The 56,821-nt window shown below is 71.9% G+C and carries 49 protein-coding genes (1 of these 49 running past the window's edge); 21 read left to right on the forward strand and 28 right to left on the reverse strand.

Annotation, left to right across the window (positions count from 1 at the left end):
- Positions 1–469, forward strand: partial view of a DUF4385 domain-containing protein gene (locus ABD831_RS02770; protein WP_344941167.1) — the 3' portion only. Its footprint begins 26 nt before the window's first position; the window shows 469 of its 495 coding nt (coding positions 27–495); its start codon lies beyond the left edge, outside the window; its stop codon occupies positions 467–469.
- A 3-nt stretch (positions 470–472) separates the two neighbouring features.
- Here ABD831_RS02770 and ABD831_RS02775 read toward each other — a convergent pair whose 3' ends face one another.
- Positions 473–1,708 (reverse strand): PucR-like N-terminal domain-containing protein, encoded by a 1,236-nt coding sequence (locus ABD831_RS02775; RefSeq protein ID WP_344941169.1) that lies wholly within the window; start codon positions 1,706–1,708, stop codon positions 473–475.
- Positions 1,709–1,794: 86 nt separating this feature from the next.
- On the opposite strand from ABD831_RS02775, the gene ABD831_RS02780 reads away from it, so the two are divergent.
- The 4 genes from ABD831_RS02780 (at position 1,795) to ABD831_RS02795 (ending at position 7,026) form a co-directional block, all read left to right on the forward strand.
- Positions 1,795–2,943, forward strand: a complete 1,149-nt coding sequence (locus ABD831_RS02780) for a ferredoxin reductase (protein ID WP_344941172.1) — start codon at positions 1,795–1,797, stop codon at positions 2,941–2,943.
- A gap of 57 nt (positions 2,944–3,000) precedes the next feature.
- On the forward strand, positions 3,001–4,164 hold the full coding sequence (locus ABD831_RS02785; RefSeq protein ID WP_344941174.1) for a fatty acid desaturase family protein: 1,164 nt from the start codon (positions 3,001–3,003) through the stop codon (positions 4,162–4,164).
- Between the two features lie 299 nt (positions 4,165–4,463).
- Complete coding sequence (locus ABD831_RS02790; RefSeq protein WP_344941177.1) at positions 4,464–5,330, forward strand: phosphatase PAP2 family protein; 867 nt, start codon at positions 4,464–4,466, stop codon at positions 5,328–5,330.
- 10 nt (positions 5,331–5,340) lie between these two features.
- Positions 5,341–7,026: an NAD(P)/FAD-dependent oxidoreductase gene (locus ABD831_RS02795; RefSeq protein WP_344941180.1), complete on the forward strand. Its 1,686-nt coding sequence runs from the start codon at positions 5,341–5,343 to the stop codon at positions 7,024–7,026.
- 67 nt (positions 7,027–7,093) lie between these two features.
- Here the strand turns inward: ABD831_RS02795 and ABD831_RS02800 are convergent, their stop codons facing one another.
- From ABD831_RS02800 to ABD831_RS02820, 5 genes are all read right to left on the reverse strand, one after another.
- Complete coding sequence (locus ABD831_RS02800; protein ID WP_344941182.1) at positions 7,094–7,387, reverse strand: hypothetical protein; 294 nt, start codon at positions 7,385–7,387, stop codon at positions 7,094–7,096.
- A gap of 100 nt (positions 7,388–7,487) precedes the next feature.
- The gene (locus tag ABD831_RS02805; RefSeq protein WP_344941185.1) at positions 7,488–8,111 is read right to left on the reverse strand and encodes an FMN-binding negative transcriptional regulator; all 624 of its coding nucleotides are present in this window, start codon (positions 8,109–8,111) and stop codon (positions 7,488–7,490) included.
- Between the two features lie 143 nt (positions 8,112–8,254).
- The gene (locus ABD831_RS02810; protein WP_344941188.1) at positions 8,255–8,524 is read right to left on the reverse strand and encodes a hypothetical protein; all 270 of its coding nucleotides are present in this window, start codon (positions 8,522–8,524) and stop codon (positions 8,255–8,257) included.
- Positions 8,521–9,390 (reverse strand): DUF4097 family beta strand repeat-containing protein, encoded by an 870-nt coding sequence (locus tag ABD831_RS02815; protein ID WP_344941191.1) that lies wholly within the window; start codon positions 9,388–9,390, stop codon positions 8,521–8,523. The genes ABD831_RS02810 and ABD831_RS02815 overlap by 4 nt, the downstream gene beginning before the upstream one ends.
- A gap of 85 nt (positions 9,391–9,475) precedes the next feature.
- The gene (locus ABD831_RS02820; RefSeq protein WP_344941194.1) at positions 9,476–10,045 is read right to left on the reverse strand and encodes a toxin-antitoxin system HicB family antitoxin; all 570 of its coding nucleotides are present in this window, start codon (positions 10,043–10,045) and stop codon (positions 9,476–9,478) included.
- Between the two features lie 103 nt (positions 10,046–10,148).
- On the opposite strand from ABD831_RS02820, the gene ABD831_RS02825 reads away from it, so the two are divergent.
- Together ABD831_RS02825 and ABD831_RS02830 are read left to right on the forward strand one after the other, a co-directional pair.
- Positions 10,149–11,465 (forward strand): MBL fold metallo-hydrolase, encoded by a 1,317-nt coding sequence (locus ABD831_RS02825; RefSeq protein ID WP_344941198.1) that lies wholly within the window; start codon positions 10,149–10,151, stop codon positions 11,463–11,465.
- A 130-nt stretch (positions 11,466–11,595) separates the two neighbouring features.
- Positions 11,596–12,693: an MBL fold metallo-hydrolase gene (locus tag ABD831_RS02830; RefSeq protein WP_344941201.1), complete on the forward strand. Its 1,098-nt coding sequence runs from the start codon at positions 11,596–11,598 to the stop codon at positions 12,691–12,693.
- Between the two features lie 27 nt (positions 12,694–12,720).
- On the opposite strand, the gene ABD831_RS02835 is transcribed toward ABD831_RS02830, so the two are convergent.
- From ABD831_RS02835 to ABD831_RS02850, 4 genes are all read right to left on the reverse strand, one after another.
- Positions 12,721–13,227 (reverse strand): GtrA family protein, encoded by a 507-nt coding sequence (locus tag ABD831_RS02835; RefSeq protein WP_344941204.1) that lies wholly within the window; start codon positions 13,225–13,227, stop codon positions 12,721–12,723.
- A gap of 22 nt (positions 13,228–13,249) precedes the next feature.
- On the reverse strand, positions 13,250–15,328 hold the full coding sequence (locus ABD831_RS02840) for a glycosyltransferase family 39 protein (RefSeq protein ID WP_344941208.1): 2,079 nt from the start codon (positions 15,326–15,328) through the stop codon (positions 13,250–13,252).
- 197 nt (positions 15,329–15,525) lie between these two features.
- A complete protein-coding gene (locus tag ABD831_RS02845; protein WP_344941211.1) occupies positions 15,526–17,286 on the reverse strand; it encodes a sensor histidine kinase in 1,761 nt (586 codons plus the stop codon).
- A complete protein-coding gene (locus ABD831_RS02850; protein ID WP_344941213.1) occupies positions 17,264–18,001 on the reverse strand; it encodes a response regulator transcription factor in 738 nt (245 codons plus the stop codon). Before ABD831_RS02850 ends, ABD831_RS02845 begins: the two co-directional genes overlap by 23 nt.
- Before the next feature lie 148 nt (positions 18,002–18,149).
- On the opposite strand from ABD831_RS02850, the gene ABD831_RS02855 reads away from it, so the two are divergent.
- The gene (locus ABD831_RS02855; protein ID WP_344941216.1) at positions 18,150–18,830 is read left to right on the forward strand and encodes a hypothetical protein; all 681 of its coding nucleotides are present in this window, start codon (positions 18,150–18,152) and stop codon (positions 18,828–18,830) included.
- 105 nt (positions 18,831–18,935) lie between these two features.
- On the opposite strand, the gene ABD831_RS02860 is transcribed toward ABD831_RS02855, so the two are convergent.
- Positions 18,936–22,172, reverse strand: a complete 3,237-nt coding sequence (locus ABD831_RS02860) for a response regulator (protein WP_344941218.1) — start codon at positions 22,170–22,172, stop codon at positions 18,936–18,938.
- Positions 22,173–22,351: 179 nt separating this feature from the next.
- On the opposite strand from ABD831_RS02860, the gene ABD831_RS02865 reads away from it, so the two are divergent.
- The 3 genes from ABD831_RS02865 (at position 22,352) to ABD831_RS02875 (ending at position 26,515) form a co-directional block, all read left to right on the forward strand.
- Positions 22,352–23,101, forward strand: a complete 750-nt coding sequence (locus ABD831_RS02865) for a VIT1/CCC1 transporter family protein (RefSeq protein WP_344941222.1) — start codon at positions 22,352–22,354, stop codon at positions 23,099–23,101.
- Positions 23,102–23,216: 115 nt separating this feature from the next.
- Positions 23,217–23,963: a GAF and ANTAR domain-containing protein gene (locus ABD831_RS02870; RefSeq protein WP_344941226.1), complete on the forward strand. Its 747-nt coding sequence runs from the start codon at positions 23,217–23,219 to the stop codon at positions 23,961–23,963.
- Between the two features lie 284 nt (positions 23,964–24,247).
- On the forward strand, positions 24,248–26,515 hold the full coding sequence (locus ABD831_RS02875; protein ID WP_344941229.1) for a DEAD/DEAH box helicase: 2,268 nt from the start codon (positions 24,248–24,250) through the stop codon (positions 26,513–26,515).
- A gap of 54 nt (positions 26,516–26,569) precedes the next feature.
- Here the strand turns inward: ABD831_RS02875 and ABD831_RS02880 are convergent, their stop codons facing one another.
- The 5 genes from ABD831_RS02880 to acsA all read right to left on the reverse strand — a co-directional run bounded on the left by ABD831_RS02880 (position 26,570) and on the right by acsA (position 32,054).
- Complete coding sequence (locus ABD831_RS02880; protein WP_344941232.1) at positions 26,570–26,842, reverse strand: acyl carrier protein; 273 nt, start codon at positions 26,840–26,842, stop codon at positions 26,570–26,572.
- Between the two features lie 5 nt (positions 26,843–26,847).
- The gene (locus ABD831_RS02885; RefSeq protein WP_344941235.1) at positions 26,848–28,155 is read right to left on the reverse strand and encodes a dihydrolipoamide acetyltransferase family protein; all 1,308 of its coding nucleotides are present in this window, start codon (positions 28,153–28,155) and stop codon (positions 26,848–26,850) included.
- Positions 28,148–29,128 carry an alpha-ketoacid dehydrogenase subunit beta gene (locus tag ABD831_RS02890; protein ID WP_425582787.1) on the reverse strand — a complete coding sequence of 327 codons (981 nt, stop codon included), beginning with the start codon at positions 29,126–29,128 and terminating at the stop codon, positions 28,148–28,150. The genes ABD831_RS02885 and ABD831_RS02890 overlap by 8 nt, the downstream gene beginning before the upstream one ends.
- 62 nt (positions 29,129–29,190) lie before the next feature.
- Positions 29,191–30,204, reverse strand: coding sequence for a pyruvate dehydrogenase (acetyl-transferring) E1 component subunit alpha (gene pdhA, locus ABD831_RS02895; RefSeq protein ID WP_344941241.1), 1,014 nt, complete (start codon positions 30,202–30,204; stop codon positions 29,191–29,193).
- Positions 30,201–32,054 (reverse strand): acetate--CoA ligase, encoded by a 1,854-nt coding sequence (gene acsA, locus ABD831_RS02900; RefSeq protein WP_344941244.1) that lies wholly within the window; start codon positions 32,052–32,054, stop codon positions 30,201–30,203. The genes pdhA and acsA overlap by 4 nt, the downstream gene beginning before the upstream one ends.
- 127 nt (positions 32,055–32,181) lie before the next feature.
- Between acsA and ABD831_RS02905 the strand changes: the two genes are divergently transcribed.
- Both ABD831_RS02905 and ABD831_RS02910 read left to right on the forward strand, forming a co-directional pair.
- On the forward strand, positions 32,182–32,649 hold the full coding sequence (locus tag ABD831_RS02905; RefSeq protein WP_142176276.1) for an Hsp20 family protein: 468 nt from the start codon (positions 32,182–32,184) through the stop codon (positions 32,647–32,649).
- Positions 32,650–32,675: 26 nt separating this feature from the next.
- The gene (locus tag ABD831_RS02910; RefSeq protein ID WP_344943011.1) at positions 32,676–33,716 is read left to right on the forward strand and encodes a zinc-dependent alcohol dehydrogenase family protein; all 1,041 of its coding nucleotides are present in this window, start codon (positions 32,676–32,678) and stop codon (positions 33,714–33,716) included.
- A gap of 14 nt (positions 33,717–33,730) precedes the next feature.
- Here ABD831_RS02910 and ABD831_RS02915 read toward each other — a convergent pair whose 3' ends face one another.
- Both ABD831_RS02915 and ABD831_RS02920 read right to left on the reverse strand, forming a co-directional pair.
- Positions 33,731–34,231, reverse strand: coding sequence for a GNAT family N-acetyltransferase (locus ABD831_RS02915; RefSeq protein WP_344941249.1), 501 nt, complete (start codon positions 34,229–34,231; stop codon positions 33,731–33,733).
- Between the two features lie 10 nt (positions 34,232–34,241).
- Positions 34,242–36,284 carry an NAD(+) synthase gene (locus ABD831_RS02920; RefSeq protein WP_344941252.1) on the reverse strand — a complete coding sequence of 681 codons (2,043 nt, stop codon included), beginning with the start codon at positions 36,282–36,284 and terminating at the stop codon, positions 34,242–34,244.
- Positions 36,285–36,409: 125 nt separating this feature from the next.
- Here ABD831_RS02920 and ABD831_RS02925 point away from each other — a divergent pair, with 125 nt between their 5' ends.
- Positions 36,410–36,838 (forward strand): pyridoxamine 5'-phosphate oxidase family protein, encoded by a 429-nt coding sequence (locus ABD831_RS02925; protein WP_142176272.1) that lies wholly within the window; start codon positions 36,410–36,412, stop codon positions 36,836–36,838.
- 12 nt (positions 36,839–36,850) lie between these two features.
- Here ABD831_RS02925 and ABD831_RS02930 read toward each other — a convergent pair whose 3' ends face one another.
- Together ABD831_RS02930 and ABD831_RS02935 are read right to left on the reverse strand one after the other, a co-directional pair.
- Positions 36,851–38,044 (reverse strand): glycine C-acetyltransferase, encoded by a 1,194-nt coding sequence (locus ABD831_RS02930; RefSeq protein ID WP_344941255.1) that lies wholly within the window; start codon positions 38,042–38,044, stop codon positions 36,851–36,853.
- Positions 38,045–38,115: 71 nt separating this feature from the next.
- Entirely contained in the window at positions 38,116–39,015 is a 900-nt protein-coding gene (locus tag ABD831_RS02935) for an alpha/beta fold hydrolase (RefSeq protein ID WP_344941257.1), read from the reverse strand.
- A gap of 123 nt (positions 39,016–39,138) precedes the next feature.
- On the opposite strand from ABD831_RS02935, the gene ABD831_RS02940 reads away from it, so the two are divergent.
- The 4 genes from ABD831_RS02940 to ABD831_RS02955 all read left to right on the forward strand — a co-directional run bounded on the left by ABD831_RS02940 (position 39,139) and on the right by ABD831_RS02955 (position 44,163).
- A complete protein-coding gene (locus ABD831_RS02940) occupies positions 39,139–39,387 on the forward strand; it encodes an SCO4226 family nickel-binding protein (RefSeq protein ID WP_142176265.1) in 249 nt (82 codons plus the stop codon).
- Positions 39,388–39,534: 147 nt separating this feature from the next.
- Positions 39,535–40,362 (forward strand): caspase family protein, encoded by an 828-nt coding sequence (locus ABD831_RS02945; RefSeq protein WP_344941261.1) that lies wholly within the window; start codon positions 39,535–39,537, stop codon positions 40,360–40,362.
- Between the two features lie 3 nt (positions 40,363–40,365).
- Positions 40,366–43,626 carry a CHAT domain-containing protein gene (locus ABD831_RS02950; RefSeq protein WP_344941264.1) on the forward strand — a complete coding sequence of 1,087 codons (3,261 nt, stop codon included), beginning with the start codon at positions 40,366–40,368 and terminating at the stop codon, positions 43,624–43,626.
- A 156-nt stretch (positions 43,627–43,782) separates the two neighbouring features.
- Complete coding sequence (locus ABD831_RS02955) at positions 43,783–44,163, forward strand: hypothetical protein (RefSeq protein WP_344941267.1); 381 nt, start codon at positions 43,783–43,785, stop codon at positions 44,161–44,163.
- Between the two features lie 27 nt (positions 44,164–44,190).
- Here ABD831_RS02955 and ABD831_RS02960 read toward each other — a convergent pair whose 3' ends face one another.
- The 4 genes from ABD831_RS02960 to tdh are packed head-to-tail and all read right to left on the reverse strand — an operon-like array spanning position 44,191 to position 47,870.
- A complete protein-coding gene (locus tag ABD831_RS02960) occupies positions 44,191–45,756 on the reverse strand; it encodes a Na+/H+ antiporter (protein WP_344941270.1) in 1,566 nt (521 codons plus the stop codon).
- Between the two features lie 10 nt (positions 45,757–45,766).
- Positions 45,767–46,150, reverse strand: a complete 384-nt coding sequence (locus tag ABD831_RS02965; protein ID WP_344941272.1) for a YrdB family protein — start codon at positions 46,148–46,150, stop codon at positions 45,767–45,769.
- The gene (locus ABD831_RS02970) at positions 46,150–46,821 is read right to left on the reverse strand and encodes an alpha/beta fold hydrolase (protein ID WP_344941275.1); all 672 of its coding nucleotides are present in this window, start codon (positions 46,819–46,821) and stop codon (positions 46,150–46,152) included. The genes ABD831_RS02965 and ABD831_RS02970 overlap by 1 nt, the downstream gene beginning before the upstream one ends.
- A gap of 11 nt (positions 46,822–46,832) precedes the next feature.
- A complete protein-coding gene (gene tdh, locus ABD831_RS02975) occupies positions 46,833–47,870 on the reverse strand; it encodes an L-threonine 3-dehydrogenase (protein ID WP_344941278.1) in 1,038 nt (345 codons plus the stop codon).
- Positions 47,871–47,929: 59 nt separating this feature from the next.
- Between tdh and ABD831_RS02980 the strand changes: the two genes are divergently transcribed.
- The 3 genes from ABD831_RS02980 (at position 47,930) to ABD831_RS02990 (ending at position 51,179) form a co-directional block, all read left to right on the forward strand.
- A complete protein-coding gene (locus ABD831_RS02980) occupies positions 47,930–48,394 on the forward strand; it encodes a Fur family transcriptional regulator (RefSeq protein ID WP_344941280.1) in 465 nt (154 codons plus the stop codon).
- 92 nt (positions 48,395–48,486) lie between these two features.
- Positions 48,487–49,482, forward strand: coding sequence for an ABC transporter ATP-binding protein (locus ABD831_RS02985; RefSeq protein ID WP_344941283.1), 996 nt, complete (start codon positions 48,487–48,489; stop codon positions 49,480–49,482).
- Positions 49,479–51,179 carry an ABC transporter permease gene (locus tag ABD831_RS02990; RefSeq protein ID WP_344941285.1) on the forward strand — a complete coding sequence of 567 codons (1,701 nt, stop codon included), beginning with the start codon at positions 49,479–49,481 and terminating at the stop codon, positions 51,177–51,179. The genes ABD831_RS02985 and ABD831_RS02990 overlap by 4 nt, the downstream gene beginning before the upstream one ends.
- Here ABD831_RS02990 and ABD831_RS02995 read toward each other — a convergent pair.
- The 4 genes from ABD831_RS02995 to ABD831_RS03010 are packed head-to-tail and all read right to left on the reverse strand — an operon-like array spanning position 51,152 to position 56,534.
- On the reverse strand, positions 51,152–53,362 hold the full coding sequence (locus ABD831_RS02995) for an alpha-galactosidase (RefSeq protein WP_344941287.1): 2,211 nt from the start codon (positions 53,360–53,362) through the stop codon (positions 51,152–51,154). The genes ABD831_RS02990 and ABD831_RS02995 overlap by 28 nt on opposite strands.
- A 1-nt stretch (position 53,363) precedes the next feature.
- Complete coding sequence (locus tag ABD831_RS03000; protein WP_142176246.1) at positions 53,364–54,269, reverse strand: ABC transporter permease subunit; 906 nt, start codon at positions 54,267–54,269, stop codon at positions 53,364–53,366.
- A 3-nt stretch (positions 54,270–54,272) separates the two neighbouring features.
- Positions 54,273–55,166: an ABC transporter permease subunit gene (locus ABD831_RS03005; RefSeq protein ID WP_142176244.1), complete on the reverse strand. Its 894-nt coding sequence runs from the start codon at positions 55,164–55,166 to the stop codon at positions 54,273–54,275.
- 15 nt (positions 55,167–55,181) lie between these two features.
- Positions 55,182–56,534 (reverse strand): extracellular solute-binding protein, encoded by a 1,353-nt coding sequence (locus ABD831_RS03010; RefSeq protein ID WP_142176242.1) that lies wholly within the window; start codon positions 56,532–56,534, stop codon positions 55,182–55,184.
- Between the last annotated feature and the right edge of the window lie 287 nt (positions 56,535–56,821).

Here is a 56,821-nt window from a genome sequence, read left to right on the forward strand (position 1 = left end):
CGACCTCGAGTCGCTCGACCTGCGAGCGCAGCCCGAGCTCTATCGCGTCGGCCGCGGCGAGCAGGGCGTGCTGCGCGTGCAGCCGTACAAGGACGAGCTCCTGCCCCTGTGGCGCTTCCGCACGCCTGAGGTCGCCCGCGAGAGCGTGGCAGCCCTCCGGGAGAGGTTCGACGACTACCTGGCGGCCGGCGACCTCGTCGGTGCGGACATGGCGCGCAAGTTCCTCCAGATGGGTTACACCCGCGCCCGTCGCTACGCCAACCACGCCGGCGGGCGGAAGTACGACGGACCCGTCCCCGCCGACCAGCGCGGTCGCAGCGGCGCCCACGGCCGTCGCGAGCTGCCCCGGGGACCGGAGGACGCCGACAAGGCCGAGTCCGCCCGGATCTTCAAGGACGCCTGGGACGCGGTCGAGGAGGTCAGCGCCTACACCGACTGGCGGTCGGAACACCGGTCCCGGCACGGCTGACCGTCACCGGCGGGGAGACGACGGGACGGAGAGTGCGATGACGAGCTCGCGCACCACGGTCGGGTCGCCGAGCCGGTCGCCGAAGAGCTCGCGCACCTGCCCCATCCGGTAGCGCACGGTCTGGGCGTGCACGTGCAGCTCGGCGGCGACTGCGTCACGGCGGCCCTGGTGCAGCAGCCACGAGAGGAGCGTCTCGGCGAGCCGGTCCTGCGTGGCCGGTGGCAGGTCGGCGAGGGGCGCGAGCACGCGGTCGCGCAGGTCGGCGAGCGCCTCGGGGTCCGCGGTGAGCACGAGGTCGGCCAGGTGGCGCTCCGTGTCCACCGGTGCGCCGGTGCGCGACGGGCTGGCCAGGGTCGCGGCGCGCGCGGCACGGTCGCAGGACGAGCGCGCGTCGGCCCAGGGACGGGGCGGTCCCACGACGGCGTGCCGGCCCGTCAGCACCCGCAGGAGGTGGACGCGGCCGGGCCCGTCGGCATCGGGCACGAGCAGGAGCGTCAGCGGGTGGCCGGGGTCGGCCTCGACGATGCCGTCGAGGTCCTCGCCGACCTGGAGGGTGTCGGCGCCGAGCGAGGCCAGGGCCCGCCGTGCCTCGGCAGCCGGAAGCAGCACTGCGGTGAGCGTGTCCGGCAGCGCCCACTCGGCCTGCGCCGCGGCAGCGGTCAGCACCTCGGTGCTCGCGCCCGCGAGCAGGTGCTGGCCGAGACGTTCGCGATAGCGCTCCCGGACCCGTCCGCTCGTGGTCAGCTCGTCGGTGTGGCCGGCCACGCTGGCCGCCGACAGCTCGTCGATGTAGGCGAAGAGGAGCTCGGCGAACTTCGCCATCGTCGTCGCCGGCAACCCCGCCTCGGCCGCAGACCGGGCCAGCTCACGCCAGGACACCCGGGCACCGACGCGGTATGCCGCGAGCAGGCTGTCCATCGAGCGCCCCCCTCGCGCCTCGCCGCGGCCCAGGGCATAGGCCCCCTCCCGCGTCGGGCCGAGCGGGGTGCTGGGGTCGACGTCGCGTCCCCCGCTCGCGAGCTTGAGGAAGCCCGCGATGGCCATCTGCACGGCGCGGTGGATCGTGGCGCCCGCCGCCCCGCCGAGGGCGCCCCGGTAGTCCGGGACCTCGTCGACGACGGCCGTCACCGTGGTCGTCGCGATGGCCGGGAGCCGCTCGCGCAGGGCCCGCAGGACCGCATCGTCGAGCTGCAGGTCGGCGGCGCCGAGCGCTGTGGCGCTCGCGGTGTCCTTGACCATCGACTGTTCCCTCCGAACAAGAGTTCCCCCGAACTCCACGCCGTACGGTCAGGATCTTACCCTCGGTCGCCAGTCATGCTGGAGGCATGAGCCTGACCGGACTCTCGAAGATCTCGAGCCCCTCACCCCGAGCCACCCGCCCCACCCTGCGCGGACGCCTCCTCCAGCTCGCCGAGCGCGCGACCTCACCGCTGCTGCCCGCGGACTACCTCGACCTCTTCGACCCGCTGCGTCCGGGCGCCGACCTGCGCGGGCGCATCGTCGAGGTCCACCCCGAGACCGCCGACGCGGCCACCATCGTCATCCGCCCCGGCGCCGACTGGGCCGGCCACGTGCCCGGTCAGTACGTCCGCATCGGCGTCGACGTCGACGGCGTCCGCCAGTGGCGTGCCTACTCCCTGACCCACGGACCGCGCGCCGACGGCAACATCTCCATCACGGTGAAGGCCGTGCCCGACGGGCTCGTCAGCACCCACCTCGTGCGCGAGTCGCAGCCCGGCACCCTCGTGCACCTCGAGCAGGCCCAGGGCGAGTTCGTCCTGCCCACCGACGGTGGCAGGTTCCTCTTCGTCACTGCCGGCTCCGGCGTCACGCCCGTCATCGGGATGCTGCGCAACCTCTTCCCCGTCGCGGACTCGGGCGTCGTGCGCCTGCCTCGCGCGGCGGCATACGACATCGTCGTCGTGCACGTCGCCCCGAGCGAGCCCCACTCGATCTTCCTCGACAACCTCCGCGCGCTCGACGCCGCCGGGCTCATCCGGCTCGTCGCGCGCTACGACGACGAGCACGGCGTGCTCGACGTCGACGACCTGGACACCCTCGTCCCCGACCTGCACGAGCGGACCACCCTCGCCTGCGGGCCCGGCGGGCTGCTCGACGCCCTCCAGCGCCACCACGACGCGCGTGGGCTCGGGCTGCTGACCGAGCAGTTCCGCGCCAGCACCCTCGTCGTCGGCGAGGGCGGCACCGTCGACTTCGCCGGCTCCGGTGCGAGCGTCGAGGCCGACGGCTCGACCCCCATCCTCGACGCCGCCGAGGCGGCCGGCGTGCTCATGCCGTCGGGGTGCCGCATGGGCATCTGCTTCGGGTGCGTGCTGCCGCTGCGTGAGGGCGCCGTCCGCGACCTGCGCACCGGCGAGGTCACGAGGGCGACACCCGGCGAGACCGAGGGCCAGGGCGTCCCGATCCAGACGTGCATCTCCGCCGCCGCCGGAGCCTGCGTCATCGACCACTGACCGCGTCCGCGCCGTCACCCCCACAGACCACACGACCTCCGAACCAGAGGAGTCACCATGACCGTCCTGCAGAAGAAGACCCACAACCCGATCGGCCACCTGACGGCCGAGGACATCGAGCAGATCGGCGTCGAGCTCGACGCCATCCGGCGGTCCGTCATCGACACCCGCGGCGCCGACGACGCGGCCTACATCCGCAAGGTCATCGCGACCGCGCGCAAGCTCGAGCTCGGCTCGCGCGCAGTCCTGCTCGTCTCGATGTTCCCGCCCGCCTGGGTCGTCGGCACGGCGGGCCTCGCCGTCGCGAAGATCATCGAGAACATGGAGATCGGGCACAACGTCATGCACGGCCAGTGGGACTGGATGCGTGACCCGAAGATCCACTCGACGACGTGGGAGTGGGACAACGCCAGCCCGTCGGAGCAGTGGAAGCACTCGCACAACGAGCTGCACCACACCTACACGAACGTTATCGGCAAGGACAACGACCTCGGCTACGGCATCATGCGCGTCGACGAGGACCAGCGCTGGGTGCCGCTCTACGCCGCGCAGCCGCTGTGGAACTTCGTCAACGCCTGCTTCTTCGAGTACGGCATCGCGGCCTACGACCTCGAGCTCGGCAAGAACCTCTCCACCAAGGAGCGCCGCCAGGACCCCGAGTTCCGGGCGCGCGCCAAGGTCACCCTGAAGAAGATCCGCAACCAGATGACCAAGGACTACGTCATCCACCCGTTGCTGTCGGGTCCCTCGTTCCTCAACACCCTCGCGGCCAACGCCACGGCCAACCTCATCCGCAACCTGTGGACGCACTCGGTCATCATGTGCGGCCACTTCCCCGAGGGCGTCGAGACCTTCGAGCGCCGGTCGATCGTCGGCGAGACCCGCGGCGAGTGGTACCTGCGCCAGATGCTCGGCTCGGCCAACATCAGCGGCAGCAAGGCCATGCACTTCATGACCGGCAACCTCAGCTTCCAGATCGAGCACCACCTCTTCCCCGACCTGCCGAGCAACCGCTACCAGGAGATCGCACCGCAGGTGCAGGACCTCTTCCGCAGGTACGGCCTGACCTACACGACAGGCTCGCTCCCGCGTCAGGTCGCCTCGGCGTGGAAGAAGGTCTTCCGCCTGTCGCTGCCCAACGGTGCCCTGCGGCGCGGTCGCGGTGCCACCGTCACCGACCTGCCGTCGACCGCGCCCGAGCGGGAGCACGCCGCGGCCTGAGGCCGACCGCCCCTCCCCGGAACATTTCTCCTCGACGCGGCAGAAACCCTGTCATGAAACAAGGGTCCGCTCGTCTACAGGGTGAAGGGACGCCCCCGGGCGTCCTGGCAACAGCCTCGGGTGTTCGTGGAGGGGTACCCCAGGCTGGCCCGTCGGGGACGGGCAGCACCGAACAGAGCCCCCGCTCACCCACCCGAGCGGGGGCTCTGTGCTGCCCGCCCGAGCGGCCCGATCCCGTATGCCGTGCCTGCGCGTGCGTGCGTGCCGGGTCGCGCCGTCCGGGCGGGTAAGGATGGGTCATGCCAGACTCCACGCGCCCGCGGACACCGGACGACACGATCGGCGCCCGGGACCTCACGGCCTGGCACACCCGCTTCGGACAGTGGCTCGTCGGCGTCTTCGCGGGGCTGGCCAGGGTCTCGCGCCCGGCGGCCCGGCGGCTCGCCTCGTGGTCGTCGGCGCACCTGGCCTTCGTCGTCTTCGCCGTCGTTGCGCTCGTCGTCATGGCTGCCCTCGTCGAGGGGGTCGAGACCCTCTACGAGGGAGTCGTCGGGCGCGACGGGCTCACCGTCGTCGACCAGCCCGTCCTCGACACCGCGATCACGATGCGCTCCCCCGGTCTCGACTCGGCAGTCACGACGTTCACCGACATCGGCGGCCCGGTCGGCATGCCGATCCTCGCGCTCGTCGCCGTCGGCATCATCACGTGGCGGCGGCGCCGCTGGACGCCGATCGTGCTCACGGTCATCGCCGCCGTCGGGTCGCTCGCCATGACGATCGTCGGCAAGGACTTCGTCGACCGCGCACGCCCGCCGGCTGCCCTGGCCGTGCCGCCCCTCGAGGTGTCGGCGTCGTTCCCGAGCGGTCACACCCTCAACGCGACGGTCCTGACCACCGTCATCGTCTACCTCGTCCTCATCGAGACCACCGCGGCCTGGCAACGCACCCTGGCCATCACGCTCGGGACGCTCTTCGTCCTCGGCATGGGCCTCTCGCGCGTGTTCCTCGGCCACCACTGGCTGACCGACGTGCTCGCCGGTTGGCTCATCGGTCTCGCCTGGGCCCTGGCCGTCATCACCGCGCACCGCCTGTGGCTCACCCTCCGCGAACGACCGGCGACCTCGGCCTCGCCCGACGGCATACCCCAGGAGGGCGCAGCCTCCTAGGATCGATCGGGTGAAGCCGGCGATCATCCTCGTGTCCGAGACCCGCAGCGAGGAGCTCCTCGACGAGTTCGGGCGCTATGCCCGCGACTACGAGCTTCCGACCGCGACCTCGGCCCACGACGCCAAGCTGGCCGCCAAGCGCATCGTCGCCGACGGCGGCCAGGTCGCGATGTTCGTCACCGAGTCGAGGCTTCCCGACGCCGACGTGCACGAGGCGTTCCACTGGTGGCGCCAGACCGTGCCGACGGCCCGCCGCGTCATCGCCGCCCACGTGTCGACGTTCCGCGAGGACGCCGAGCGCCTCCGGGGTGGCATGGCCAAGGGGAAGTACGACGCCTACCTCCTCATGCCGCGCGGCGCCCGCGACGAGGAGTTCCACTCGGCGATCTGCGAGCTGCTCTCCGACTGGGGCTCGACCGTCGCCGAGCCCGAGGTCGTCGCCGTCGCGATCATCTCGCCCGTCGAGGACGCGCTGACGCTGAGCATCCGCGACTACCTCGACCGGATGGGCCTGCCCAACCGCGTCTACACGCCGGAGAGCGAGAAGGGCCAGCACGTCCTGCAGCTCGTGGCCGCGGAGGGTGGCGAGCCGGAGTTCCCCCTCTTCATGGACCTCAACAAGCGGGTCGGCAGCGCCCGGAGCGTGCGTGACGTCGCCTCACGCATCTACGGCCGGCCCGCCGACATCGACGTCGAGCGCGTCGTGGACGTGGCGATCGTCGGTGCCGGACCCGCTGGTCTCGCGGCCGCGGTGTACGCGTCTTCCGAGGGGCTGAGCACCGTCGTGATCGAGGCGGAGGCCGTTGGTGGACAGGCAGGCACGTCGTCGATGATTCGCAACTACCTCGGCTTCCCGCGAGGCATCAGCGGTATGCGACTGGCCCAGCGGGCGCGCAACCAGGCCATCCGCTTCGGCACGCAGTTCTTCTCCGGCTGGCCCGTCACGTCACTGGTGCCCGGCGAGGTGGGCGCGGACGGCGCCCTTGCGCCGCACCGCCTCTGCACCGAGGGGGGCGACCTGCTCGCCAGAGCCGTCGTCGTGTCGGCCGGGGTGAAGTACCGCCGGCTCGACGCCCCGGGCATCGAGCGGCTCGTCGGGCTGGGCGTCCACTACGGGAGCGCCATGACGGCGGCCCGCGAGATGGAGGGCAACGACGTCATGGTGGTCGGTGGCGGCAACTCGGCCGGCCAGGCTGCCATCCACCTGGCCCGCTTCGCCCGGCACGTGACGATCCTCGTGCGCCGCGAGTCGCTCGCCGAGACGATGTCCGACTACCTCATCGGCGAGATCGGCTACAACCCGCGGATCAGCGTGCAGGGCTGCTCCGAGGTCGTCGAGGGCAGCGCCGGTGACGACGGACGGCTCGGGTCGGTCACGGTCCGCGACACCCGCGACGGCAGCGAGACCCGGCGCGACTGCCGCGGCCTGTTCCTGCTCATCGGAGCAGCACCCCACTGCGACTGGCTGCCCGACGACGTCGCTCGCGACGCCCGGGGCTTCGTCCTGACCGGCCGCGACGTGCCTCCGGGCCGCTGGCGTGGCGGGCTGCCGCCCGAGAGCCTCGAGACCACGGTTCCCGGAGTCTTCGCGGCTGGTGACATCCGGGCGGGGTCGATGAAGCGGGTGGCCTCCGCGAGCGGTGAGGGTGCCTCGGTCGTTCCGCTCGTGCACGCGTGGCTCGACCCGACCCGCTGACGGGGGCGTGGGCGAACTGAGCACTCGACGTCGTGGGGCGTTGGGCAGGACAGCCGGCTCGACGGGGTCAGAGGCGGATGAGCTGTCCGTCGCGGAACGAGTAGCGGTAGGCCGTCGTCGTGGCAGCAGGCAGGTTGGCCGGGTGGGACGCGTGGTGGCGGTGCGGGGGTGGCGCGGTCTGGCTCGCCGTGCGCACGGGCGTCAGGCCACCGGCGACGCCTGCCGCGTGGGCCTGGCCCGCACCGGGGGCCGCGGTGCCGACGAAGGCGACGGCGACAGCGGCGCCGGCGGCACCGAGGCCACGACGCAGCGTCGAGCGGAGGGTCGAGGGGGCGTGGCCGGGGCGAGCTGTCGTGTCCATGGCTCCACCGTCGTGCGGGCGCCTGTGGGGCGTCTGTGCCTCAGGGGTGCGTTGGGCATGCATGAACGGCTGGCGCGAATGCCTTGCGGCGCAGTGCTGCTCAGCCAAGCAGCGCCTGCTCCATCTCGTCCGCGACGGCCCGGGACACGGCGTCGCCCTCGGCGCGCAGGCCCGCGATCGCGCCCGCACGGTCGGCGTCGGACCGGTTCTGGCTCAGCTTCGCCTTGCCCGCGACCGACGCGACGGCGACCTCGATGCCGACGATGGCGCGCAACCTGCCCCGGACGTACTTCGGCGGCGCATCGCTGACGGCCCAAGGCTGCCCACGGTCTGCCTCGTGCCGCTCGGTGAGCCTCGTGACCACGTCGAGCACCCAGTCCGGGTCGTCGTGGACCGTGACGGCGCCGCGCAGCTGCACCTCGCTGTAGTTCCACGTCGGCACCACACGCCCGTGCTCGGCCTTGCTCGCGTACCAGCCCGGAGAGACGTAGGCGTCGGCGCCACTGACGACGACGAGCCCCGGGGAGCCGGGCGCGATGCGGGTCCAGTGGTCGTTGGCGCGGGCGAGATGTCCGATGACCCGGTCACCGTCGACGATGACCGGCAGCAGGGTCGAGTCCGGCAGCCCGTCGGGTCCGACGGTCACGAGGTGCGCAGCCGCGTGCGCGGTGAGGAAGGCCGTGACGTCGGGGTCCGCCATGACGTTCGCCTTGGGCACGTACATGCCTCGATGGTCGCACGCCCTGGAGTGCCAGTCCCCGGACCTCCCCATGACACCGCAACACACCGAGCACGAGCCAAACCTGACGGTTGCAGCCGCAGGAGCTGGCGGGTTCTCGGTGTGTTGCGGAGGGGGTCGGGCGGGGTTCAGCTGTGCCGGTGCGGGGCCCGGCGAGGCGCCGCCGTCCACGGGCGGGGGCTGCCGACGTGCGGGGCGACCGGCAGGTGCTGCTCGGTCGTGGCCTGGCGCTCGGCTGTGGGGTCGAGCCGTTCGGCGAGGCTGCGCAGCAGGAGCGCTGCCCGGACGTGCCGGCGGGTGCGGCCGGTCTGCCTGGGCACGTGGTGCCGTGCTGCGACGCGCTCGTCGATGCGGTCGCGGGCGATCGCCTCCTGCAGGCTGAGGCTCAGGGTGCTCATGCGAGGCTCACCTGCGCCCGCTTGACGCGGATGTCGCCGCTGCCGGAGTGGACGACGAGGCGAGCCTGGGCCTCGGCGTCACCGGGTCCCGACGTCTCCTCGAGGTCGATGTCGACGTCTCCGGTGACGGTGTTGAGGTCGAGGTAGGCCGCGACGCCGTGGGCCACGGCGATCGTGACGTCACCCGTGCCGGTCCTGGCCCGGACCTCGCCGCCGTGCACGCCGTCGAGGATGACGTCGCCGGTCCCGGTCGTGAGCTCGAGGTCACCGGTCGAGGCGCCGATCCGCAGGTCGCCGGACCCCGTCTTGGCCTTGACGGCCGCGTCGGAGCGGCGGAGCGCGATGTCGCCGCTTCCCGAGACGAGGTCGAGGCGACCGCCGCCGGTGCCGACGGTGATGTCGCCCGAGCCGGTCTTGGCGTCGAGGTCACCACTCGCCGACTGGAGGGAGATGTCGCCGGACCCCGACTTCAGCCGGGCGGAGCCGACCTCGTGGAAGACGAGGTCGCCGGCACCGGTGGTGACGTGGACGTCGCCGAGCAGTCCCGTGGCGGCGACGTCGCCGGCGCCGGTCTTGGCGTCGACCGTGCTCGAGGCCGGCAGCTCGACCTCGACGTCGACGGAGCCCTTGGTGCCGAGGGAGAAGAAGCTGTCGCGCAGCTTGGGAGCGATGACCGCGACGTCGTTGCCGTGAGCCTCGACGGTGAACTTCTCGGCCATCTCGGCGCCGGACTTGCCGTGCGGGTGCAGGCGGACCGTCGTGGCGCTGCCGGAGCCGACCGTGAGGGTCAGGTCGCCGACGAGCAGCTCGGCCTTGAGGTTGATGGGACCCGTCGTGTCGAAGCGGGTCTCGAGGGTGGTGCCCATGGGATGTCCCCTTTGTCTCGGTGGTCGTATGCCGTGTGGTGTGCGTCGTGCGGGTCGTGCGGGTCGCGCGGCGCGGTGGGGCGGGTCAGCGGACCCAGCCCTGCACGCGCTTGTTGGAGGAGCGGTTGCGGCCGGGTGCGCCGGGACCGAACTGCGGTCCGGGTGGCATCGGCGGGAAGCCCGGCATGGGCGGCATCGGAGCCGGACCGGCCTGCGTCGCCCCGCGGACCGCGTTGACGATCCAGGTGTTCAGCGACTGGCCGCGGCCGGTGGCCAGCTCCTCCGCGCGGAGCTTGAGCGCCTCGGGGAGGCGCAGCGTGATCCGCGAGGTCTCGGCACCCTCGTCGTCCGGTGACACCACGGTGGTGTCGTCGGTCGTGACGGGCTGGGTGTCGACGGCGACGGCCGACGGACCGGCCCCGACGACGACGAAGACGGGCTCGCGGCCCTGGAGCCGGACCTCGACGGAGGTCCCGTCGAGCTCGTTGGTGATCTCGGCTGCGGCGTGCGAGAGCGCGTCCATCAGGGCGAGGCGGGCAGAGGAGTCGAGCGCGAAGCCGATCCGTTCGGCGGCCTGTTCGGTCTCCGGACCCATCGCCCTGGCCGCCTGGGCGAGATCCCGACGCAGTGCGTCGACGTACTCGGTGATGTCCATGCGCATCACTATGACACCACTGTGGTGTCACGTCAACACCATGTTGACGCCGATCTGTCTGCGGGTACGTTCAGCGCACCCCTCCCCTCGTGAAAGGCGCCCGATGCGCAGCCTCGGAACCTCGGACCGACCCACCGTCCGCGCTCTCTCCACCGCCATCGAGAAGGTCTCCTCGCGCACCCGCGCGCGCCAGTTCGTCCGGGTGATGAACCGGATGGGCGCCTCACCCGCCGCGATCCTCCCGTTCGTCCAGGACTCCCCGAACTTCACGAACCGGCGCTTCGAGGGCGAGGAGCCGTCGCTGCGCCCCCGCGTGCGCGCGCAGACGAGCGCCCTCATCGCCGCCATCCGGGTCCACGACCGCGGCACACCCGCCGGCATCGTGCCCGTCGTCACCGCCGAGCCCCCGAAGCAGCCGGGCGAGCTCGCCGTCACGTGGTACGGCCACGCGACGAGCGTCCTCGAGATCGACGGCGCCCGCTTCCTCATCGACCCGGTCTTCAGCGAGCGGATATCCCCGATCCGCCACTCCGGGCCGAAGCGCCTGCACCCGGTGCCGGGTTCCATCGCCGACATCCCGAGCATCGATGCCGTGCTCCTCAGCCATGACCACTACGACCACCTCGACCAGCCGTCGATCGTCCGACTCGAGGAGACGCACCGGCCGCACTACGTCGTCCCCCTCGGCGTCAACGCGCACCTGCTCGCCTGGGGAGTGCCGGCGTCCCGCATCACCGCCCTCGACTGGCGCGGCGAGACCGAGGTCGCCGGCATCCGCCTGACCTGCACCGAGGCGAGGCACAACTCCGGCCGCGGCCTCGTCGACAGCCAGACCCTGTGGGCGGGCTGGGCCCTGCACGGCCCGCGGCACACCGCCTACTTCGCCGGGGACTCCGGCACGTCCAAGCGGTTCGCCGCCATCGGCGCCGACCTCGGCCCGTTCGACGTCACGCTCATGCCGGTCGGGGCCTACGACTCGTTCTGGCCCGACATCCACATGGACCCCGAGCAGGCCCTGGCCGCCCACCGCGACGTCAACCGGATCGGCGACGAGGCGCATGCCCTCACCGAGGACGCGGCCGGCGTCGCCGACGCCTTCATCGAGGGCGACCAGCGCATCGACACTCCCGGCGGCACGCACGAGGAGGGCGAGCGCACCGAGACGACGCGCACGGTGCAGACCGCCGCGCGCGAGTCGCTGCTCGTCCCCATCCACTGGGCGACCTTCAACCTGTCGATGCACTGGTGGGCCGAGCCCGTCCGCCGCATCCGACGGGCCGCCGTCGAGGCGCACGTCCCCGTCGCCTTCCCCCGGGTCGGCGAGCGCGTCGACCTCACGACCGGGGACGCCGCCGCCGTCGCGGCCGCCCACTCCGAGCCGTGGTGGGAGCAGTGCGCTGCCCCCGAGGACCGCGACTGACGAACGCAGCCCGCGACACGGCATACGACCCCCGGGAACTCGGGCAGCCGCCCCGTCGCTGGACGAGAATGACGGCAGCCCGCATCCGCGTGGCCGCCGAGCCGTGAGGCACGACAGGTAGGAGAAGCCCGTGCAGCTCCCGATCCTCCGCCGGATGGGCGCGACGACCGCGTCGCAGCGACAGCGCGTCACCGGATCGCCGCACTACCGCGACGGCGAGTTCCGCTCCCACGAGCCGACGCACGTCGTGGCGACGTCCGAGGCCGAGGGCCCGGGCAGCATGCTCGCGACGATGGCCCGCGAGTTCGGCCGGGGCCGGCCCCGAGGCACGGTGCCGCTCGTCACTCCTCGTCACCCGCACGAGCCGGCTGACCTGGCCGTCACGTGGTACGGCCACGCGACGAGCGTCGTCGAGCTCGACGGGCGCCGGTTCCTGCTCGACCCCGTCTTCGGCAAGCGGGCCTCGCCGTCGGTCGTCGCCGGGCCGAAGCGGCTGCATCCCGTCCCCGGTCGCATCGCCGAGATCCCGCGCCTCGACGCGGTCATCCTCAGCCACGACCACTACGACCACCTCGACGAGCCGTCGATCCGTCAGCTCGAGCGCACGCACCAGCCGCACTACGTCGTGCCGCTGGGCGTCGACGCCCACCTGCGTGCGTGGGGCGTGCCCACCGGACGCATCACGAGCCTCGACTGGCGTGAGGAGACCGAGATCGCCGGCATCCGCCTCACGTGCACCGAGGCGCGGCACTTCTCCGGGCGCGGCTTCGTGCGCAACCAGACACTGTGGGCCGCCTGGTCGCTGCACGGCCCGCGTCACTCCGTCTTCTTCGGTGGCGACTCGGGGCCGACGCACCGCTACGCCGACATCGGCGCCGACCTCGGGCCCTTCGACCTGACGATCATCCCGATCGGCGCCTACAGCGTGCACTGGCCCGACATCCACCTCAACCCCGAGGAGGCCATGGAGGCCCACCTCGAGGTCAACAAGGGCGAGACCGGCTCGGTGCTGCTGCCCATCCACTGGGCCACCTTCAACCTCGCCACGCACTGGTGGAGCGAGCCGATCCGGTGGGCTCGACGGGCCGCCGCCGAGCGTGGGGTTCGCATGGTCGCTCCGCGGGTCGGCACCCGGATCCAGCTGAGCGACAACGACATCGACGAGGTCGTCGCTGCTCATCAGGACCCGTGGTGGGAGGCGTGCGCGGCCGCCGACGACCGCGACTAGGGCGTCAGCAGGGCCGACGGACCGTCATCACCCGTCGCCCCGCGGGCCCTCGAGCACGCCGTCGGCCACGTATGCCGTGTCGTGGCGGTCCGTCGGACCGTCGGCCGGCGCGGTGGTGACGTCCGCCGGCGACCGGAAGATCCAGCGACGCATGGCCACGAAGCGGGCCGCGGTCGACAGGACGTTGGCCACCGCCACGACCGCCGTCTGCACGGCGGTTCCGGCGTCGGGGGCCAGCGCACCGAGCACAGCGAGCGCGAGGGTCGTCGCCGTGTAGGTGATCGCGAAGATGACGAGCGCCTGCCCGTGGTGGATCGCGAGGCGCCGGCGGCCGGAGATCTCGAACGTCCACGCCCGGTTGATCGCGGTGTTGGCGACCGTCGCGATGACCAGGGCGATGCCGTTGGCCAGCTGGGTCGCGGCGCCGCCCCGCACCAGGGCCGCGAAGAGGCCGAGGTGCAGGGCGGTCGTCACTAGACCGACCCCCGCAAAGCGGATCACCTGTTGGGAGAGCTGGATCCGCGGTGCTGTCATGGTCGTCATCTCTCTCGCTCGATCAGGACGCGTTGGACAGCGGTTGCGTGAGGTCGTAGAACGTCGAGCCGTCGATCGTCACGGAAGTGAAGTTCTCCTGCACCCACGAGCTAATCTCCGACGAGGCGCTGCTGCCACCGTTCTGGTTGCCGAATCCCCTTCCGCCACTGGCGAAGTAGTGGATCTGGCCGTCCGCGACGTACTGCTTGAACTGGGCGAGCGTCGGACTCGGGTCGGACCCGTTGAAGCCGCCGATGGCCATGACCGGGAGCTGCGTGCCGAGCTGCAGCCCGGCTGCCGTCTGTGAGCCGATCGCCGCGGCCACCCACGTGTACCGGTCGGCGTTGGCCGACAGGGCCGAGACCACGGCGGTGCTCGGGGTCGAGGCGTCGAGCAGGCCACCCATGCCGCCTGCGCCTCCCGTCTGCGGGCCACCCTGCTGGGTCGTGCCGTTGGTGCCGTTGGTGCCGGTCTGACCGGGCAGCTGCGGTGGCGTCCCGCCACCGAACCCGCCGGCACCACCCGGACCACGGCTCGAGCCGGCGGGACCGGCCGTCACGATGGAGCCACTGTGCCCCTGGGCGGTCGTCGACACGGCATACGCCCCCGGTCCGGCGAGGGCCGCCACGAGCGCCGCGGCCAGGACGAACGGGACTGCTCGGGCGTGCATCCAGCGGGTCGCGAGGATGAGCAGGGCCGCGGCCATGCCGACCGCGAGCACCGAGATGCGCAGCCAGTCGCCGTAGGCCGTGGTGCGCGACAGGAGGATGAAGCTCCACGTCGCGGCGGCTGCGGTCGCAGCCGCGAGGGCGATCGTGCCGACCGCGCTCGAGCGGCGCTGCCAGGCCTCGACCGCGCCCATGCCGACGACGGCACCGATCGCGGGGGCGAGCGCCACGGTGTAGTACTCGTGGAAGATGCCGGCCATGAAGGAGAAGACGAGCATCGTGACGACGAGCCAGCCGCCCCAGACGAGGTAGGCCGCGCGGCGCAGGTCGGTGCGCGGGCGACGTCCACGCAGCCAGAGTCCCGCAGCCAGCAGGATGAGGGCGCTCGGGATGAGCCAGGAGACCTGGTCGCCGACGCTCGAGGAGAACATCCGGAACAGGCCCGTCGAACCCCACATGCCCCCGCCCGCGGCGCCGCCGCCACCGCCACCGACCGAGCCTGTCTCGTCACCGCTGAGGCGGCCGAGACCGTTGTAGCCGAAGGTCAGCTCGAGGAACGAGTTCGTCTGGCTGCCGCCGATGTAGGGGCGGGACGAGGCCGGCATGAGCTCGACGATCGCCACCCACCAGCCTGCGGACAGCACCATGGTGCCGACCGCGAGGAGCGAGTGGACGATCCGCTTGCGCAGCGTCGTCGGGGCGGCGATGAGGTAGGCGAGGCCGAAGAACGGCACGACGAGCAGGATCTGGAGGGTCTTGGTGAGGAAGCCGAGTCCGATGAAGACGCCGACGATCATCATCCACTTGGGCGAGGCCTGCTCGATCGCCTTGACCGTGGCCCACGCGCCGAGCGCCATGAGGAGCGTCAGCAGGGCGTCGGGGTTGTTGAAGGTGAACATCAGGGCGGCAACCGGCGTCAGGGCCAGGACGACACCGGCGATGAGCCCTGCAGCCGCACCGAAGTGGCGCTTGACCGTCGTGTAGACGACGCCGACGGTCGCGACGCCCATGAGCGCCTGCGGCAGCAGGATCGCGAACGAGCTGAGGCCGAGCAGCCGCACCGAGAGAGCCATCACCCATAGCGACGCCGGCGGCTTGTCGACGGTGATCGAGTTGGCGGCGTCGGAGCTGCCGAAGAAGAAGGCCTTCCAGCTGTCGCTGCCGGCCTGGACCGCGGCCGAGTAGAAGGAGTTCGCGTAGCCGCTCGCCGTGAGGTTCCACGTGTAGAGCACGAGCGTCACGAGCAGGAGGCCGAGCAGCGCTGGCCGGGCCCACGACGGGTCCGCGTCGGAGCCACGCCAGAGGCGCCGGAACCGACCCGGACGACCCGCACGGGCGGCTGGCAGGGAGGTCTGGGCGCTGGCGTCCGCCGGCCCGGCGGGGGCCGACGCGGTGCCGGTCCCGCCCGTGGTGGTGAGGGTCATGGTGTCCATGCCCCCACCGTCGAGCCCGGGTCTGTGCCCTTCCTATGACATGACTTTGGTGCGCTGATGAGTGAATGCCCGCAAATGCGCCATGGCGCCCCTTCGTGACCGGATCGGGTCCGGTGGCCGACGAAGGTACGCCATGGCGTAGTTGCTGCGGTGGTGTGGTGGTGGGCCCGTCCTCACGGCGCGGGTGGCCGTGACGGTCAGGGGGCCGCAGGCAGGAGCAGGCTGAAGGTCGTGTCACCCGGGCGGCTGTCGAGCTCGACGCGTCCGCCGTGCGCCTTGCTCACGGCAGCGACGATGGACAGGCCCAACCCCGTGCTGCCGTTCGCGCGGACGCGCGCGTCGTCCCCTCGGGCAAACCGCTCGAAGACGTTGGGCTGCAACGACTCCGGCACACCCGGACCGTCATCGTGGACGGCCACCCGCACCCAGTCGCCCTCGGGTCGCACCGAGGTCGTGACGCGGGTGCCGTCGGGCGTGTGGGTCCTGGCGTTGGCGAGCAGGTTGGCGACGACCTGGTGCAGCCGGGCGCTGTCACCGGTGACCTCGACGGGCTCCGGTGGCAGGTCGAGGTCCCACCGGTGCCCCGGGGAGGCCGCGTGCGCGTCGCTCACCGCGTTGATGACGAGCATCGACATGTCGACCGGGGCATCGTCGAGCGGACGCCCCGCGTCGAGGCGCGCGAGGAGGAGCAGGTCCTCGACGAGCGAGCTCATCCGGTTCGCCTCGGACTCGATCCGGCCCATCGCGTGCGTCACCGTCTGCGGCACGGCGTTGGGCTCGCGGCGCGACAGCTCGGCATAGCCCTTGATCGACGCGAGCGGCGTGCGCAGCTCGTGCGAGGCGTCCGCGACGAACTGCCGCACCCGCTGCTCGCTCTGGTGTCGGGCGTTGAGGGCTTCGTCGACATGGTCGAGCATCTCGTTGAAGGCCGCACCGACCTGGCCGACCTCGGTGCGGGTGTCGGTGTCGACGGGGTCGACCCGCTCGGCGAGGGCGACCTTGCCGGAGTGCAGGGGCATGCGAGAGACCTTGGTCGCGGTCGCGGCGACCCGGCGCAGCGGCTCGAGGTTGCGCCGCACGAGCCACGTGCCGAGCACGGCCACGAGGATGATGCCGGCACCCGCCGTGGAGAGCGCGAGCACGATCATCCGCTGGATCGTGCGCTGCTGCTGCTCGACCGGCAGCCCGATGACGAGTGCGCCGTTGGTCCGCGCTCCGGTGCCCGGGTTGACGAGCGGCTGGTACGCCGAGAGGACCCGGTACGGGCCGAGCCCCTCGATCGTCACGGTGCGTGCATCGGGCGAGATGCCGGCCGCCTGGATCTGGTCGAGCTGCGCGGTCGTCAGGCTGGTCCGCCGATGGGCGTCGGACGTGGCCGCACCACGTGGACTCGGGATGTCACTCGTGCCCTTGGTCGGGAAGTAGGCGGCGAGGCCCTCGTCACCTGGACCGCGGGGGCCGTTGTCCTCGCCCTCGTCCCCGCTCAGGTCGATGGGCCGGCGGCTCGCGGCCATCTGGGTGATCGAGGTGTTGAGCTGGTCGTCCACCTGGCCAAGGAGCTGCCGCTGCAGGGCGACGACGGTGAAGGCCCCCGTGAGGAGGCTGAGGAGTGTGAAGAGGACGAGCATCGAGGCCACGAGCTTGGCGCGCAACGTCCAGGCCGACCAGGGCCGCACGCTCTGGCGTGCCGCGTTCCACCGCTGGCGCAGCGACGGTGAGTCGGCCGACCCGCTCGGCTCCGCCGTCTCGCTCGACGCCGCCGACCCGGCAGGTGCGGCGGACGCGCGTCCGGGCGACACGGCATACGTCGTCGCGTCGTGGTCGTCGGCGTCGCTGAACCCGATGCCGTCCGGGAAGAGGTCGGCGACGCTGGAGCCGTCGTCCTCGGGAAGGTCGGCCGGGTCGGGAAGGTCGGTGTCGTCGAGGTGTCCGGTGTCAGACGGCCGGCTTGAGGACATACCCAGCTCCTCGCATGGTGTGGATCATCGGCTCCCGCCCGGCGTCGATCTTCTTGCGCAGGTAGGAGATGTAGAGCTCGACCACGTTGGCCTGGCCGCCGAAGTCGTAGTTCCACACGCGGTCGAGGATCTGCGCCTTGGACAGCACCCGCTTGGGGTTGCGCATGAGGTAGCGAAGCAGCTCGAACTCCGTTGCGGTCAGGTGGATCTCCTCGCTGCCGCGCATCACCTCGTGGCTGTCCTCGTCGAGAGTGAGGTCACCGACGACGAGCATCGAGTCCGAGGACGACACGGCGATGGTCGTGCGGCGCATGAGGGCACGGACGCGGGCGACGACCTCCTCGAGGGAGAAGGGCTTCGTGACGTAGTCGTCGCCGCCGGCGGTCAGGCCCGAGACGCGGTCCTCGACCGCGTCCTTGGCCGTGAGGAACAGCACGGGCACGTTGCTGTTGTCGGCGCGCATGCGCCGGAGCACCTCGAGCCCGTCGAAGTCGGGGAGCATCATGTCGAGCACGACCGCGTCGGGGTCGAACTCGCGCGCCGCCCGCACGGCCTCCATGCCGGTGCCGGCAGCGCGCACCTCCCAGCCCTCGTAGCGCAGCGCCATGCCGAGCAGCTCGGTGAGGTTGGCCTCGTCGTCGACGACCAGCACCCGCACCGGGGAACCGTCGAGTCGCTGGAGTCGGGCCGCTGCGGACTTGGTCTTCTCGCTCATGTCATCCAGTGAAACCCGTGGGACTGTGCGATGACCAGTACCTGTCTGTGTGATTCCTGTGGCTCCTCTGTCCCGACGCCCCCAAGTCCCAGCCACCCGATGGGTCTGCCACAGCACCCGCACAGCCAACCGCCGGACCGTGAGGGCCATGAGCAACGAGTCCACGCCACAGGTTCCGGCCGAGCAGCCGGAGCCGGTGCTCCCGCAGTTCGACCCGAGCCGTCCGCCGACCGCCGACGACACGCAGCAGCTCCCAACCGCCTCGACGAGCGAGATCCCGGTGACGCCACCTGCCACGCCGTACGCGTATGCCGCGTCGCCCAGCCAGGCGGCCCCGCTCGCCGGGCCGGGCGTGCCGCTCTCACCCACGGGTCTCCCGGCTCGTGCAGGGTCAGGCTCGGGCGACGGGCCGCGCTGGAACGCGAAGAAGACGGCCGTGACGGCGGGCCTCGCGATCCTGCTCACCTCGGCCGGCGCGGTCGCCGCGGCGGCCGCGATGCCGGCGGGCTCGGCCGGCGACGACTCGGGCTTCCGCGGTCCGGGCGGGGGCCGCAACTTCCAGTTCCCCGGGGGGCAGCGTGGCCTGCTGAACCAGCAGGGCCTCCAGAACCAGCAGGGAACGAGCCCTCAGCAGCTGCCGAACCTCCAGAACGGCGCACCCGGTGGCGGGCTCGGCGGCCTCGATCCCAACCAGCTGAGCCAGCTCGACCCGCAGGACCTGCTCCAGCAGCTGGGCCAGGACAGCCAGGGCGGCCTCGGCACGGACCCGTTCTCCGACGACCAGGACGACTCGGGCACGGGCGCATCCGACGGCGCCAGGACGACCTGACGCCACGACTACCCCGTCCGGCCTCGCCACGTAGGGCCAGCCACACACGGTGCACGGCGTGCCGCAGGCGCGACGGCGTGCAGGCGCTGGCGAGTCCGCGCGACGTCAGCCGGGGCGGCGGAGGGTTGCGGCGTAGTCCTCGAGGGCGGTGACGGCGTGGTCCAGCTCGTCCGCGACGTGGGCGACGAGCGCCTCGTCGGCGAGCTGGCCGGCAGCCCCGAGCTCCTCGACCATGCGGCACGCGTCGGCGAGCGCGGTGGCCCCGAGGTTGGCGGCGGTTCCCTTGAGCCCGTGGGCGACCCGGCCCTGGGCCTCGGCGTCACCTGCGGCACGGGCCTGGCGCAGCTCGGCGAGCCGTTGCTGGGCACCGATCCCGAAGCGGTCGATGAAGCGCAGCACCATCGACGGGTCACCGGGGTCGACGTCGAGCAGCTCCTCGAGGCGGCCGTGGTCGAGCACCGCGGCGCTGGCAGCCTCTGCGGCACTCGCTGCAGCAGCGGCCTCGTCGCGGGCACCGGTCGGGACAGGCACAGCCCCGTGCGACCGCGGCGAAGGCCCTTCCCCGGCCCAGCGCCGGAGCGTCGACGCGAGGAGGGCGACGTCGATGGGCTTGGTCAGGAAGTCGTCCATGCCCGCCTGCAGGCAGCGTTCGCGCTCCCCCGCGATGGCAGAGGCCGTCATCGCGATGACGGGCAGGTGGTGCCCTTGCTGTTCCCGGCTCCGGATCGCGCGGGTGGCCGCGTAGCCGTCCATCTGCGGCATCTGGCAGTCCATCAGGACGGCGACGAACTCGTCCCCGTGCGTGCGATGGGCCTCGACGCCCTCCACGCCGTTGCCGGCGAGCACCACGGCATAGCCGAGGCTCTCGAGCACCCCCTGGGCAACGAGCTGGTTCACCTCGTTGTCCTCGACGACGAGGACCGTGCCGAGGTGTCCCTCGGATCCCGGCGAGACGCCGAGGGGGCGCGCCGACTCGGTCGCCAGGTGCCGCCCGACGAGGTCGGCCATGGCGTCGAAGAGCGAGGAGGGCATGACGGGCGCCGTCAGGATCGCGTCGACGCCGGCCTCCTTGGCGCTCGCCACGTCGGGCGGGGGCACGTGCGCGCACACGAGCACGACGCGTACGCCGGCGAAGCGGTCGTCGGAGCGGATCATCCGGGCGACCTGCAGGCCGGTGGCGCCGGAGGCGGGGTCGTCGAGCACGACGACGTCGACGGGGCTGCCACTGCTGACGGCACGGTCGAGCTGCACGAGGCCCTCGACGCCGGACGCCGCGGACGTCACCGTCATCGACCAGGCGCTCAACTGCTCCTCGATGCGCGCCCGGTGCGCCACGTCGGCCCCGACGACGAGGACCAGCAGGCCCGACACCGCCGCGGCCTGCGACTCCGAGCGACCGACGCTGCCTGCCGTGGCCGCCTCGAACGCCGCGGTGAACCAGAACGTGCTGCCGTGGCCAGGCTCGCTCTCGACCCCGATCTCGCCGCCGAACGCCGTGACGATCTGTCGGCTGATCGCGAGGCCCAGGCCGGTGCCGCCGTACTCGCGGGTCGTCGAGGAGTCACCCTGTGAGAACGACTCGAACAGCTTGGAGCGGACGTGCGGGGCGATCCCCGCGCCGGTGTCGGTGACCTCGACGCGCAGCACCGGCCCCGCCGCAGTCATGCGCTCGAGGCCCAGGTGGACGACGACGCTGCCGACGTCGGTGAACTTCACGGCGTTGGTCGTGAGGTTGGCGACGACCTGCCCGAAGCGCACCGGGTCGCCGGACACGAGGAACGGGACCTCGGGGCCGTGGGAGACCGACAGGTCGAGCGACTTGGCGCGGGCCCGCTCGGCGAGCAGCGCGACGCTGCGCTCGAGCACGGCCGCCGGGTCGAAGTCGACCGACTCGAGGTCGAGACGCCCGGCCTCGATCTTCGACAGGTCGAGGATGTCGTTGACGAGACCGAGCAGCACGCGACCGGCCTGGTCGATGCCGTCGGACAGCCGCCGCTGGTAGGGCGTCAGCTCGGTGCGGCCGAGCAGCTCGGAGAGCCCGATGACGCCGTTGAGCGGAGTGCGGATCTCGTGGCTCATCGTCGCGAGGAACTCGGACTTGGCGCGCGAGGCCTCCATGGCCGCGTCGCGGGCGTGTTCGAGGCGCTCGGCCGTCCACTCCCGGTCGGCGACACGCGCGAACAGGGCGGTGATCTGCGAGATCGTCGTAGCGTCGGACGCGACCGGCGGCGCGGCGCTGCGCATGTCGAGCACGACGACACAGGCCACCCGCCCCTCGTTGACGACCGGTACCGCCACGATCGTCGTGCCGTCGGGCGAGAGCTCTGCGACGACCGCCTGGTCGGCGGCTGCCCGGGCCGCGAACTCCATCCCCACCTCGACGGGCAGGGTGCTCGCCCCGGTGCCTTCCTTGGCGCGGATGGGCTCTGCGAGGTTGCCCTCGGCGTCGACGACCGAGCCCAGCACGGGCCGCCACGTCGTGTGCCGGGCCACCTCGACGAAGATGGCGGGGAGCGCCTCGTCGAGCGTCGCGGACTCGTTGGCCGCCGTCGCCATGGCGGTGATGAGACCAAGCGCCTGCTCGGCGTCCTTCTTCTCCGTGATGTCCTGGGTCGTGCCGCCCATCCGGATCGCGCGGCCCTCGGGATCCCGGGTGACGAGACCCCGGCCGCGGATCCAGACGATCTCGCCGCTGCTCTGCACGACCCGGGCGTCGAACTCGAACGAGTCCTCGGACGCGAGGGCGGCCCCGACCACGTCGGACACGTGGCCGCGGTCGTCGGCGTGGATGCGCGACAGGAAGCCCTCGTAGGTGGGGGTGAGGTCGGTGCGGTCCAGGCCGTAGATGCGGTAGAGCTCGTCGGACCACGACACCCGGTCGGCGCCGACGTCCCACTCCCAGCTGCCGATCTTGGCGATCGACTGGGCCTCGGCCAGCTGGTCGAGCAGCTTGCGCTGGGCGCTGTGCTCGCTGACACGGTGCATCCAGCCGCGGTGGACGCCCCTCTCGTCGACCAGCGGGGTGTGCGACACGAGCGCCCAGAAGCGGTCGCCGTGCGCGTCGAGGAGGCTGCACTCGATGTTGTCGCCGGGCTCACCCTTGGAGGCGAGCTCGTCGAGGTGGTGGCGGAACTGGCCTTTGCCGACCTCGTCGACCGCGTCGAAGACCGAGAAGCCGACCATCTCGGACGGGTCGCGACCGAGCATCTGGGCCATCCGCGCGTTGGCGAAGACGGTCAGACCCTCCTCGTCGATGACCCAGAGGCCGTCGGGCGAGGCCGCCACCATCCAGCGGTAGAGGTCATCCTCCACAGCCCCGCCTTCGCCCCGAACGCCCGACATGTCCCGATCCTTGCGCATGCGGCGCCGCGGCGCTCGTACGTGGCGGATGTCGGCACGGCAGCGCCGAGGTGAGCCTCACCTACGGTGACACCCCGAGGGGCGGGTGCGACGATCAGTGTCAGGCGGCGGGCGCTTCACCACGCACCCCGAGCAACACCACTGATCGGAGCACCACGAACATGTCCGAGGTCCGAGCGTCCGACGAGCCGACGCCAGCCGGGTCGAACCACGACCGTGACGAGCCGCACGACGCCAACGTGGGGAGCCGGCTCAACTGGCTGCGGGCCGGCGTCCTCGGCGCGAACGACGGGATCGTCTCGACGGCAGGCGTCGTCGTCGGCGTCGCAGGGGCGACCGCGGACAAGGCCGTCATCGTGCTGGCCGGCATCGCCGCCCTGACCGCCGGCGCGGTGTCCATGGCTGCCGGCGAGTACGTCTCGGTCAGCACCCAGCGCGACTCGGAGCGGGCCCTGATCGCGCTCGAGACGCGCGAGCTGCACGAGGACCCCGAGGGCGAGCTCGAGGAGCTGACCCAGATCTACGAGGCCAAGGGAATGAGCCGTCAGCTCGCGGCCCAGGTCGCCGAGGAGCTCACCGCGCACGACGCGCTCGGCGCACACGCAGAGGCCGAGCTCGGGATCGACCCCAACGACCTGACGAACCCGTGGCACGCGGCCGGCGCCTCGATGCTGGCCTTCGTCGTCGGGGCCCTCCTGCCGATGCTGACCATCACCTTCAGCCCGGCCTCCTTCCGCATCCACGTCACCGTCCTCAGCGTCGCGGCCGCCCTGGCCCTCACCGGTTGGGCCAGCGCACGGCTGGGCCGCAGCCCCGCCACCCGGGCCGTCCTGCGCAACGTCGCCGGCGGCCTCCTGGCCATGGGCGTGACGTATGCCATCGGCGCGCTCGTCGGGGTCAACCTGGGCTGAGTGCGTCGGCCTCTCGCAGGCAGGACGTCTCGAGGACACCACTTGCCGCAGGGGCCTGCCCGATCCCCTTCTCACGCGCTGGTAGCGCGCGACAGCGTTGGCCTAGGCTCCGGTCATGGGACTCCAGGACGACGAGGACGGCCGAGGGGAGCCGTCCAGCGCTGACACCGGAAGCGCTCTGGGCGATGACCAGCTGGCCCAGCAGCTGAGCGAGTTCGCCAGGCGCGCGCAGGGCGAGGACGACCGCGGGCTGATGCTCGACGAGATCGTCAGGGGCGCGGTCCAGCTCATTCCCGGTGTCGACGAGGCCTCGATCAGCGTCACCATCGGACGGCGTGACGTCAGCTCCCAGCACCCCTCCGGCGACCTTCCGGCGAAGGTCGACGCCGTGCAGACCGAGACCGGGCAGGGACCCTGCATCGACGCCGCCTACGAGGACGAGACCGTGCGTGTGCCGGACATGGCCAACGAGGGGCGCTGGCCGAAGTTCGCCGCGCGCGCGTCGGCGTTGGGGGCAGCGAGCATGCTCTCGATCCAGCTGTGGGTGGAGCACGACAACCTGGGCGCCCTGAACCTCTACAGCTACACCCCCGACAGCTTCACCGACGAGTCGGAGCACGTGGGCCTGCTCTTCGCCAGTCACGCCGCCGTGGCCTTCGCCGGCGCCGACAAGGTCCACCACCTGAACATCGCCCTCGCGCGTCGCGACCTCATCGGGCAGGCCAAGGGCATCCTGATGGAACGCTTCAAGGTCACCGCCGACCAGGCGTTCGGCATCCTGGTCCGGATCAGCCAGGACCACAACCGCAAGCTCTTCGAGGTGGCCGAGGAGCTGACCCAGACGGGACTGCTGAAGCGCTGAACCCGCTCACGTCACCGATACCGTCGCCGATCGGCGCCGCGCTCGAGGATTCGCTGCCGGATTCGCTCCAGGGTTCGAACCGCGCCCGGCTGCCGGGGCTGTAGAGTCGAGGTGTCCCAGCGCCCGTCCGCGGCGCATCCGCCGGTCCGGCGCTCGGGACATCGGGCGCGCGATGGCGCGTCCACCGGGACTCGAGCCGAGTCCGCCGCCGACACCGGTTCAGCCAGTCAGGGTGTCGCCCGGGGGCCAGCCCGCTCGACGTCCTCCGCGTCATCAGGAGGAACATGGCAACGCGCGTCCGCCGCCGACCGACCGACGGCCAGGGCAGTCAAGGCTCGAACCAGGGCTCCAGCCAAGGCTCCGGCCAGGGCTCGAAACAAGGCTCCAAGCAAGGCTCCAAGCAGGGCTCCAAGCAGGGCCAGAACACCAGCCAGCGCAAGACGACCCAGCGCAAGGACGAGCCGGCCCCGCTCATCCCCGTGCTCGCGCGCCGGGTCCGCGAGGTGGAGGCCCGGGTCTCCAGCAAGGGCAAGGCCAGCCCGACGAACCGGACCAAGTTCCTCGTCGTGGCGCTGCTCATGCGTTCGGAGCGCTCCCGCGTGCGGGAGGACACCTCGATCCCGCCGGCCACGCGAGCCGACCTGCTCAAGCGCCTCGACGGCATCGCGACCATCCTCGCGCAGGTCGCGGCCCGCGACACGAGCCTGCTGACGCTCCTCGACGCCAACGCCAAGCCCGGTCCCGCCGCGCAGCAGATGCGCCGCGACTGGCTCCTCGAGTCGGGCGCCGAGCTCGCCGAGGAGGACCTCGTCATCGAGGCCCCCGAGCCGCCACGCCCGGTCGTCCCGGCGCAGATCGCGGCGCGTCAGGTGCTGCCGCAGTCGGTCCCGTCACGGGCGCTCGCCAACCCGTTCCTCACGCCCGACCTGGGCCGCGTCCAGAGCGACTACCTGCCGAGCCGCCTGGCGGGCTGGGACCTGCTCAGCCCGCTCTACCGCGCCTTCGAGCAGGGCGCCGGGGGTGAGGCCGCCTCGATGGAGCTGCCGCCGACCCCGCAGATCGACCGCTTCTCCCCGCCCGGGTCACAGCTCATGGTCCACCAGTCCCGGTTCCTCCAGAGCGTCCAGGAAGGTCACCGCACCTTCCTGCTCGCCGACGAACCCGGCCTGGGCAAGACGGCCCAGTCGGTCATGGCCGCCTCGATCGCCGGCGCCTACCCGATGCTGGCCGTGGTGCCGAACGTCGTGAAGATCAACTGGGCCCGAGAGGTCGAGCGCTGGACGCCGCAGCGCCGCGTCACCGTCATCCACGGTGACGGCAACGACGTCGACGCCTTCGCCGACGTGTTCGTCGTCAACTACGAGATCCTCGACCGGCACTTCGGGTGGCTGTCGAGCTTCGGCTTCCGCTCGATGGTCGTCGACGAGGCGCACTTCATCAAGAACCTCGGGTCGCAGCGCTCGCAGCAGGTGCTCGCGCTCGGCGACCGGCTGCGGGCGACGACGCCCGGCGGCAACCCGCTGCTCATGGCCCTCACCGGCACGCCGCTGATCAACGACGTCAAGGACTTCGACGCGATCTGGCGCTTCCTCGGATGGATCAAGGACGGCAAGCCGACGGCCGAGATCACTCGCCGACTCGACGACACCGGACACACCCCCGCCGACCGCGCCTTCTATCCCGAGGCCCGCCGCGCCGTCATCGACATGGGCATCGTGCGTCGCCGCAAGGTCGACGTCGCCAAGGACCTGCCCGACAAGCGGATCGCCGACATCACCGTCGAGCTCGACGACGACCTCGGGCGCTCGGTCCGCGAGGCCGAGCGCGCCCTCGGGCGTCGCCTGGCCCAGCGCTACCGTGCCCTCCTGGCCCAGGGCGAGGGACGCGAGGAGGACGACGAGCCGGACACCGACCTCATGCGCCGGGTCGCCGCGGCCGAGCTGCGGTCGACGTCGGGCGAGAAGGGCACCGACAACGTCTTCTCCCTCGTGCGCCGCATCGGACAGGCCAAGTCGACGCTCGCTGCCGACTACGCCGTGCAGCTCTCGCACTCTGTCGGCAAGGTCGTCTTCTTCGCCAAGCACATCGACGTCATGGACGCGGCCGAGCGGGTGCTCGCCTCGGCGGGCCTGCGCACCGTGTCCGTCCGCGGCGAGCAGACCTCCAAGCAGCGGCAGGAGGCCATCGACGCGTTCCAGAAGGACCCCGACGTCGCCGTCGCGGTCTGCTCGCTGACCGCCGCCGGTGTGGGGCTCAACCTGCACGCCGCCTCCAACGTCGTGCTCGCCGAGCTGTCCTGGACGGCTGCCGAGCAGCAGCAGGCCATCGACCGCGTGCACCGCATCGGGCAGGACGAGCCGGTCACCGCCTGGCGCATCCTCGCCTCCGGCACCATCGACTCGAAGATCGCCGAGCTCATCGACGCCAAGCAGGGGCTCGCCGCGCGCGCCCTCGACGGCAGCGACGAGGAGATCACCTCGGGCGACACCCTCCAGGTCGACGCCCTCGTCGCCCTGCTGCACGACGCCCTGGTGGAGCCGGGCGCCGGCTGAGAGCTCGCCGTCCCGGGGCCAGACCGGCCTCGGGACGCGCCCCTCGGCGACGCGTCAGTGGGGCGCCCCGGCCGACCGCCGCGCCAGGAACGTCGTGGCGGAGTCGATGGTGCGCAGCTGGTCGGCGTCGTCGTCCTCGATCCGGAAGCCGGCCCGCTTGCCCAGCCGCTCGACGAGCTCGACGAAGTCCAGCGAGTCGAGCTCGAACGTCTCGCGGAGGTCCGTCCCGCCCGGCAGCCCGTCCAGGCTGGCGTCGGGCACGATCTCGCGCAGGACGGTCTCGAGCATCGTCCTCAGGCTCTCAGGGGTCACAGGGGTCTCGGTCATGCGGCTCAGAGCTCCTCCGGGGTCTGCAGCAGTCGGTCGATCGTCTTGAGCAGCCGTGAGCCCGTCGCACCGTCGCTCGCCCGATGGTCGCCGGCCAGGCTGACGGTGACGAGCGGGCGCACGCCGAGCATCCCGTCGACCGCCCAGGGCCGGTCGCTCACGGCCCCGAAGCCGACGAGCGCGACCTGCGGCGGGTAGATGACGCCGAGCACGCTGTCGACACCCTGGTCACCGAGGTTCGAGGCGGTGATGCTCGGCTGGACGAGGTCCGACCCGCGCAGCCTCCCGGCCCTGGCCCTGCGGGTCAGCTCCCGGACCCGCGCCATCGTCTCGTCGACCGTGAGTCGGTCGGCGCCGGCGATCGCGGGGACGAGCAGGCCCCCGGTGCGCAGCGAGAGGATGAGGCCGAGGTCGACCTCCGCGGCGGGTCGGAAGGCGTCGTCGACCCAGTGCCCGTTGAGCTCGGGCACGGCCCTGACCGCCCGGGCGGTTGCCGCGAGGAGGAGCGCCGCCGGCACGAGCCGCTCGGCCATCTCGAGCTCGCGGTTGCGCTGCTTCATCCAGGCCAGGCTCCGCTGGAGGTCGACGGTGAGCGTGAGGTGGTAGTGCGGGATCTCCCGGTTGGACACCGTCATGAGCGCCGCGATGCTCCGGCGCATGTCGCTGGCCTGGGCGACCGTGCTGGGTGCCGGCGACGCGGTGACCTTCGGCGCCGGAGGGACCGACGGGGCCGACGGGGCCGACGGGGCCGACGGGGCCGACGGGGCCGACGGGGCCGAGGGGGTCGTATGCCGTCCCGCGCGCCGCACGTCGTCCGCGCGGATCGCGCCCCCCAGGCCGGTGCCGGTGACCGTTCCGAGGTCGACTCCCTGCTCTTCCGCGATGCGGCGCGCGAGCGGGGACACCCGGGCCCGGTGGGAGGCCATGGGCGACGGCGCTGCAGCAGGGACCGCAGCAGCAGCGGGCTCCGGCACCACCGGCGTGGACGGCGCCACGGGCTCCGGCGCTGCCGGTGTGGGCGGCGCCGACGGCTCCGGAGCTGCCGGGGCCGGCGGAGCCGCCGGAACTGCGACGGCCCCCGCGTCGCCGAGCCGCGCGAGCACCGCTCCCACCGGCACCCGCTGGCCCTCCTCGACGACCAGGTCCTCGACCGTGCCCGTGTCGAAGCACTCGACCTCGACCGTCGACTTGGGCGTCTCGACGACCGCCACGATGTCGCCGCGGCGGACCGGGTCCCCGACCTTGACGAGCCACTCGACGAGGGTCCCCGACTCCATGTCGGCGCCGAGCGACGGCATCCGGAACTCAGCCACGGGGACCCACCGCCCGGCGTGCGGCAGCGACGATGTCGGCGGGCTGCGGGAGGGCCGCCTCCTCCAGGTGGTGGGGGTAGGGCACGGGGACCTCTGCGCCGCAGACCCGCTCGACCGGGGCGTCAAGCTCGTAGAACGCCTGCTCGGCGATCCTGGCCGACACCTCGGCCGAGAGGCTGCCCGTGCGCCACGCCTCGTCGACGACGACGACCCGGTGCGTCCGTGAGACGGAGCCGACGATCGTCGCGTCGTCGAGTGGGCGCAGCACGCGCAGGTCGATGACCTCGGCCGAGATGCTCTCTGCCGCAAGCAGGTCCGCGGCGGCGAGGGCCTTTGCCAGCCCCCCGGCATACGCGATGATCGTCACGTCCGTGCCGCTTCGACGAACGGCGGCGTGCTCGATGTCGACGGCCACCGGCTCGGCGGGCAGGGTGCCGGAGAGGTTGTAGAGCGAGCCGTGCTCGAAGATCACGACGGGGTCGGGGTCCGCGAGCGCCGGCGCCAGCATGCCGCGGGCGTCCTCGAGCGTCGCGGGTGCCAGGACACGGATGCCCGGGATGGAGGCGTACCACCCCTCGAGGCTGTGCGAGTGCTGCGCGGCGAGCTGACGCCCGGCCCCGGTCGTCATGCGGATGACGAGCGGGACCGACAGCTGCCCGCCCGACATGTGGCGGAGGGTCGCGGCGTTGTTGACGATCTGGTCGAGGGCCAGCAGGCTGAAGTTGACCGTCATGATCTCGACGATGGGGCGCAGACCCCGCAGGGCGGCGCCGATGCCGGCGCCCGTGAACGCCGACTCCGACAGGGGCGTGTCGCGGATGCGCTCCTCACCGAACTCCTCGAGCAGCCCGAGGCTGACGGCGAAGGAGCCGCCGTAGCGCCCGACGTCCTCGCCGAGCAGGAAGACCCGGGGGTCGGCCGACAGCGCCTCGCGGTGCGCCTCGCGCAGGGCCTCCCGGTACGTCGTGGTCACCGAGGGCTGGCCGGCCGTGTCGGCGGCTCGCCGGGCCTTCGTGGCGGTCGCGGGATGCCTGCTCATGACGCCCTCCCCACCCGCGCGCCGTCCCCCGGGAGCGTCGTGACGAACCGGGTGAGGTCCGCGACCGGCTCCGTCGGCGCCGCGTCCGCGGTCTCGATGGCCGCCGCGATCTCGGCGTCGACCTCGGCCTCGACCCGCGCCTGCCACTGCTTCACCTCGTCGACGGTCATCAGCTTCTGCGAGACGAGCCGGGCCGCGAGCGCCGGGATCGGGTCGAGCTGCTTCCACCGCTCGATCTCGTCCTTGGTGCGGTAGCGGTCGGGGTCGTACATCGAGTGGGCGCGGAAGCGGTAGGTCTGCAGCTCGAGGAAGCACGGCTGCCCGCTGTCGCGGACGTACGCGAGCGCCCGCTCCGTCGCGTCCCGCACGGCGAGGATGTCCATCCCGTCCACGGCCCAGGCCACCATGCCGTAGCCCGCCGCCCGCGTCGCGAGATCGGTGGCGGCGTGCTCCCGGGCGAGGGCCGTGCCCATCGCGTAGCGGTTGTTCTCGCAGCAGAAGAGGACCGGCAGGTGCCACAGCGCGGCGAGGTTGGCGCTCTCGTGGAACTCCCCCTCGGCGAACGCGCCGTCGCCGAAGAGGCAGACGGTGACGGCCGGGTCGGACGTCAGGTGGTCGGCGAGGGCGAGCCCGACCGCGACGGGCAGCCCGCCCGCGACGATGGCGTTGCCGCCGTAGAAGCGGCGAGAGGCGTCGAAGAGGTGCATCGAGCCGCCACGGCCGCCGCTGCAGCCGGTGGCGCGGCCGAACATCTCGGCCATGACCGCGTCCATCGGCACGCCGCGTGCCAGCGCGTGGCCGTGCTCGCGGTAGGTGGACACGACGGCGTCGGCCTCGGACAGGGCACCCACGACGCCGACGGCGACGGCCTCCTCGCCGATGCACAGGTGCAGGAAGCCGCGGATCTTCGTCGCGCTGTAGAGCTCGGCGCACTTCTCCTCGAAGCGGCGGATGCGGACCATCTCGCGCAGCAGCCCGGTGAACAGCTCGAGGAACAGCTCCTCGGTCATGGCCTCACCTCCGGACCGTCCGCAGCGGGGCGCTCGACGGTCGACAGGTCACCCTCGGGCAGCCCGAGCTCCCGGGCCCGGAGCAGGCGCCGCATGACCTTGCCGCTGCGGGTGTGCGGCAGCGCCTGGTCGAAGGCGATCTCGCGGGGGGCGACCGAACCCAGGCGGTGGCGCCCGAAGGCGATCAGCTCACGGGCCAGGGCCGGGGTCGGCTCGTGCCCGACCTTGAGCGTGACGAACGCCTTGACGATCTCGCCGGCGAGCGGGTCGGGCTTGCCGATGACGCCGACCTCGGCGACGGCCGGGTGCTCCATGAGCGCGCTCTCCACCTCGAAGGGTCCGATGAGGTGGCCCGCCGACTTGATGACGTCGTCGGCGCGCCCGATGAACCACACGTAGCCGTCGGCGTCGATGCGCGCGAGGTCACCGCTGAGGTACCACCCGTCCGCGAAGGCCCGGGCGTAGCGGTCGGGGTCGTCGAGGTAGGAGCGGAACATCGAGGGCCAGCCGGGCCGCAGGGCCAGCTCGCCGACCTCGTCGGGCCCGAGCACGCGCACGTGTCCGTCCGTGACCTCGGCCCGCCCGTCCGCCCCCTGCCCGAGGACGGCGGCCACCACGCCGGGGACGGGACGGCCCATCGAGCCCGGGCGCACCGGCATACCCGGGAAGTTGCTGACCATGATGGCTCCGGTCTCGGTCTGCCACCACGTGTCGTGCACCGGCAGGCCGAACGCCTCGACGCCCCACAGGACGGCCTCCGGGTTGAGCGGCTCGCCGACGCTGACGACGTGGCGCAGGGCGGGGAACGCGTGCTCGTGGGCGAGCCCGACCCCGGTGCGCATCAGCATCCGCAGCGCGGTCGGCGCGGTGTAGAAGACGGTGACGCCCTCGTCCTGCAGGATCCGGTACCACCGGCGGGCGTCGAAGTCGGCGGCGTCGGTCACGATGGTGACGCCGCAGCTGAGCGGGCCGAGGATGCCGTAGGACGTGCCCGTGACCCAGCCCGGGTCGGCGGTGCACCAGTAGATGTCGCCGGGGCGCAGGTCGAGGGCGAACTCGGCCGTGACGTGGTGGGCCAGGATCGCCTCGTGCACGTGGACGGCGCCCTTGGGCTTGCCCGTCGTGCCGCTCGTGAAGTGCAGCAGTGCCGGGTCGTCCGGACGGGTGGGTGCCACCGTGAAGGTGTCGGGGTCGTATGCCGCCGCGCCGGCTCCCAGCGCCACCGACCACGGCATCGTCCCCGGGGGACCACCGGCACCGTCGCCACCCTCGGCGGCCTCGGCATCGGTGAGCAGGACGTGCCTGAGGTCGGGGAGCGAGTCGCGGTGCGGCTCCACCTTGCGGAGGTAGGACGGCGTGTCGGTCACGAGGACGCGGATGTGGCCGAGGCGCAGTCGCTCGAGCACCGGCTCGGGACCGAACGCCGGGAAGAGCGGACAGTAGACGGCACCGGCCTTGAGGGTGCCGAGGACCGTGAGGTAGAGCTCGGGCGACCGTGGCAGGAGCGTGCAGACGCCGTCGCCCGGACCGATGTCGAGACGTCGGAGGGCCGTCGCAACGATGTCGCTCTGGTCGCGCAGCTGCGCGTAGGTCAGCTCGGTCGTGGGGGCTGTGCGGGCCAGGAACCTGATCGCGACCGTGTCGGCGAGCTCGCCCTCCGCGTGCCGGTCGACCGCCTCGTGGGCCATGTTGAGGTGACCCTCCCCATCACCCTGCAGCCACGCCCCCGCCGCCTCCCAGCTGAAGGACCGCCGTCGCGCCTCGTAGTCGCCGACGAGCGGCGGCAGCGAGGGCGCGTGCTCGATCGGTCGCCGCTGCCCGGCGCGGCCGTGCACTGCCAAGTCGCCCATGGGACCACGGTCCCGCGGGCATCCCGACGGCAGGTAGGGACCAACGGCCCTGTTTCCCGGGACTCTGCCTGACGTGCACTGGACGTGGAGCCGCCGATGCCGTGCGGCGTGATCGAGAGGTGGACAGATGAGCACCAACAGCGGGTCGAAGGCCCCCGAACGTCGCGCCGTCCAGGCGCGGCCCGACCCGTTCTCGTGGGGAGAGCTGGGCCCGTGGGCCAGCCGGATGCAGGACCTCATGGAGCAGATGTGGTCGCCCGCCATGGGGGTCGGCGACTTCGCTCCCGGTGGTGAGCTGCGCGAGACGGACGACGCCTTCACGCTCGAGCTCGACGTGCCCGGCGTGGACAAGAAGGACATCACGATCGACTTCTCCGGCCGCCGGCTCAGCGTGCGCGGCACGAAGACGACCGAGAAGGAGGGCCAGGGGACGTTGCGCCACACGACCCGGACGTCGGGCAGCTTCGCCTACGAGGCGGTGCTCCCGGTCGCCGTGGACGAGAAGGCCGTGACGGCCTCGCTCGCCGACGGCGTGCTCAGGGTGACGATGCCCAAGGCCACCGAGGCCAAGACCACCCACGTCGAGATCAGCTGACCGCCATGGCCACCAACGGATCCATCATGCACGCGCTCGTCTACCACGGCCCGGGCCAGAAGGCCTGGGAGACGGTGCCGAAGCCCATCGTCGAGGACGACACCGATGCCGTCGTGAAGGTCGACACCGTCACCATCTGCGGCACCGACCTGCACATCCTCAAGGGCGACGTCGCTGCCGTCACCGACGGCCGCATCCTCGGCCACGAGGCGGTCGGGACCGTGGAGCACGTCGGCGCGGGCGTCAAGAACGTCAAGCCCGGGGACCGCGTGCTCGTCTCGTGCATCACCGCGTGCGGTGCGTGCCGCTACTGCCGCGAGGGCAGCTACGGCCAGTGCATCGGCGGTGGCGGCTGGATCCTCGGCCACAAGATCGACGGAACACAGGCGGAGTACGTCCGGGTCCCCTTCGCGGACACGTCGACGTATGCCGTCCCCGAAGGAGTGACTGACGAGGAAGTACTCATGCTCGCCGACATCGGGCCCACGGGCTACGAGGTCGGTGTGCTGAACGGCCGGGTGCGTCCCGGTGACGTCGTAGCGGTGGTGGGCGCCGGCCCGGTCGGGCTCTCCGCCATCATGGGTGCCAAGCTCTTCAGTCCGGCGCACGTCGTGGCCATCGACCTGGCCGATGCCCGACTCGAGGCGGCCAAGCAGTTCGGGGCCGACATCACGGTGAACCCCTCCCGCGAGGATGCCGTCGCGGTCGTCCGGGACCTGACCCAGGGTCTCGGCGCCGACGTCGCCATCGAGGCAGTGGGGGTCGCACCGACGTTCGAGCAGTGCGCGGCCCTGGTCCGTCCGGGTGGCACTGTCGCCAACGTGGGGGTCCACGGCGGCCCGGCCACCCTGCACCTGGAGGAGCTCTGGATCAAGAACGTCACGATCACGACGGGACTCGTCGACACCTACTCGACCCCGACGCTGCTGCGGCTGCTGGCCGCCCACCACATCGACCTGGCCCGGTTCGTCACGCACCGCTTCGCGATGGATGACTTCCTCGACGCCTACGACACGTTCGCCCGCGCGGCGGACACCGGCGCCCTGAAGGTCGTGTTGACGAGCTGAGCTCGCTGCGACCGTCAGAGGTCGACGTGCATGATGCGCAGGCCCACGCGCTCCCCGGTCGGGAGCTCGTGGGCCCGCGGCACGGTGCCGACGACCGTGAAACCGAGGCTCTCGTAGAGCATGACGGCGCCGGTGTTCGTGGCGACCACGGCGTTGAACTGCATTGCCGCAAAGCCGGACTCGCGAGCCCAGTCGAGCGAGTCGACGACCAGGGCGCGACCGACGCCGAGGCCGCGAGCGTCGGCCGTGACCATGTAGCTCGCCGTAGCGACGTGCGCCCCGGGGCCTGGACGGTTGCGCCCCATCTTCGCCGTGCCGAGCAGCCGGTCCCCGTCGAGGGCGACTGTGACACGGCCGCCCGGACCGTTCTCGAGCCAGATGCCGCGCGCCTCCTCCTCCGTGAGGTCGGTCGGGAACGGGAACGTGTCCCCGGCGCGGACGACCTCCTCGATGATCGGCCACACGCGGGGCCAGTCGGCGTCGTCGTAGTCCCGAACGATGATCTTCGATGCCACTCGGATCGCCTTACTTCTCAGGAATGTTCGCGTCGAGCTCACTGAGCCACGCGACGGAGGTCACGTCTGACGGCATACGCCAGTCGCCGCGCGGCGACAGCGAGCCGCCCGCGACGACCTTGGGACCGTTGGGCAGCGCGGAGCGCTTGAACTGGTTGGCGAAGTAGCGCTTGACGAACACCTCGAGCCAGTGCCGGATCGTCGCGAGGTCGTATGCCGTCCGGTCGGCCTCCGGGTAGCCCGCGGGCCACTCCCCCGCCTCGCTGTCGCGCCAGGCGTTCCACGCGAGGTAGGCGATCTTGGACGGTCGGTAGCCGCGGCGCAGCACGTGGAAGAGCGTGAAGTCCTGGAGGGCGTAGGGGCCGATCACCGCCTGGGTGCTCTGCGGCTTGTCTCCATCCTTGGCGGGCACGAGCTCGGGGCTGATCTCGGTGTCGAGGATCGAGGTCAGCGTCTCGGCCACCTCCTCGTCGAACTGGCGCGAGGCGACGACCCAGCGGATGAGGTGCTGCATCAGGGTCTTCGGGACGCCGCTGTTGATGCCGTAGTGGCTCATCTGGTCGCCGACCCCGTAGGTGCACCAGCCCAGCGCCAGCTCGGACAGGTCGCCGGTGCCGAGCACGATGCCGCCGCGCTGGTTCGCGATGCGGAAGAGGTAGTCGTAGCGCAGGCCGGCCTGGACGTTCTCGAAGGTGACGTCGTAGACCTCCTCGCCGCGGCCGAACGGGTGGCCCATCGCCTGGAGCATCTGGGTCGCGGCCGGACGGATGTCGAGCTCCTCCCACGTGACCTCGAGCGACTCCATGAGCGCGATCGCGTTGGTCTTCGTGTGGTCGCTCGTCGCGAAGCCGGGCATCGTGAAGGCGAGGATGTCGCTGCGGGGGCGATCGAGCCGGTCCATGGCCTTGGCCGCGACGATGAGCGCGTGGGTCGAGTCGAGACCGCCGCTGACGCCGATGACCACCTTGGGCTGGCCGATGGCCCGGAGCCGCTGCTCGAGCCCGGACACCTGGATGTTGTACGCCTCGTAGCAGTCGAGGGCGAGGCGGTCCTCGTCGTCGGGCACGAAGGGGAAGCGGTCGACCTTGCGGAGCAGCCCGAGGTCGCCGGTGGGCGGGTCGAGCTCGAGCTCGACGGTGCGGAAGCCGTCGACCCGGCCGGCCAGCGTGCGCCGGTTGTCGTCGAAGGTGCCCTGCCGCTGCCGTTCCTGGCGGAGCAGGTCGAGGTCGATGTCGGCCACCGACGCGCGCGGGCCCTCGGGGAAGCGCTCGCTCTGCTCGAGCAGGGCGCCGTTCTCGTAGACCATCGTCATGCCGTCCCACGACAGGTCCGTGGAGCTCTCGCCCTCGCCGGCTGCGGCGTAGAGGTAGGCCGCGAGGCAGCGGGCCGACGCACTGCGGGCGAGCAGGTGGCGGTCCTCGGCGCGCGAGACGGTGATGGGCGACCCGGAGATGTTCGTCAGGATCGTCGCGCCGGCGAGGGCTGCCTCGTGGCTCGGCGGGACCGGCACCCACAGGTCCTCGCAGACCTCGACGTGCAGCACGAAGCCGGGCACGTCGGTCGCCCGGAAGAGCAGGTCGGGCCCGAAGGGCACGCGGTCGCCGGCGACGTCGATGCTCTGGCCGCGCTGGTCGTCGCCGGGGGCGAAGTGGCGCCGCTCGTAGAACTCGCGGTAGGTCGGCAGGTAGGACTTGGGGGCGACGCCGATGATGCGGCCGGCGTGGATGACGACCCCGCAGTTGTAGACGCGCGACCCCTTCTCCAGCGGCGCCCCGACGACGACCACGGGACGCAGGTCGGCGGTCGCCTCGGCGATGCGCGCCAGGGCGTCGTCGACGGCGTCGAGCAGCGTGTCCTGCAGGAAGAGGTCGTCGATGGCGTAGCCGGAGAGGCACAGCTCGGGGAAGATCGCGAGCCCCACGCCGTCGTCGTCGAGGTCGCGCAGCTGGGCGATCACCGCGTCGGCGTTGCGCTCGGGATCGACCGCGACGATCGGCAGCGTGCACGCGGCGACGCGTGCGAAGCCCTGGGCCCACGAGCTGTAGAAGTCCATGGGCACAGTCAATCGCACGGGTCGTGTGACCGGGGACTCGTCACTCGCCCGGTGCGTCGGACCCGGTTCTTACTACCATGGGTAGTAGCCAGGCACTCGCCGTAGGGCACACCAAGGAGGTCGCCATGTCTGACCACGACCCGGTCCACATCCTTCACCCGGAGGAGTCCTGGGGCTTCCTCCGCACCCATGAGTTCGGCCGGCTGGCCTTCCACCTCGTGGGCGAGGTGCACATCACGCCGATCAACTACGCGGTCGACGGTGAGCGCCTCATCTTCAAGACGGCGGAGGGCAGCAAGCTCTTCGGCGTCACGGCCAACACCGACGTCGCCTTCGAGGTCGACGAGATCGTCGGGGAGCGCGCCACCAGCGTCATCTGCCGCGGGCGCGCCCGCACCCTCGAGGGCCAGGCGGCCTACGTCGTCGAGCGCCTCCCGGTGCGGCCGTGGGTCGACACCCCGAAGTCCATCGTCGTCGCCATCGAGGTGGACGAGATCTCGGGGCGCAGGTTCGACCTGACGCGGCCCTGGCTGCGCGACCTGCCGACCGGCTGACCGGCTGACGGCTCAGCCGACGGCGTCCCGGGCCGCGACGAAGGCGTCGACGCACGCACGCACGTCCGCCTCGGAGTGCGCGGCCGAGAGCTGCACGCGGATGCGCGCCTTGCCACGCGGCACGACCGGGAAGCTGAAGGCGATGACGTAGACACCGTTGCCGAGCATGTGGTCGGCGATCTCCGCTGCCCGGCGGGCGCCGTCCTCACCCGGGAACATCACGGGTCGGATCGGGTGCGTTCCGGGGAGCAGCTCGAAACCGGCCTCGGTCATGAGGGAGTGGAAGAGCGCCGTGTTGGCCTTGAGCGTCTCGCGCTTCTCGGCCGAGCCCTCGACGAGCTCGAGCGCGGCCATCGACCCGGCGACGACGGACGGGGCCACCGAGTTGCTGAAGAGGTAGGGGCGCGATCGCTGCCGCAGCAGGTCGACGACCTCCTGGTGCGAGGAGACGTAGCCACCCGACGCGCCGCCGAGCGCCTTGCCGAGGGTTCCGGTGAGGATGTCGACGCGGTCCATGACGCCGAACAGCTCCGGCGTGCCGCGGCCACCGTCGCCGACGAAGCCGACTGCGTGCGAGTCGTCGACGAAGACCATGGCGCCGAACTCGTCGGCCAGGTCGCAGATCTGCTCGAGCGGGGCGTAGGACCCGTCCATCGAGAAGACGCCGTCAGTGACGACGACCTTGCGCTTCGCGCCTGCCGCGACCGCGGCCTCGAGCTGGGCGCGCAGGTCGGTCATGTCGGCGTTCCTGTAGCGGTAGCGCATCGCCTTGGACAGGCGCACGCCGTCGATGATCGAGGCGTGGTTGAGCTCGTCGCTGATGATCGCGTCCTCGGCGCCGAAGAGCACCTCGAAGACGCCCCCGTTGGCGTCGAAGCACGACGAGTAGAGGATCGTCGCCTCCGTCCCGAGGAACTCGCTGAGCTGGCGCTCCAGAGAGGTGTGCAGCGTCTGGGTGCCGCAGATGAACCGGACCGACGCCATGCCGAAGCCCCACTCGTCGAGCGCCCGCTTCGACGCCGCCACGACGCCGGGGTCGTTGGCGAGGCCGAGGTAGTTGTTGGCGCAGAAGTTGAGCGCCTCCGCCTTGCGGGTCGTGATGTGCGCCGACTGTGGCGACGTCAGCTCCCGCTCGTTCTTGTAGAGGCCGGCGTCCTTGATCTCCTGCAACGTCGCGGCGATCTCGTCCTTGACTGAGCCGTACATCGGTGTCCTTCGCGGGTCGTGTCGGATGGCGGGGGCCTGGCGCCACCCAGCGTATGCCGCCCCGTCGGCCGTTACCGACGGACCATCGAGAGCAGGTCGTCGAGGATGTCGCCCATCCGCATGAGCAGGGACACGTGGCCCTCACCCTCGACGAGGTGGGCTCGCGCGCCGGCGACGTTCGCTGCGAGCCACTGGGCGTGGGCGAAGGGCACCATGAGGTCCTCGGTGCCCTGCCACACGGCGGTCGGCACCTCGATCGCGCCGAGGTCGAAGCCCCAGGCCCTGGTGTGGGTCAGGTCGTCGTCCCGCCAGCCGACGATTCCCTGGCTGCCGGCGTGCCGCGACGCCGCGGCGAGGTAGTCGCCGAGCTCTCCCGTCATCGCAGCCCGGTCGACCGGGGGCAGCAGCCCACTGAGCTCGCTGACGATCTCGTCGGCGGTCGCGCGCAGGACCGGGGTCCCGTGCTCCTCGAGGAAGGCGGTCAGCGCGTCGGGACCCGCGGCCGTCGCCGCATACTCGGCGACGTTCTCCGGCCCCATCCCCGCGGTGAGGTCGAGGCCGTCGGCGTCCGGGGGTGCGATCCCGACGCCCGACGTCGCAGCGAGACAGCGGCCGGGCAGCAGCGCCGCGCAGGCGAGCGCGCGGGGCCCGCCGCCCGACCAGCCGAGGGTCACGAAGGTGTCGTGGCCGAGAGCGTCGAGCACGGTGGCGGTGTCGGCCGCGTCGTCGCCGACCGTGGCCGTGGTCGCCGCGTCGGTCCGCGGCGTCGAACGCCCGTAGCCGGGCCGCGAGTACGTGATCGTGCGCAGCCCGCGCTCGGTCGCCGGCCGCTCGAGGATGCCGAAGGGCACCGCGGCCTGCGGCGTGCCGTGATGGAAGACGAGCGGGAGCCCATCTGCCGGACCGGTGACGAGGACCTCGAGGTCCCGGCCGTCGGCGGTCCGGACGAGCTGCGTGTCGTGGTGGGCCATGACCTCATGCAACCACGCCGACCGGGCGTGCGGGTCCGCACGAACAGCCACGGGCACGCATACGCGGGCGTAGCGTGGCCCCATCACTCCTCGGGGGACCTGACGAGTCAGCGAGGCGACGACATGCCAGAGTTCATGGACGTGCACACCAACATGCCGGGGGTGACCTCGGAGGCCCTGATGGAGGCCCACCAGGCCGACCTCGACATCCAGGACGACGAGGGCGTGGTCTTCAAGCACGCCTGGGCCGACCCCAACACCGGCCACGTGTTCTGCCTGTCGGAGGGGCCGAGCGCCGACGCCGTCAGGCGCATCCACGAGCGGACGGGCCACCCGGCGGACGAGATCCACGAGATCACCGTCACGGCCTGATCGTCGGGCACGAGGTCAGGGGGCCGCCGGGAGCCGTCAGGAGCCGGCGCACTTCCTCCCGAACCGGGTGTATCACCGGTCCCTGGGGAGAACACTGGTTCGCAGGGGCCGTTGCGCCTGCTACGGCCGTGGTCGAAGGAGTCCACCATGTCCAAGCGCGCGCTGCTCATCGGGGTCAACGAGTACGCGATCCCGGGGGCCAACCTGCGCGGCTGCGTCAACGACGTCCACAACATCGCCGGCGCCCTGACAGAGCTCTACGGCTTCGCCGACTCGGACATCACGATGCTGCTCGACGGCGCCGCGACCAAGGCCGCGATGACGCAGGCGATCAGCGACCTCGTCGACTCGGGCCGGCCGGGCGACGTGCTCTACCTGCACTACTCGGGCCACGGCTCCAACGTCCCCGACACGAACGGGGACGAGACGACCGACGACCGTGACGAGATCCTCTGCCCGACCGACCTCGACTGGAACGACCCCCTCACCGACGACTGGCTCCGGACGACGTTCGACCGACTCGACCCCGGCGCCTCGCTCACCGTCGTCATGGACTGCTGCCACTCGGGCAGCAACACCCGGGCGCCCGCGCGGCCGGACGCCCCTCCGCCGGAGGTCATCCCGCGCTTCCTTCCGAACCCGGACGACGAGGCAGCTGGGGGCGACTCCACGGGCACGCCGCGGCGGTCCCGACGGCGTCGCCGCAACCAGGACGTCCACGTCGTCGACATCGCCGAGACCCTCGTGAGCGGCTGCCGCGACGACCAGACCTCGGCCGATGCCGACATCGACGGCACCTACAACGGCGCCCTCACCTACTACCTCGTCCGCGCGATGCGCGAGGACCCGCAGGCGACCTACCGCGCCCTCCATGCGCGCACGCTCGCCGGCCTGAGCGGCAACTACGACCAGGTCCCGCAGCTCGAGGGCCGCGCTCCCCGCCTCGACCAGACCTTCCTGTCCGGGACGGGCTGAACCATGTCGACCATCGTGGGCGGGCCCTCCCCGACACAGCCCGAGCCGTATGCCGGGTCGCCGGCCGACGGGGCACGCGCGCTCCCGGAGCAGCACGAGCAGGTGGAGCAGCACGAGCAGCACGAGCAGCCGGAGCCGCCCGAAGCGACCGGGCAGCCGGAGCAGCATGAGAAGACAGAGCAGCCCGAGCAGACAGGGCAGCCGGCGCCAGCCCCGGCCGCGGCCCGGCGGGCGGCACCACCACCCACCCCCGGTCCCGCGGCGGCGCCGACGCCGCCGGCACCGCCCCCTGCACCGGCTGCTGCGCCGGCTACTGCGGGCGCACCCGAGCCGGCCGCGACCGATCCCGACGCCGACCCCTCACGACCGTTGACGCGCGTCCGGATCTCGCACGGCGACCTGCGTTTCGCACGCCACCACGTCCTGGTCGGTCACTACCCGGGCAGCACCCTCGTCGGCGGTGAGGGTGCCCTCGACGAGCTGCTCGACGGGCGGCTGTCGCGGGCCGCGATGCTCGGCATCTACCCGGGGCCGATCGAGACCTGTCAGGTCTTCACCGACCCCGAGCAGTGGACCCGGCCGCCCGGCGCGGTCGTGGCGGGCCTCGGACCCATCGGCGGGCTCAGCGCGGCGACGCTGGCCCGTGCCATCGCGCACGCCTCGCTGACCGCGGCGCTCGGCCACCTCACCGGCGGGGCCTCCGCCACGAACACCAAGGTGCTTCAGCTGCGCCTCTCGAGCCTTCTCATCGGCACCGGCCAGGGAGGGCTGCCGGTGCGTGACAGCGTGCAGGCCCTGCTCACCGGGGTGCAGCGCGCCAACGATCGTCTCGCCGACACCGAGCTCGGGGTGCACATCGCCGAGATCGAGGTCATCGAGCTGTGGCAGGACCGCGCGCTGCAGGCGGTCGAGGCGCTCAGGTCGTCCCTGGCGAGCGGCGAGCTCGCCGACTCCTTCACCGCCGACCTCCGGCTCGACGAGCGGCCGGGACGCCAGCGCCGCCTCCTCTTCTCCGAGCCGTCCGGCTGGTGGCAGCAGGTCCGCGTGCGCAGCGAGGCCGACGGGGGCCTCTCGTTCGAGGCCTCCACCCGCAGGGCCGGCACCCCGACGCGGACGGTCCCGACGCAACGCGCCCTCGTCGACCGGCTCGTCGAGTCCCTCGTCGACTCGCCGTCACCCGACCCGTCGGCCGCCCGGACGCTCTTCGAGCTGCTCTTCCCCAACGACCTCAAGGCGCAGGCGCCCGACACCGACAACCTCGTGCTCCTCGTCGACCGCGGCTCCGCGCACTACCCGTGGGAGCTGCTCGACGACCAGGGCACGCAGGAGGACCGCGAGCCGCTCGGGGTGCGCCGGGGCCTGGTGCGACAGCTCGAGGGCTCGTCGATGCGCAGCCACGTGCTCTCCGCGACGAGCAGCCGCGCCCTCGTCGTCGGTGACACCGCGAGCGGGCTCAGCGCGCTGCCGGCCGCCCAGAGAGAGGCGCGCAGCGTCGCAGACGCCTTGCGCGCGAACGGGTTCGAGGCCGAGCCCCTCATCGCCGAGAGCGGCACCAAGGTCGTCCAGGCCCTCTTCGCCACGTCCTACCGCGTCGTGCACCTCGCCGGCCACGGCGTGTACGAGTGGCCCCTCGGCGACGGGACCGACGCCACGGTCACGGGCATGGTGCTCGGCAACGGGATGTACCTCACGGCCGGCGAGGTGGGCCAGATGCGTCAGGTCCCCGAGCTCGTCGTCGTCAACTGCTGCCACCTCGGGTCGATGGGCCCGATCAGCCCCGTCAGCCCGATGGGCCCCTCCGGCACCTCCGGTCCGAGCGGCGTCGGCGGCGCCGGTGCTCCGGGCGCCTCGACGGGCCAGGCCGGCCAGCCGGGCCCGGTGCCACGCACCGGCAACTACCACCGTCTCGCGGCGAGCTTCGCGACCGAGCTCATCGACATCGGTGTGCGGGCCGTCGTCGCGTGCGGCTGGGCCGTCGACGACGGCGCGGCGTCGACCTTCGCCACGACCCTCTACGACCGCCTGCTGGCGGGGTTGACCTTCGGCGAGGCCCTCGGTGCCGCGCGCTGGCAGACGTGGAACGACCACCCGGCCGTCAACACGTGGGGTGCGTACCAGTGCTACGGCGACCCCGACTACCGGTTGGCTCCCGACGCCGTGGTGCACCGGGCCACCACCGCCCGGCGGGCACCGGCGAGCGCCGAGCAGGCGCGGGTCGAGATCGAGAACCTCGGGCAGTCCGTCGACGTCAGCCGCAACACGCGCTTCGGCCTGGACCGCCTGCGCGAGCTCTACGAGGCGCTGACGCCCGAGGACCGCGAGGACGACGCACTGCAGGTGCTCATCGCTCGGACCTACAACAAGTTCGGCGACTTCGCCCAGGCCACGCAGTACTTCCAGCAGTCCCTGGAGCGCGGCGGGACGGCCCTGACGGTGCGCGACTTCGAGGTCTGGATCGACCAGGTGGTCCGGGCGGCGGCGACGAGCGACGACGCCGTCGACGACGCGGTCGCCACGATCGAGTCGGCCATCGACCGCCTCCGGGCACTGCTCGACAACCCGGCGTCGCTCGTCCTGGGGGCCCACGCACCGGAGCGGGCGGGCGTCCTCCCGGGAGACGCGCACCCGGCGGCGGGCTCGGTCGGGATCGACCGGCTGTGGAGGGTCGCGAGCGCGTACAAGCGGCTCGCGCTCGTCACGTGCCCCGAGCGACCGGGCGGGTCCTCGAGCGGCGACTGGACGCAGACCCACGCCGCCCTCGTCCAGATGTCGGAGTGGTACGCCGCGGCGCGGACCGCGTCCGGAGCCAGCGACCGGCGCCGGCACGGGGCACTGGCCAACTGGCTCGCCGCCGAGCTGGCCCTGCGCTGGCGGCCCGCGCCGGACCGGCCGGTGCTCGAGCGGTCCGAGGCCCGCGGGCTCATCGACGACGCGCTCCAGGCGGCCCGCGAGGAGGCCTACCTCGCGCCGACCTTCTGGACCGTGGCGGTCTACGCCGACCTGCTCGTGCTCGACGCGCTCTGGAGCCCACGGGCCACGGAGGACGAGGCGCGCAAGGCCCTCGACCTCTACCGGCGCGCCAGTGAGCTCGGCAGCGAGGAGCAGCTGCGCCAGGTCCGCGACCAGGTCGACTTCCTCATGGTCATGGCCGGCACCGAGGCGCACCGCCGCGTCGACTTCCTGCGCACCCTCCACGACGGGCTCGTCGCCCTCGACGACTCACCCAGGGAGCCGAAGGGCGGCGAGGGCACGGTCACCGTATGAGGCGGGCCAGGTGTTGACTCTGTCACCCCCGCACGCTCAGTGGACTCGTTTCGAGTGGGGCTCGAGCGGGCCCGCCCTCTAGAGTTGTCGGCGTTTGCGCCCGGCCATCCCGGGCCCGTCCACACCCTCCATCCCCCACCCTCAGGGAACCCTCTCGTGCTCCGACGTCTCACCCTCGCCTGCGTCATGGCCGCCGTCGCCCTCCCCCTCGCCGCCTGCAGTGCCAGCTCCCCGGCCTCCTCGCCCGAGGCCGCGGCGCACCCCACCTGGGCCGTCGTGGCCGAGCTCGTGTGCCCGTCGAGCGGCGAGTCCGAGGGGTCGCTCTCGGACCACAGGATCACGTGCACGAGTGCCGAGGGGAAGCCGCTCGAGGCCGCCTTCTACGACCAGGCCGTCCAGCTCGACCGCCGGGTCAGCACGTTCGAGTGCAAGACCGGCACCAAGTCGGTGGCGGGCAAGGACTGGATGGTCCCGGCCGTCACGGACGAGAAGGTCGTCGGCAAGCTGCTCGACGCCGGCGGCATCAACCTCTGCTGAGGACGTGGCCGGTCGACCGTCCCCCGATCAGGCGAAGTCCCCGAGCGCGCGGCTCTCGATGTCGCGCAGGACCTCGTCGGCGCTGACGGCAGCGACCTCACCGCGACGTCGGGCCGTCAGCACGAGCTGCCGCTCCGCGTCGCTCGCCCGGCGCAGGACGGCTTCGAGCTCCAGGCCCGGGTGACCGGACTCGTCCCGCTCCCGCGCCCGCGTGCGGTCGATCGCCTCCTGAGCTGCGAGGTAGCCCTCGTACTGGGCGACGGCTGCTCGGCGCACGTCGTCGTCGAGGCCGGGGCCCTCGCTCCTGATCTGCTCGAGGGCCGCCCGGGTGGCGCGCAGCCGCAGCTCGGAGGTCTCCGCTCTCTCGTCGACGTCGCTGCCCACCCGGAGGTACCTGGTGAGCGGGGTCAAGGTCAGTCCCTGGACGACCAGCGTCAGCAGGACTGCGACGAGGGCGACCGTCACGACCTCGTCGCGATGGGGCAAGGGGTCGCCGTTCGCAGCGACGGTGGGCAGAGCCACCGCCGTCGCCACCGTCACGACCCCACGCATCCCGGCCCAGGCGACGACGGTCGACTCCCGCCAGCCGATGGGGACGGGAGCGTCCCGCCGTCGGGCTCGCCGACGGGCCAGCCAGGCGGCTGGGTAGATCCAGGCGGCGCGGAAGACGACCAGGGTCGCTACGACGAGGAGGGCCAGTGCCATCGTCCCTGCACCGGTGGCGGTGGCCCGGATGACGGCCACGAGCTCGAAGCCGAGCAGGGTGAAGACGAGGCTCGTGATGAGGAAGTCGGAGTAGGACCAGACGGCCCGGCCGAGCAGCCACCCTCCCGACGTCGTGGCGTCGTGGCCGAACGTGCGCAGGTACAGACCGAGCACGAGGACGGCCAGCACGCCGGAGCCGTTGACGTGCTCGGCGCCGACGTAGGCGACGAACGGCACGAGCACGGTCACCGTCGTCTCGGCGTGGCCGTCGCGGATGCGACCCAGCGCGAACGTGGAGGTCCATCCCACGACGAGTCCGACGAGCACCCCGAGCACGACCGCCTCCACGAGCTCGACGGCGATCCCGGCACCCGTGATGTCGCCCGTGACCGCTGCCACGATGGCGACCTTGTACGCGACGAGGGCTGTCGCGTCGTTGAACATCCCTTCGCCCTCGAGGATGGTGACCAGCCGGTGCGGAAGGCGCAGGCGCCGAGCCACAGCCGTGGCGGCGACGGGGTCGGGCGGGGAGACGACGGCTCCCAGCACCCACGCCACAGACCACGGCAGCCCCGCTGCATGCGCCACGACCGCCACGACGGCGACCGTGGCCAGGGTCAGGCCGACTGCGAGCGCGAAGACGGCTCGGGCGTGCTCCCGGAACTCGTTGACCGTCGTGCGCTGGGTCGCGGCGAAGAGCAGTGGCGGCAGGACCACTGGCAGGATGAGGGCGGGGTCCAGCGACAGTGGGTTGGCCGGAGTGACGAGGGCGACGACCAGCCCGAAGATCGTCAGCAGCACCGGTTGCGGCACCCGGATCCGGTCGGCGACCGGAGTCAGCAGGATGATGCCCACTACCACGACGAGGGCCAGTGCGAGTTCGCTCACCCTCCGAACCCTAGGACGCGGGCGGTCCCGGCGTCCGGCGCGCGAAGGGCCCGAACCAGGTGAGCAGGGTGTTGACGACGACGACCACGGTCACCGCGACGGCCCACGCCGGCGGCAGGACCGACCAGGACGCCAAAACGGCACCGCCCAGCACGAGCACCTTGGTGGCCACGGCGAGCACCGGTACCCGGAACCTGGCCCGAGGCGCCGCGAAAAGGCCCCAGAGGACGGCCGCCGCTCCCGGCACGAGCACGCCGCCGAGCACGTGAACGGCGGTGGTGTGGCCGAGGTGGGCGCCCCAGACCGCGAGCAGCACCACGGCCAGCACCTCCACGAGGAACGCGACGACGTCGTTGGCGTTGACGTGGCCGGCGCTGTCGGCCGATCGCTCCATCAGGTGACCGGCTCGTCGAGGAAGGCATGGGTCAGGTCGGCGAGCTCGCGCGCCGACTCGCTGTTGACGAGAGGACCGGCGCCGTCGATCACCTCGACGCGCGCTCCCGTCAGCTGCTGCGAGAGCTCTTGCGCCGCAACGACGCCCGCCTTGTCCTTCGACCCGGCGACGAGGAGCACCGGGGCCGTGACCGTGCGCAGCGACTCCGTCCCGTCGAAGCCCTTGAGCGCATCGAGGACGGCGAGCATCCGCGGTCGTGAGACGCCGGCGTCGATGAGCTTGCTCTCGGGCACGAGCCGCATGGCGAGCCGCTGCATCCGCAGGGCCCCCTTGCCCGGTCGCACGAGCGCGCCGGCCAGCACGAGACGCCCGACCAGCTCGGGCCGCTCGACCGCGAGGCGCAGCGCGACGCTCGCGCCCACCGAGACCCCGACGAAGTCGGCCTGCCGCACCCCCTGCAGCTCCAGCTCGTCGGCGACGCCGGAGGCAGCGGCCCCGAGGTCGAAGCCGATGGGGTCCTTCGGCTTGAGCCCCTTCATCCAGGGGGCCGTCATCGGACGACCGGCGCCGTAGGCCGACACGAAGTCCTGCCACGCGATCGGCGACTGGCCGAGGCCGTGCAGGAGGACGAGCGGACGGGGACGGTCATCCGGGTCGGGCGCAGACGGCATACGAGAACCCTTCAGCTCCAGTCGAGGACGACCTTGCCGCACTGGCCGGACCGCGCGATCTCGAAGGCCTCCTCCCACTGCTCGGCGGGGAAGCGGTGCGTGATGACCTGCGCGACGGCCGACCGGAAGCGCTCGGACGTCGCGATCATCTGCGACATGGCGTACCAGGTGTCGTACATCTCGCGGCCGTAGATGCCCTTGAGCGTGATCATGTGCGTGATGACCTTGCCCCAGTCCAGCTCGTAGGACTGGTGCGGCAGGCCGAGCAGGGCGATGCGGCCGCCGTGGTTCATGTTGGCGATCATGTCGGACACGGCCGGGGCGGCACCCGACATCTCGAGACCGATGTCGAAGCCCTCCTTCATCCCGAGGTGGGCCTGCGCGTCGGCGAGGCTCTCGCGCGTCACGTTGATCGTCAGGTCGGCGCCGGCGTGCTCCGCGAGCGCGAGGCGGTAGTCGCTCGCGTCGGTGACGACGACGTAGCGGGCGCCCGCGTGCCGCGCGATGGCCGCGGCCATGACGCCGATCGGGCCGGCACCGGTGATGACGACGTCCTCGCCGACCATCGGCCACTGCAGGGCCGTGTGGGTGGCGTTGCCGAGCGGGTCGAAGACGGCGCCGAGGTCGGGGTCGAGGTCGGCGGGCTGCACCCACGCGTTGCTCGCCGGGATGACGACGTAGTCGGCGAAGGCGCCGTCGCGGTTGACGCCGATGCCCTGCGTGCGGATGCACAGGTGACGGCGCCCGGCGCGGCAGTTGCGGCACGTGCCGCAGACGATGTGCCCCTCGCCGGAGGCCCGGTCGCCGACCTTGACGTCGGTGACGTCCGCACCGACCTCGACCACCTCGCCATAGAACTCGTGGCCGATGACGAGCGGTGGCGTGACCGTCGCCTGCGCCCAGTCGTCCCAGCCCGCGAGGTGCAGGTCGGTGCCGCACAGGCCCGCCCGCATGACGCGGATCTTGACGTCCGTGGGCCCGCACTCGGGCTCCGGTCGGTCGACGAGCGAGAGGCCGGGGCCTGCGGTCAGCTTGGTGAGTGCGCGCACGGGGAGAGTCTGCCACTGCCGATAATGGGTGCGTGCCCCCCTCACCCGAGACTCCGCACGTGAGTGTCCGCGTGGCCGACGCGCTCTCCCGGCTGCGCGCGGCGGGAGACCGCGTCACCCCGGCGAGGTATGCCGTCCTGCGCGTCCTGGACGCGGCCGACCTCGCCGACGAGCACCTCACGGCCGAGCAGATCGGGGCGCGCGTCGCGGACGTCGAGCCGAGCGTCCACCGGGCCACCGTCTACAGGACGCTCACCGCTCTCGTCGAGACCGGCGTGCTGTCGCACGTGCACCTCGGCGGCGCCGCCACCGTCTACCACCTCACCGAGCGGCCGGCTGCCGAGCACCCGCACGCCCACGTCCAGTGCCACGCCTGCGGACGGGTGCTCGACGTGGCACCCGACGTCTTCGACGGGGTGGCGGCCCGCCTCCGTGACGACCTCGGCTTCGTCCTCGACACGGGGCACGCAGCCCTGCTCGGCACCTGCCGGGAGTGCGCCGGCGGAGTCATCGCTCACACCTGAGCGCCGACCCCTCCCGCGGGGAGTTGACTGGAGTGGAGGCGCTGTCGCGCCCGGCGGCGCGCCACGAGGTCGACGGACTGGGGGCGAGAAGCATGGCCGCGATCGAGGTGCGGGGCCTGCGCAAGGTCTACGGGGAGGTCACGGCGGTCGACGGCATCGACCTGACGGTGGAGCAGGGTGAGGTCGTCGCACTGCTCGGCCCGAACGGCGCCGGAAAGACCACGACGGTCGAGGTCCTCGAAGGCTACCGACCCCGCGACGGCGGCACGGTGAGCGTGCTCGGCCACGACCCCGGCACCGGCGGCCGCGCCTTCCGCGAGCACATCGGGGTCGTGCTCCAGGACGCCGGCTTCGAGGACAGCTTCACGCCGCGGGAGCTGCTCCGGCTGCACGCCGGCTACTATCCGCACCCCCGGCCGGTCGCCGAGGTCATCTCCCTCACCGGCCTGGATGAGAAGGCCGACGCCCGGGTGCGCACGCTCTCAGGGGGTCAGCGACGCCGGCTCGACCTCGCCCTCGGCATCGTCGGCGACCCCGACGTGATCTTCCTCGACGAGCCGACGACGGGCTTCGACCCGTCGGCCCGCCGGCGGGCGTGGGGGCTCGTCGAGAGCCTGCGCGACCTCGGCGCGACGATCCTGCTGACGACGCACTACCTCGACGAGGCCGAGCACCTGGCCGACCGGGTCGTCGTCATCGACCACGGCCGGGTCGTGGCCCAGGGCACGCCCGACGAGCTGTCGGCAGCGGCCGGGGCCGCCACGGTGATCTCCTTCCGGCTGCCGACCGGTCTCGAGGCCGACGACCTGCCGGCGCTCGGGCTCGATCGCCGCGTCGCGGGCAGCGTCGTGGAGGTGCGCACCGAGACGCCGACGGCCGACGTCGCCGAGCTCGCGGCCTGGGCGCTGGGCCGCGGTGACGAGCTCGAGGCCCTGACACTCACCCGTCCCAGCCTCGAGGACGTCTACCTCGACCTCGTCGGTGAGGCCGGAGACGGCGAACCCCGGAATGGCGAGTTCGGCAACGGCGAACCGGGCGGGGCGGCCGGGGCGGCCGGGGCAGCCGCTCGTGGGAGGGCGGCCTCATGACCGCGGTCGCGACGAGGCCCGGAGCCGGCACCCGCCACCCGGGCGCCGAGGTCGCCATGCTCGGGCGTCAGGTCCGGCACGAGCTCGTGAGCCTGGTCCGCACGCCGGTGACCCTCATCCTCAGCATCGGCCTGCCCCTGCTCTTCTTCGTCCTGCTGTCCGCGCTCATCGGCAACGAGGTCATCGACCCCACGCAGGGCGTCCGCCTCGTCCAGTTCCTCGCCCCCGGCATGGCCTCGTTCGGTGTGGTCATGGCGACCTTCTCGTTCCTCGCCGTGGGACTGGCCGAGGCCCGGGCCACCGGCGTCGTCAAGCGCCAGGCGGGGACGCCGGTCCCGCGCTGGGTCCTCATCGGTGGTCGCGTCGGCGCGGCCCTCGTGCTCGGGCTCGTGTCCACGGTGCTCGTCCTCGTGGCCGGGGTCGCCTTCTACGGTCTCGTCGTGCCCAGCCGCTCGGTGGCTGCGGTGGTGGTGACCCTGCTGCTCGCGTCCGCGTGCTTCAGCGCCCTCGGCCTCGCGCTGGCCATGGCGCTGCCGACGATGCAGCTGACGCTGGCGGTGAGCAACGGGGTCGTCATCCCGCTCGCCTTCGTCAGCGACATGTTCATGGTCGGCGCCACGATGCCGCCGGCCCTGTCGACCATCGGCTGGCTCTTCCCGCTCAAGCACCTGACCGCACTCTTCTCCGACGCGCTCAACCCCTACCTCACCGGCAGCGGCTTCCAGGGCGGCCACCTCGCCGTCATCGCGCTCTGGGGCCTGTTCGGCGCCGCCGTCGCCACCGTGCTGCTTCGCCGCGACGAGGACCGTGCGCGCCCCGCCGGTCGTAGGTCACGCGCGACGACCGGCGCCGCGACCCACCGGCGGGCCGCCGACACCGTGCCGCGCCGGACCGGGTCGCCGTCCGTCGTCGCGCTGCTCGTCGACCAGCTGCGGCACGCGCAGGCCATCCTCTGGCGCGACGCCTCGTCGGTGTTCTTCGCCGTGGCGTTCCCCGTCGTGCTCGTCGCGATCATCCCGTCGGTCAACGGCGGTGGCGACCGGCTCATGCCGAGCGGCCTGACCCTCGGCACGTTCTACGCCGGCGCGATGGCGATCTACGGCGCCGCGGTGACGGCCTACGTCAACATGCCGCAGGGCGTCGCGGAGGACCGCGAGCGCAGCGTGCTCAAGCGGACCGGGGGCGCTCCGCTGCCGGCCGGCGCCTTCGTCGCAGGACGGGTTGCCGGGGCGGTCGGCGTCGCGCTCGTGACGGGTCTGGCCATCGCCGTCCTGACCGCGCTCGTCTACCGGCCCGCGTGGCCCGCGGGCCTGCCGGCCGCCGTCGTCACCCTCGTCGTCGCCACGGTCTGCTTCGCCGCCGTCGGGTTGGCCGTCATGACGTTCGTCCGATCGGCTCAGGCGGTCATCGGCGTCACGCTCGGCACGCTCCTGCCCCTCGCCTTCATCTCCGACATCTTCGTCGTCGGAGCCCAGTTCCCGACGGTGCTGGAGTGGCTCTCCTGGCTCTTCCCGCTGCGGCACGCCTCGGCAGCCATGACCGAGGCCCTGGGGCCCACGGTCGAGGGCACCGGCCTGGCGTACGGCCACCTCGCCGTCCTGCTGGCGTGGACGGCCGTGGCGGCCGTCGTGCTGGCACGCCGGTTCACCTGGGAGGCAAGGGAGTCCAGTCACACCGCCCGGACGTCGAGGAGGTAGCCCTGGGCAGGGCCGATCAGCGGGACGGGCAGGCCGACGCCGGTCAGCACCGCGCCCGGCACGACGACCCCGCCCTCGGCGAGGGCGGCGTCCCACCAGCCCGGTGCAGCGTTCTGCACGACGGCGGGCAGCCCGGCCTCTGAACGGACGCGGACGGCATACGCCCGCGTGGGGTCGAGGCCCGGGAGCGGCAGGGAGCCGGTCACCGCGTCACGTCCCGTCACGAGCCGGGCGATCGTGTATGCCGCGTGGCTGCGGTTCGCGTCGACCGTGCCCGTCACGAGCACCGTGCCGTCGGGGCTCTCGGAGCGCACGAGGTCACCGGTGTGCAGCAGCGGTCGCAGCTCACGCGCGAGCGACGTCCACGCCGTGAGCGCCTCGAGCTCGTCGTCGGAGCAGGTCGTGATGTCCCACTCCAGGCCCGGGTGGCCCTGCAGCGCCATGAGCATGCGGAAGCCGAGGTCGACCGTGCGGTGGGTCGTGTGCGCCGTGGCCGGGCCGATGTGGGTGCCCATCAGCTCCGCCGGCACGAGCAGGCTCGTCCAGCGCTGGATGCTCGCCCGCTCGAGCGCGTCGTTGCAGTCGCTCGTCCAGATGCGGTCGGTGTGGTCGAGGACCTCGAGGTCGACGCGTGCGCCGCCGCTGCTGCACGACTCGATCTCGAGCCGCTGGTGCCGGGCGCGGAGGTCGTCCAGCAGGCGGTAGTAGGCGAGGGTGTGGGCGTGCACGGCCGGGGCGTCGACACGCCGGCCGCCCGGGCCAGCGGGGTCGTCGACCGTGTGGACGGCCTCGAGCAGGTCGCGGTTGTGGTCCCACTTGATGTAGTCGATGCCGAGGTCGGCGACGAGCCCGCTGATCCGCTCGAGCAGCTGATCGAAGGCGGCCTCGTTGGTCAGGTCGACCAGCTGCTGCCAGCGCCACTCGCGCGGTGCCCCGGCAGCCGGGCGCAGCACCCACTCCGGGTGCTCGCGCACGAGGTCGCTGTCCTCGTTGACCATCTCGGGCTCGAACCAGAGCCCGAACTCGAGACCCAGGCCCTTCACGTGGTCCACGAGGGGGTGCATGCCGTGGGGCCACACGTCGGAGGAGACGACCCAGTCGCCGAGGCCGGCGCGGTCGTGGCGCCGGCCGCCGAACCATCCGTCGTCGAGGACGAAGCGCTCGACACCGATCCGGGCGGCCTTGTCCGCCAAGGACTTCAGCTGGTCGAGGTCAGTGTCGAAGTAGACGGCCTCCCAGGTGTTGAGCACGACGGGGCGCGTTCGCGTCGGGTGCACCGCGCGGGCCCGCAGGCTGCGGTGCAGGCGGCGTGAGAGGCCGTCGAGGCCCTCGGTCGAGTGGACGAAGACGACCGTCGGGGCGGCATACGACTCGCCGGGCAGGAGTCGGACCTCGCCGGGCGAGAGCAGCTCACCACCGCCGATCACGGCGTGGTGGCGTCCGGCACCCTCGGGCAGGGCCTCGACGAGGTGCTCGTGGTTGCCGCTCCACGCGGTGTGCACGGCCCAGACCTCGCCCGTGCGCCAGTCGAACCCACGCGTCCCGGCCATCATCAGCAGCGTCGCGTCGTGGCCGGTGCGGCCGCGCCGGCTCGCGCGCAGGTGGGTGCCGTGGTCGAGATGGCTGCGCTGCGGCGACCGCTCCCGGCACCAGCGTCCGGTCAGGTCGAGCACCTCGTCGGCGCGCACCGGTAGCGGCAGGATCGCCCGGAGCGCCGCCACGTCGAGCGGGACGCCGGCCTCGCCCGTGTTGGTCACGGACGCGTCGACGCGCAGCACGCCGTGCTCGTCGAGGCCGTGCCGGAGCTCGAGGCGTATGCCGTCCGGCGAGCTCGCCCGGGTCACGAGCGCGTCGCCCTCGACCTCGCAGGTGACGTCGTGCCACCGCACCGCGCCGGCGCCCCCGGCGCGGTGGCCGGCCCAGCCGGGCGTGCCCGACCAGCCGTCGGCCTCACCCGGGAGGACGGTGAGCGGCCAGGGCACGTCGAGCGCGCTGTGGGGGACGGGCGCCGTCGTGAGGGCGGGCAGGGCGGCATACGTGCTCGCCCCACCCTCGAGCGCGGAACCCCAGTGGACCACCTCGGGCAGCCCCGAGCCGCCGGGGCGCGGCTCGAGCACGAGCGCGGTCCCGGCGGACTCGAGGTGGACGGTGGTGCGGGCGGTCAGGTCGGCCTGGTCGGTCACGTCATCCCTTGGTCGCGCCGAGCGTTAGTCCGGCCACGAAGTGTCGTTGGAGCACGAAGAAGATCACGAGGGTCGGGACGGCGATGATCACCGATCCCGCTGCCACGAGGTTGTTGTCGGTGAAGAACTGGCCCCGCAGGTTGTTGATCGAGCTCGTCACCGGGAACTTGTCACCCTGCTGGAGCAGCACGGTGGCCCAGAAGAACTCGTTGTAGATCCACGTCACCTGCAGCACGGCGAGCGCAGCGATGGCCGGGCGGCACAGCGGCAGCGTGATCTGGAAGAACTGCCGCGTGACGCTCGCCCCGTCGATGACAGCCGACTCGTAGAGCTCGCGCGGCAGGGCCTTCATGTAGTTGCTCAGCACGAAGGCGCAGAAACCGATCTGGAACGCCATGTTGACGAGGATCAGGCCGACGAAGCTGTTGAGCAGCGTGCCCGAGTCGCTGACCCACAGCGGCACCTCGATGGCGCGGAACATCCGGTAGACCGGGATGAGCAGCGCTTGCGGTGGCAGCAGGTTGGCGGCCAGGAAGAAGCCGAGCAGCGCGAGGTTGAACTTGAACGAGAAGCGCGCGACGACGAAGGCGACGCAGCACGACAGGAACAGCGTGAGGATGACCGCCGGGACGGTGATGATCACCGAGTTCATGAAGTGCAGCCCGAAGTCACCCGCAGCCCAGGCGTTCGTGTAGTTGTCGAGCGTGAACCCGCCCCAGGAGATGTAGCCGTTCTTGGCCGTGTAGGCGTAGTCGCGGAACGAGTTGACCAGGGCGAGGAGCAGCGGGAAGAGCCAGATCAACGAGATGAGGGTCAGCATGACGGGGAGGAGCCAGCGGCGACCCGACGACGGGCCACCCTCCCGGGGTGCCCGCTGCGGACGGGTCTTGACGGCGAGGTCGGTCATCGGTCAGTCCTCCTTCATGGCGATGCGCAGGTAGATGACGACGAGCACGCTGGAGATGAGCAGCATGATCGTCGCGAGCGCCGACCCGAAGCCGATGCGGCTCGCTTCCCCGACGACGTTCTGCGTGACGAGCGCCGAGATGAGCTCGAGCCCGTTGCGCCCCTTGTTGATGACCCAGACGATGTCGAAGGCCCGCAGCGACTCGATGAAGGTCACGACGACGACGATGATGTTGATCGGCCGCATGACCGGGAAGACGACCCTGAAGAACGTCGTCGTCTCGCTGGCGCCGTCGATCTTGGCCGCCTCGCGCAGCGACGGGTCGACGCCCTTGAGGCCGGCCAGGTAGAGCAGCATGATGTAGCCGGCGTGCCGCCAGCTCGCGGCGACCAGGACTGCCCACAGGTTGACGTTCGGGTCGCCGTACCAGTCGGTCGTGCCTCCCGTGATCGCGTTGAGCAGGCCCTGGTCACGCGAGTAGATCAGCTGCCAGATGAAGCCGATGAGGGCCAGCGAGAGCACGACCGGCAGGTAGATGCTCGTCTGGTAGAACCGCGTGCCCGCCACCCCGCGGTCGACGAGCACCGCGAAGAGCATGCCGAGCGGGGTCGCGACGAGGAACAGCACCGCCAGCCAGATCAGGTTGTGCTGGATCGCCGGCCAGAACGGCGGGTAGATCGTCGCGATGTCCCGGTAGTTCTGCAGCCCCACCGGCTTGATGCCGGAGAGCGGCCCGATCCCGTCCCAGTTGGTGAAGGAGAGCAGGACCGTGCTGATCGCGGGGAGCCAGACGAGCCACACGACGATGAGCGTCGGCACGATGACCATGAGCCCGACGACGACCTTGTCGCGCGTCGAGAGCTGGTCGATTCCCTTGTACTTTCTCTTGCTCGCCATGCGGCTCGCCTCCCGTCAGGAACCGAAGATGCTCTTCTTCTGGGCCTGGATGCTCGTGCACAGGCCGTCGATGTCCTTCGGGTTCTTGATGAAGCTCTGGATCGCCGGGATCATGACCGTCGAGGCGAAGTCAGGGCGGGTGTCGCGGTCCATGAACTGCGTGATGGACTTGGCGGACTTGACGAACTCGGCCGACTTCTTCTGCAGGGCCGTGTAGCCGCTCGTGTCGGCGGTGCTGTTCGTCGCGATGACGCTCGGGTCGGCCTTGAGGGCGAGCAGCTGGGCCTCGGGCTGCGAGATGTACTGGAGCAGCTTCTTGGCGGCGCCCTCGTTCTTCGGCTTGGCGCTCATCATGTAGCCGTCGATCGGCGCCTCGACGGCGTCGGTGCCGATCGTCGAGTCGATCTCGGGGAAGCCGAAGAAGTCGAGGTCGTCCTGCTCGGCGCCCTTGGTGAACTGCTGGGCGAGGAACGAGCCGAGGACGTACATGCCCGACTTCTTCTGCTGGAGCGACTGCGCCGCCTCCTGCCAGGTGCGACCGAGCGAGTCCGCCTGGTGCAGCGGGAGGATGCCGGCCCACGTGTCGAAGACCTTCTTGACCTTGGGGTCGGTCCAGTCCTCCTTGCCGGCCATCAGGCTGACGTGGAAGTCGTAGCCGTTGACGCGCAGGTTGATCTGGTCGAAGGTGCCCATGGCGGGCCAGCCGTCCTTGTCACCGAAGGCGATCGGGTCGAGGCCGTCCTTCTTCATCTGCGCACCGAGGGTGTTGAGCTCGTCGAGGGTCTTGGGGACCTGGTAGCCCTTCTCCTTGAACACGCTCTTGCGGTAGAAGACCGCCCACGGGTAGTTCGTGATCGGCACGAAGTACTGCTTGCCGTCGGCACCGGTCGAGGCCTTCTTGAGGGCGTCGCTCATGCCGGTGATGTTCTTCCAGACGTCGGAGATGTCGCCGACGAGACCCTTCTCGGCGAAGAACTGCATGCGGTAGCCGGCGAACCACGTGAAGACGTCGTCCGGCGAGCCCTGCAGGTAGTTGTTGATGTTCTCCTGGAAGGAGTTGTGGTCGACGGTGTTGATCTTGACCGTCGTGCCGGGGTTGGCCTTCTGGAAGGCGTCCATGTAGGACTGGACGGCAGCCTTCGGCACCGGGTCCGACTGGTTGGAGCCGACGGTCACGGTGCCGGTCACGGCACCCGTCGGGACGCCGGTGCTGCTCGTGCTGCCGGAGCTGCAGGCAGCGAGGCCGCCCGCTCCGAGCAGGGCGCCGACACCGAAGGCGCCGCGCAGCAGGGTCCGGCGGTCGACGCCGCGGACGGAGGGGGGAACCATGCGGGCCAGGTACTCGGCCTCGTTCGAGGGGCGGGTCATTGCGGTCTCCTTTGACGCTGTGCCGGGTTCGTTGTTGGGCGGAGGGGACAGAGTCGAACATCCGTCACCAGAAACCTCCAACAACAAACAGAGGATGTCGGCGCCACGAGCCCCTGTCAAGGGATTCGTCGAGACCCACAGACGTCCGCGACCGAACCGAGACCAACCCATCGGCGATCGTCCCGGATTTACACCGTTGTAAACGGAATTCGTGCACCCAGTCGCCCACACGGACCGTCGGCGACGGTCGTGGACCGGCCTGCCGCGGGTCGGCGTTCGGCCGGCCG

The organism is Terrabacter ginsenosidimutans, from assembly GCF_039539425.1.
Classification (GTDB): domain Bacteria; phylum Actinomycetota; class Actinomycetes; order Actinomycetales; family Dermatophilaceae; genus Terrabacter; species Terrabacter ginsenosidimutans.

Coding starts and splice junctions, on each gene's coding strand:
- ABD831_RS02855 (WP_344941216.1), top strand. CDS start 18,150: ATGAGCAACGAGTCCACGCCACAGGTTCCGGCCGAGCAGCCGGAGCCG.
- ABD831_RS02930 (WP_344941255.1), bottom strand. CDS start 38,044: ATGTACGGCTCAGTCAAGGACGAGATCGCCGCGACGTTGCAGGAGATC.
- ABD831_RS02970 (WP_344941275.1), bottom strand. CDS start 46,821: ATGCCGTCTGCGCCCGACCCGGATGACCGTCCCCGTCCGCTCGTCCTC.
- ABD831_RS03010 (WP_142176242.1), bottom strand. CDS start 56,534: ATGACCCGCCCCTCGAACGAGGCCGAGTACCTGGCCCGCATGGTTCCC.
- ABD831_RS02985 (WP_344941283.1), top strand. CDS start 48,487: ATGGCCGCGATCGAGGTGCGGGGCCTGCGCAAGGTCTACGGGGAGGTC.
- ABD831_RS02865 (WP_344941222.1), top strand. CDS start 22,352: ATGTCCGAGGTCCGAGCGTCCGACGAGCCGACGCCAGCCGGGTCGAAC.
- ABD831_RS02860 (WP_344941218.1), bottom strand. CDS start 22,172: ATGTCGGGCGTTCGGGGCGAAGGCGGGGCTGTGGAGGATGACCTCTAC.
- ABD831_RS02905 (WP_142176276.1), top strand. CDS start 32,182: ATGAGCACCAACAGCGGGTCGAAGGCCCCCGAACGTCGCGCCGTCCAG.
- ABD831_RS02825 (WP_344941198.1), top strand. CDS start 10,149: ATGCGCAGCCTCGGAACCTCGGACCGACCCACCGTCCGCGCTCTCTCC.
- ABD831_RS02990 (WP_344941285.1), top strand. CDS start 49,479: ATGACCGCGGTCGCGACGAGGCCCGGAGCCGGCACCCGCCACCCGGGC.
- ABD831_RS02840 (WP_344941208.1), bottom strand. CDS start 15,328: ATGGACACCATGACCCTCACCACCACGGGCGGGACCGGCACCGCGTCG.
- ABD831_RS02965 (WP_344941272.1), bottom strand. CDS start 46,150: ATGGAGCGATCGGCCGACAGCGCCGGCCACGTCAACGCCAACGACGTC.
- ABD831_RS02800 (WP_344941182.1), bottom strand. CDS start 7,387: ATGGACACGACAGCTCGCCCCGGCCACGCCCCCTCGACCCTCCGCTCG.
- ABD831_RS02880 (WP_344941232.1), bottom strand. CDS start 26,842: ATGACCGAGACCCCTGTGACCCCTGAGAGCCTGAGGACGATGCTCGAG.
- ABD831_RS02835 (WP_344941204.1), bottom strand. CDS start 13,227: ATGACAGCACCGCGGATCCAGCTCTCCCAACAGGTGATCCGCTTTGCG.
- acsA (WP_344941244.1), bottom strand. CDS start 32,054: ATGGGCGACTTGGCAGTGCACGGCCGCGCCGGGCAGCGGCGACCGATC.
- ABD831_RS02945 (WP_344941261.1), top strand. CDS start 39,535: ATGTCCAAGCGCGCGCTGCTCATCGGGGTCAACGAGTACGCGATCCCG.
- ABD831_RS02850 (WP_344941213.1), bottom strand. CDS start 18,001: ATGAGCGAGAAGACCAAGTCCGCAGCGGCCCGACTCCAGCGACTCGAC.
- ABD831_RS02820 (WP_344941194.1), bottom strand. CDS start 10,045: ATGGACATCACCGAGTACGTCGACGCACTGCGTCGGGATCTCGCCCAG.
- ABD831_RS02875 (WP_344941229.1), top strand. CDS start 24,248: ATGGCAACGCGCGTCCGCCGCCGACCGACCGACGGCCAGGGCAGTCAA.
- ABD831_RS02925 (WP_142176272.1), top strand. CDS start 36,410: ATGTCTGACCACGACCCGGTCCACATCCTTCACCCGGAGGAGTCCTGG.
- ABD831_RS03005 (WP_142176244.1), bottom strand. CDS start 55,166: ATGGCGAGCAAGAGAAAGTACAAGGGAATCGACCAGCTCTCGACGCGC.
- ABD831_RS02775 (WP_344941169.1), bottom strand. CDS start 1,708: ATGGTCAAGGACACCGCGAGCGCCACAGCGCTCGGCGCCGCCGACCTG.
- ABD831_RS03000 (WP_142176246.1), bottom strand. CDS start 54,269: ATGACCGACCTCGCCGTCAAGACCCGTCCGCAGCGGGCACCCCGGGAG.
- ABD831_RS02810 (WP_344941188.1), bottom strand. CDS start 8,524: ATGAGCACCCTGAGCCTCAGCCTGCAGGAGGCGATCGCCCGCGACCGC.
- ABD831_RS02805 (WP_344941185.1), bottom strand. CDS start 8,111: ATGTACGTGCCCAAGGCGAACGTCATGGCGGACCCCGACGTCACGGCC.
- ABD831_RS02815 (WP_344941191.1), bottom strand. CDS start 9,390: ATGGGCACCACCCTCGAGACCCGCTTCGACACGACGGGTCCCATCAAC.
- ABD831_RS02780 (WP_344941172.1), top strand. CDS start 1,795: ATGAGCCTGACCGGACTCTCGAAGATCTCGAGCCCCTCACCCCGAGCC.
- ABD831_RS02935 (WP_344941257.1), bottom strand. CDS start 39,015: ATGGCCCACCACGACACGCAGCTCGTCCGGACCGCCGACGGCCGGGAC.
- ABD831_RS02940 (WP_142176265.1), top strand. CDS start 39,139: ATGCCAGAGTTCATGGACGTGCACACCAACATGCCGGGGGTGACCTCG.
- ABD831_RS02950 (WP_344941264.1), top strand. CDS start 40,366: ATGTCGACCATCGTGGGCGGGCCCTCCCCGACACAGCCCGAGCCGTAT.
- ABD831_RS02920 (WP_344941252.1), bottom strand. CDS start 36,284: ATGGACTTCTACAGCTCGTGGGCCCAGGGCTTCGCACGCGTCGCCGCG.
- ABD831_RS02790 (WP_344941177.1), top strand. CDS start 4,464: ATGCCAGACTCCACGCGCCCGCGGACACCGGACGACACGATCGGCGCC.
- pdhA (WP_344941241.1), bottom strand. CDS start 30,204: ATGACCGAGGAGCTGTTCCTCGAGCTGTTCACCGGGCTGCTGCGCGAG.
- ABD831_RS02845 (WP_344941211.1), bottom strand. CDS start 17,286: ATGTCCTCAAGCCGGCCGTCTGACACCGGACACCTCGACGACACCGAC.
- ABD831_RS02870 (WP_344941226.1), top strand. CDS start 23,217: ATGGGACTCCAGGACGACGAGGACGGCCGAGGGGAGCCGTCCAGCGCT.
- ABD831_RS02910 (WP_344943011.1), top strand. CDS start 32,676: ATGCACGCGCTCGTCTACCACGGCCCGGGCCAGAAGGCCTGGGAGACG.
- ABD831_RS02785 (WP_344941174.1), top strand. CDS start 3,001: ATGACCGTCCTGCAGAAGAAGACCCACAACCCGATCGGCCACCTGACG.